Source organism: Streptomyces sp. SP17BM10, assembly GCF_036322405.1.
GTDB lineage: Bacteria > Actinomycetota > Actinomycetes > Streptomycetales > Streptomycetaceae > Kitasatospora.
Window position 1 is genome coordinate 55,399 of record NZ_JAQYXB010000608.1, and the last position, 56,537, is coordinate 111,935.

At 73.7% G+C, this 56,537-nt stretch carries 53 protein-coding genes (2 of these 53 only partly in view); 21 read left to right on the forward strand and 32 right to left on the reverse strand.

Annotated features, from left to right (window positions below; translation table 11 throughout):
* A protein-coding gene (locus PUR71_RS22760; RefSeq protein WP_329928925.1) for a M18 family aminopeptidase crosses the window boundary here: on the reverse strand, positions 1-536 show its beginning. The gene continues 772 nt to the left of window position 1, outside the view; the window shows 536 of its 1,308 coding nt (coding positions 1-536); its start codon is at positions 534-536; the stop codon falls past the left edge of the window.
* Positions 537-815: 279 nt separating this feature from the next.
* Complete coding sequence (locus PUR71_RS22765; protein ID WP_329928926.1) at positions 816-2,645, reverse strand: acyl-CoA dehydrogenase; 1,830 nt, start codon at positions 2,643-2,645, stop codon at positions 816-818.
* Between the two features lie 214 nt (positions 2,646-2,859).
* Here PUR71_RS22765 and PUR71_RS22770 point away from each other — a divergent pair, with 214 nt between their 5' ends.
* Both PUR71_RS22770 and PUR71_RS22775 read left to right on the forward strand, forming a co-directional pair.
* A complete protein-coding gene (locus PUR71_RS22770) occupies positions 2,860-3,363 on the forward strand; it encodes an SseB family protein (protein WP_380440727.1) in 504 nt (167 codons plus the stop codon).
* 126 nt (positions 3,364-3,489) lie between these two features.
* Positions 3,490-4,440: a pirin family protein gene (locus tag PUR71_RS22775; RefSeq protein WP_329928927.1), complete on the forward strand. Its 951-nt coding sequence runs from the start codon at positions 3,490-3,492 to the stop codon at positions 4,438-4,440.
* Between the two features lie 31 nt (positions 4,441-4,471).
* On the opposite strand, the gene PUR71_RS22780 is transcribed toward PUR71_RS22775, so the two are convergent.
* Complete coding sequence (locus tag PUR71_RS22780) at positions 4,472-5,293, reverse strand: integrase (protein WP_329928928.1); 822 nt, start codon at positions 5,291-5,293, stop codon at positions 4,472-4,474.
* A gap of 254 nt (positions 5,294-5,547) precedes the next feature.
* Here PUR71_RS22780 and PUR71_RS22785 point away from each other — a divergent pair, with 254 nt between their 5' ends.
* A complete protein-coding gene (locus PUR71_RS22785; RefSeq protein ID WP_329928929.1) occupies positions 5,548-5,673 on the forward strand; it encodes a hypothetical protein in 126 nt (41 codons plus the stop codon).
* Between the two features lie 14 nt (positions 5,674-5,687).
* Here PUR71_RS22785 and PUR71_RS22790 read toward each other — a convergent pair whose 3' ends face one another.
* Genes PUR71_RS22790 through PUR71_RS22805 form a run of 4 tightly spaced genes read right to left on the reverse strand, consistent with a single transcriptional unit; the run spans position 5,688 to position 8,197 of the window.
* On the reverse strand, positions 5,688-6,296 hold the full coding sequence (locus PUR71_RS22790) for a TIGR03086 family metal-binding protein (protein WP_329928930.1): 609 nt from the start codon (positions 6,294-6,296) through the stop codon (positions 5,688-5,690).
* A complete protein-coding gene (locus PUR71_RS22795) occupies positions 6,287-6,607 on the reverse strand; it encodes an alpha/beta hydrolase (RefSeq protein WP_329928931.1) in 321 nt (106 codons plus the stop codon). Before PUR71_RS22795 ends, PUR71_RS22790 begins: the two co-directional genes overlap by 10 nt.
* Positions 6,608-6,611: 4 nt before the next feature.
* Complete coding sequence (locus PUR71_RS22800) at positions 6,612-7,937, reverse strand: amidase (protein ID WP_329928932.1); 1,326 nt, start codon at positions 7,935-7,937, stop codon at positions 6,612-6,614.
* A gap of 29 nt (positions 7,938-7,966) precedes the next feature.
* Positions 7,967-8,197 carry a hypothetical protein gene (locus PUR71_RS22805; RefSeq protein WP_329928933.1) on the reverse strand — a complete coding sequence of 77 codons (231 nt, stop codon included), beginning with the start codon at positions 8,195-8,197 and terminating at the stop codon, positions 7,967-7,969.
* 207 nt (positions 8,198-8,404) lie between these two features.
* Between PUR71_RS22805 and PUR71_RS22810 the strand changes: the two genes are divergently transcribed.
* Entirely contained in the window at positions 8,405-9,331 is a 927-nt protein-coding gene (locus PUR71_RS22810; RefSeq protein ID WP_329928934.1) for an LAETG motif-containing sortase-dependent surface protein, read from the forward strand.
* A gap of 94 nt (positions 9,332-9,425) precedes the next feature.
* Entirely contained in the window at positions 9,426-10,304 is an 879-nt protein-coding gene (locus PUR71_RS22815; protein ID WP_329928935.1) for an LPXTG cell wall anchor domain-containing protein, read from the forward strand.
* A gap of 15 nt (positions 10,305-10,319) precedes the next feature.
* Here the strand turns inward: PUR71_RS22815 and PUR71_RS22820 are convergent, their stop codons facing one another.
* Positions 10,320-10,955, reverse strand: a complete 636-nt coding sequence (locus PUR71_RS22820; RefSeq protein WP_329928936.1) for an ATP-binding protein — start codon at positions 10,953-10,955, stop codon at positions 10,320-10,322.
* 229 nt (positions 10,956-11,184) lie between these two features.
* Between PUR71_RS22820 and PUR71_RS22825 the strand changes: the two genes are divergently transcribed.
* The 11 genes from PUR71_RS22825 to PUR71_RS22875 all read left to right on the forward strand — a co-directional run bounded on the left by PUR71_RS22825 (position 11,185) and on the right by PUR71_RS22875 (position 23,429).
* A complete protein-coding gene (locus PUR71_RS22825) occupies positions 11,185-12,006 on the forward strand; it encodes a hypothetical protein (protein WP_329928937.1) in 822 nt (273 codons plus the stop codon).
* A gap of 183 nt (positions 12,007-12,189) precedes the next feature.
* On the forward strand, positions 12,190-12,945 hold the full coding sequence (locus PUR71_RS22830) for a YcnI family copper-binding membrane protein (protein WP_329928938.1): 756 nt from the start codon (positions 12,190-12,192) through the stop codon (positions 12,943-12,945).
* Positions 12,946-13,022: 77 nt separating this feature from the next.
* On the forward strand, positions 13,023-13,691 hold the full coding sequence (locus tag PUR71_RS22835; RefSeq protein ID WP_329928939.1) for an SCO family protein: 669 nt from the start codon (positions 13,023-13,025) through the stop codon (positions 13,689-13,691).
* Positions 13,688-14,179: a copper chaperone PCu(A)C gene (locus PUR71_RS22840; RefSeq protein WP_329928940.1), complete on the forward strand. Its 492-nt coding sequence runs from the start codon at positions 13,688-13,690 to the stop codon at positions 14,177-14,179. The genes PUR71_RS22835 and PUR71_RS22840 overlap by 4 nt, the downstream gene beginning before the upstream one ends.
* Before the next feature lie 11 nt (positions 14,180-14,190).
* Complete coding sequence (locus tag PUR71_RS22845) at positions 14,191-16,194, forward strand: copper resistance CopC/CopD family protein (RefSeq protein WP_329928941.1); 2,004 nt, start codon at positions 14,191-14,193, stop codon at positions 16,192-16,194.
* 2 nt (positions 16,195-16,196) lie between these two features.
* On the forward strand, positions 16,197-17,453 hold the full coding sequence (efeB, locus tag PUR71_RS22850) for an iron uptake transporter deferrochelatase/peroxidase subunit (RefSeq protein WP_329928942.1): 1,257 nt from the start codon (positions 16,197-16,199) through the stop codon (positions 17,451-17,453).
* A gap of 113 nt (positions 17,454-17,566) precedes the next feature.
* The gene (gene pheA / locus PUR71_RS22855; RefSeq protein ID WP_329928943.1) at positions 17,567-18,502 is read left to right on the forward strand and encodes a prephenate dehydratase; all 936 of its coding nucleotides are present in this window, start codon (positions 17,567-17,569) and stop codon (positions 18,500-18,502) included.
* 508 nt (positions 18,503-19,010) lie between these two features.
* Positions 19,011-20,288 (forward strand): serine--tRNA ligase, encoded by a 1,278-nt coding sequence (serS, locus tag PUR71_RS22860; RefSeq protein WP_329928944.1) that lies wholly within the window; start codon positions 19,011-19,013, stop codon positions 20,286-20,288.
* A 38-nt stretch (positions 20,289-20,326) separates the two neighbouring features.
* Positions 20,327-21,187, forward strand: coding sequence for an HAD family hydrolase (locus tag PUR71_RS22865; RefSeq protein WP_329928945.1), 861 nt, complete (start codon positions 20,327-20,329; stop codon positions 21,185-21,187).
* 120 nt (positions 21,188-21,307) lie between these two features.
* A complete protein-coding gene (locus PUR71_RS22870) occupies positions 21,308-22,054 on the forward strand; it encodes a FadR/GntR family transcriptional regulator (RefSeq protein ID WP_329928946.1) in 747 nt (248 codons plus the stop codon).
* A gap of 124 nt (positions 22,055-22,178) precedes the next feature.
* Complete coding sequence (locus tag PUR71_RS22875; RefSeq protein ID WP_329928947.1) at positions 22,179-23,429, forward strand: CynX/NimT family MFS transporter; 1,251 nt, start codon at positions 22,179-22,181, stop codon at positions 23,427-23,429.
* A 37-nt stretch (positions 23,430-23,466) separates the two neighbouring features.
* On the opposite strand, the gene PUR71_RS22880 is transcribed toward PUR71_RS22875, so the two are convergent.
* The 9 genes from PUR71_RS22880 to PUR71_RS22920 all read right to left on the reverse strand — a co-directional run bounded on the left by PUR71_RS22880 (position 23,467) and on the right by PUR71_RS22920 (position 31,856).
* Complete coding sequence (locus tag PUR71_RS22880) at positions 23,467-24,183, reverse strand: ABC transporter permease (RefSeq protein WP_329928948.1); 717 nt, start codon at positions 24,181-24,183, stop codon at positions 23,467-23,469.
* A gap of 29 nt (positions 24,184-24,212) precedes the next feature.
* A complete protein-coding gene (locus tag PUR71_RS22885) occupies positions 24,213-25,130 on the reverse strand; it encodes an ABC transporter ATP-binding protein (protein WP_329928949.1) in 918 nt (305 codons plus the stop codon).
* Between the two features lie 44 nt (positions 25,131-25,174).
* Positions 25,175-26,071 carry an ABC transporter permease gene (locus tag PUR71_RS22890; protein WP_329928950.1) on the reverse strand — a complete coding sequence of 299 codons (897 nt, stop codon included), beginning with the start codon at positions 26,069-26,071 and terminating at the stop codon, positions 25,175-25,177.
* Entirely contained in the window at positions 26,061-27,053 is a 993-nt protein-coding gene (locus tag PUR71_RS22895) for an ABC transporter ATP-binding protein (protein WP_443077527.1), read from the reverse strand. Before PUR71_RS22895 ends, PUR71_RS22890 begins: the two co-directional genes overlap by 11 nt.
* Before the next feature lie 131 nt (positions 27,054-27,184).
* On the reverse strand, positions 27,185-28,231 hold the full coding sequence (locus PUR71_RS22900) for a hypothetical protein (protein ID WP_329928952.1): 1,047 nt from the start codon (positions 28,229-28,231) through the stop codon (positions 27,185-27,187).
* Positions 28,228-29,175, reverse strand: a complete 948-nt coding sequence (locus PUR71_RS22905; protein ID WP_329928953.1) for a hypothetical protein — start codon at positions 29,173-29,175, stop codon at positions 28,228-28,230. The genes PUR71_RS22900 and PUR71_RS22905 overlap by 4 nt, the downstream gene beginning before the upstream one ends.
* Positions 29,172-30,059: a hypothetical protein gene (locus tag PUR71_RS22910; RefSeq protein ID WP_329928954.1), complete on the reverse strand. Its 888-nt coding sequence runs from the start codon at positions 30,057-30,059 to the stop codon at positions 29,172-29,174. The genes PUR71_RS22905 and PUR71_RS22910 overlap by 4 nt, the downstream gene beginning before the upstream one ends.
* A gap of 52 nt (positions 30,060-30,111) precedes the next feature.
* Complete coding sequence (locus PUR71_RS22915) at positions 30,112-30,909, reverse strand: hypothetical protein (RefSeq protein WP_329928955.1); 798 nt, start codon at positions 30,907-30,909, stop codon at positions 30,112-30,114.
* Between the two features lie 338 nt (positions 30,910-31,247).
* The gene (locus tag PUR71_RS22920; RefSeq protein WP_329928956.1) at positions 31,248-31,856 is read right to left on the reverse strand and encodes a hypothetical protein; all 609 of its coding nucleotides are present in this window, start codon (positions 31,854-31,856) and stop codon (positions 31,248-31,250) included.
* Between the two features lie 160 nt (positions 31,857-32,016).
* On the opposite strand from PUR71_RS22920, the gene PUR71_RS22925 reads away from it, so the two are divergent.
* Complete coding sequence (locus PUR71_RS22925; RefSeq protein WP_329928957.1) at positions 32,017-32,904, forward strand: LLM class flavin-dependent oxidoreductase; 888 nt, start codon at positions 32,017-32,019, stop codon at positions 32,902-32,904.
* A gap of 10 nt (positions 32,905-32,914) precedes the next feature.
* Here the strand turns inward: PUR71_RS22925 and PUR71_RS22930 are convergent, their stop codons facing one another.
* Positions 32,915-33,118 (reverse strand): hypothetical protein, encoded by a 204-nt coding sequence (locus PUR71_RS22930; protein WP_329928958.1) that lies wholly within the window; start codon positions 33,116-33,118, stop codon positions 32,915-32,917.
* Positions 33,119-33,308: 190 nt separating this feature from the next.
* Here PUR71_RS22930 and PUR71_RS22935 point away from each other — a divergent pair, with 190 nt between their 5' ends.
* Entirely contained in the window at positions 33,309-34,157 is an 849-nt protein-coding gene (locus tag PUR71_RS22935; protein WP_329928959.1) for an HAD family hydrolase, read from the forward strand.
* Between the two features lie 142 nt (positions 34,158-34,299).
* Here the strand turns inward: PUR71_RS22935 and PUR71_RS22940 are convergent, their stop codons facing one another.
* The 12 genes from PUR71_RS22940 to hisC form a co-directional block, all read right to left on the reverse strand.
* Entirely contained in the window at positions 34,300-36,108 is a 1,809-nt protein-coding gene (locus PUR71_RS22940) for a sensor histidine kinase (RefSeq protein WP_329928960.1), read from the reverse strand.
* Positions 36,109-36,162: 54 nt separating this feature from the next.
* Positions 36,163-39,642: a thiol reductant ABC exporter subunit CydD gene (cydD, locus tag PUR71_RS22945; protein WP_329928961.1), complete on the reverse strand. Its 3,480-nt coding sequence runs from the start codon at positions 39,640-39,642 to the stop codon at positions 36,163-36,165.
* A 1-nt stretch (position 39,643) separates the two neighbouring features.
* Complete coding sequence (gene cydB, locus PUR71_RS22950; RefSeq protein ID WP_329928962.1) at positions 39,644-40,645, reverse strand: cytochrome d ubiquinol oxidase subunit II; 1,002 nt, start codon at positions 40,643-40,645, stop codon at positions 39,644-39,646.
* Positions 40,646-40,663: 18 nt separating this feature from the next.
* Positions 40,664-42,208 carry a cytochrome ubiquinol oxidase subunit I gene (locus PUR71_RS22955; protein ID WP_329928963.1) on the reverse strand — a complete coding sequence of 515 codons (1,545 nt, stop codon included), beginning with the start codon at positions 42,206-42,208 and terminating at the stop codon, positions 40,664-40,666.
* Positions 42,209-42,459: 251 nt separating this feature from the next.
* The gene (locus PUR71_RS22960) at positions 42,460-43,821 is read right to left on the reverse strand and encodes an EF-hand domain-containing protein (protein WP_329928964.1); all 1,362 of its coding nucleotides are present in this window, start codon (positions 43,819-43,821) and stop codon (positions 42,460-42,462) included.
* A gap of 232 nt (positions 43,822-44,053) precedes the next feature.
* On the reverse strand, positions 44,054-45,583 hold the full coding sequence (locus tag PUR71_RS22965; RefSeq protein ID WP_329928965.1) for a sensor histidine kinase: 1,530 nt from the start codon (positions 45,581-45,583) through the stop codon (positions 44,054-44,056).
* Positions 45,584-45,591: 8 nt separating this feature from the next.
* Positions 45,592-46,419, reverse strand: coding sequence for a response regulator transcription factor (locus tag PUR71_RS22970; RefSeq protein WP_443077528.1), 828 nt, complete (start codon positions 46,417-46,419; stop codon positions 45,592-45,594).
* 171 nt (positions 46,420-46,590) lie between these two features.
* Positions 46,591-47,226 carry a hypothetical protein gene (locus PUR71_RS22975; protein WP_329928967.1) on the reverse strand — a complete coding sequence of 212 codons (636 nt, stop codon included), beginning with the start codon at positions 47,224-47,226 and terminating at the stop codon, positions 46,591-46,593.
* A 9-nt stretch (positions 47,227-47,235) separates the two neighbouring features.
* Positions 47,236-48,447 (reverse strand): ABC transporter permease, encoded by a 1,212-nt coding sequence (locus PUR71_RS22980; protein WP_329928968.1) that lies wholly within the window; start codon positions 48,445-48,447, stop codon positions 47,236-47,238.
* Positions 48,444-49,247 (reverse strand): ABC transporter ATP-binding protein, encoded by an 804-nt coding sequence (locus tag PUR71_RS22985; RefSeq protein WP_329928969.1) that lies wholly within the window; start codon positions 49,245-49,247, stop codon positions 48,444-48,446. The genes PUR71_RS22980 and PUR71_RS22985 overlap by 4 nt, the downstream gene beginning before the upstream one ends.
* A 2-nt stretch (positions 49,248-49,249) precedes the next feature.
* On the reverse strand, positions 49,250-50,650 hold the full coding sequence (locus PUR71_RS22990) for an efflux RND transporter periplasmic adaptor subunit (RefSeq protein ID WP_329928970.1): 1,401 nt from the start codon (positions 50,648-50,650) through the stop codon (positions 49,250-49,252).
* A 279-nt stretch (positions 50,651-50,929) separates the two neighbouring features.
* Positions 50,930-52,006: a histidinol-phosphate transaminase gene (gene hisC / locus PUR71_RS22995; RefSeq protein ID WP_329928971.1), complete on the reverse strand. Its 1,077-nt coding sequence runs from the start codon at positions 52,004-52,006 to the stop codon at positions 50,930-50,932.
* Between the two features lie 340 nt (positions 52,007-52,346).
* On the opposite strand from hisC, the gene PUR71_RS23000 reads away from it, so the two are divergent.
* The 3 genes from PUR71_RS23000 (at position 52,347) to PUR71_RS23010 (ending at position 55,936) form a co-directional block, all read left to right on the forward strand.
* On the forward strand, positions 52,347-53,504 hold the full coding sequence (locus PUR71_RS23000) for a LacI family DNA-binding transcriptional regulator (protein ID WP_329928972.1): 1,158 nt from the start codon (positions 52,347-52,349) through the stop codon (positions 53,502-53,504).
* Positions 53,505-53,618: 114 nt separating this feature from the next.
* Positions 53,619-54,887: a metallophosphoesterase gene (locus tag PUR71_RS23005; protein WP_329928973.1), complete on the forward strand. Its 1,269-nt coding sequence runs from the start codon at positions 53,619-53,621 to the stop codon at positions 54,885-54,887.
* Positions 54,888-55,114: 227 nt separating this feature from the next.
* Positions 55,115-55,936: a hypothetical protein gene (locus PUR71_RS23010; protein WP_329928974.1), complete on the forward strand. Its 822-nt coding sequence runs from the start codon at positions 55,115-55,117 to the stop codon at positions 55,934-55,936.
* A 56-nt stretch (positions 55,937-55,992) separates the two neighbouring features.
* Here PUR71_RS23010 and PUR71_RS23015 read toward each other — a convergent pair whose 3' ends face one another.
* Positions 55,993-56,208: a hypothetical protein gene (locus PUR71_RS23015; protein WP_329928982.1), complete on the reverse strand. Its 216-nt coding sequence runs from the start codon at positions 56,206-56,208 to the stop codon at positions 55,993-55,995.
* Positions 56,209-56,459: 251 nt separating this feature from the next.
* A protein-coding gene (locus PUR71_RS23020; protein WP_329928975.1) for a DUF2637 domain-containing protein crosses the window boundary here: on the reverse strand, positions 56,460-56,537 show its 3' end. 696 nt of this gene lie beyond the right edge of the window; the window shows 78 of its 774 coding nt (coding positions 697-774); the start codon falls outside the window, past its right edge; its stop codon occupies positions 56,460-56,462.

Sequence of the window (56,537 nt, forward strand, 5' to 3'; positions counted from 1 at the left end):
GGGGTGAGGTGGCGCTGCTTGTCGAGCTTCATGCCGTCGTTGACCTGGCGGTCCAGGTGGATGGCCAGCTGCGGCACGCGCAGCAGCGGCTCGTCCAGCTGCACCAGGCGCCAGCTGCCGTCCTTGAGGGCCAGCCGACCGGACAGGCCGAGGTCCCGGTCGAGCCAGGTGTTCAGCGGGACGCCGCCGTAGATCTCCACCGCGACCTGCCGCCAGCCGGCCGTGCCGGTGTCCGGCACCGGCTTGACCCGCAGGTTCGGCGAATCGGTGTGCGTCCCGACCACGCGGAACGGCGTCTCGGGGCCGGCGCCCTCGGGCAGGTACCAGGCGATGAGCGCGCCGCCGCGGATGAGGTAGCGCCCACCGGCCGCAGCGTCCCACGCGTCCGTCTCGGCGACCTGCCGAAAGCCCGCCTTCTCCAGCCGCTCGGCGGCGCTCGCGACCGCGTGGTACGGGGAAGGCGAGGTTCCGAGGAACGCGATCAGATCATCGGTGTGCGTCCGGTCGAAGAACGCCTGTCGGGCGGCGGGCGACATACTGCTCCTGAGTCGATGGAGGGCCGGAGCCGGATGGGGGTCGGCTTCGCACCCTGAGCATATGCCCGTACACGGACAGGGCACTCGCAACGTCACAACGGATGCGAAACACAGACACATCCGTGAAGTGCCTTCGCCCCCACCGCCGTTCACGCAGTGAACGGCCCTGGTCGCAGACGGTCATCCGCCCCTGGGGGCGGCCGCATGCCGAAGGGCCCGACCGGGTGGGTCGGGCCCTTCGGCATGAGGGTTTCGTCAGGCAGCTCGGGTGGGCGGGCCTTAGAAGGCCTCCTCCGCCAGGTCCATGATCTCGTTGTCGATGCCCTCGGCGATCAGGCGCTGCGGGGCGACGGTCGGCAGGACGTTCTTGGCGAAGAAGCGGGCCGCCGCGACCTTGCCCTGGTAGAACGGGACGTCCTTCTCCGAGGCGCCGGCCTCCAGCTTGGCCAGGGCCACCGCGGCCTGGCGCAGCAGCAGCCAGCCGACGACGACGTCGCCGGAGACCATCAGCAGGCGGGTGGTGTTCAGGCCCACCTTGTACATGTTCTTGACGTCCTGCTCGACCGAGGAGAGGTCGGCGAGCAGCTTGCCGACGATGCCCTCCAGGTCGCCGGCGGCCTTGGCGAGCAGCTCGCGCTCGGCGGCCAGGGCGTCGCCGCCCTCGGCGGAGGCGAGGAACTTCTGGATCTGCTCGGACAGCGCGGTGAGGGCCTGGCCGCCGTCCTTGACGATCTTGCGGAAGAAGAAGTCCTGGCCCTGGATGGCCGTGGTGCCCTCGTAGAGGGTGTCGATCTTGGCGTCGCGGATGTACTGCTCGATCGGGTACTCCTGCAGGTAGCCGGAGCCACCGAAGGTCTGCAGGGACTGGGCGAGCTGCTCGTAGGACTTCTCCGAGCCGTAGCCCTTGACGATCGGCAGGAGCAGGTCGTTCAGGCGCTCGGCGGCCTCGTCGCGCTCACCGCGCAGCTTGGCGGCCATCATGTCGTCCTGGGTGGACGCGGTGAACAGGACCAGCGCGCGCATGCCCTCGGCGTAGGCCTTCTGGGTCAGCAGCGAGCGGCGCACGTCCGGGTGGTGGGTGATGGTGACGCGCGGGGCGGTCTTGTCCAGGAACTGCGAGATGTCGGCGCCCTGCACGCGCTCCTTGGCGTACTCCAGGGCGTTCAGGTAGCCGGTGGAGAGGGTGGCGATGGCCTTCGTGCCGACCATCATGCGGGCGAACTCGATGATCTTGAACATCTGGCGGATGCCGTCGACCTTCTCGCCGAGCAGCCAGCCCTTGGCCGGGTGCTTGGCGCCGAAGGTCATCTCGCAGGTGTTCGAGGCCTTGAGGCCCATCTTGTGCTCGACGTTGGTGGCGTAGACGCCGTTGCGCTCGCCGAGCTCGCCGGTCTCCCAGTCGAAGTCGAACTTCGGGACGATGAACAGACCGAGGCCCTTGGTGCCCGGCTTACCGCCCTCGGGGCGGGCCAACACCATGTGGATGATGTTCTCGGACATGTCGTGCTCGCCCGAGGTGATGAAGCGCTTGACGCCCTCGATGTGCCAGGAGCCGTCCTCCTGCTGGATCGCCTTCGTGCGGCCGGCGCCCACGTCGGAGCCCGCGTCGGGCTCGGTGAGGACCATGGTGGAGCCCCACAGGCGGTCGGTCATCCGCTTGGCGATCTCGAGCTGCGCCTCGGTGCCCTCCTCGGCGATGACGCCGGCGAAGGCCGGGCCGGAGGAGTACATCCAGATGGCCGGGTTCGAGCCCAGGATCTGCTCGGCGAAGGCCCAGATCAGCGAGTTCGGGGTGACCTGGCCGCCGATGGACTCCGGGATGCCCAGGCGCCACCACTCGGCGTCCATGAAGGTCTGGTAGCTCTTCTTGAACGAGGCCGGGATCGGGGCGGTGTTGGTCTCCGGGTCGAAGACCGGCGGGTTGCGGTCGGCGTCGACGAAGGACGCGGCGAGGTCGTTCTCGGCGAGGCGCGAGATCTCGCTCAGGATGTTCTTCGCGGTCTCGACGTCCATGTCGGCGAACGGTCCGGTGCCGTACACCTGGTCGCGGCCGAACACCTCGAAGAGGTTGAACTCCACGTCCCGCAGGTTGGACTTGTAGTGACCCATGGCCGTTTTCTCCGGTTCGTCGCTTCCGGGAGACCGCCGCGTTCCGGCGCCCCGTACCCACCAGTAGGCATCATGATGCTACCCAGCGGTAACTTGGGCAAGCCCCCGGCGGTGAATCCGGTATGAACGTGGTCACGTCCCACAAGACGGGACGACGACTCCTTGTCAGGATCGACGCCACCACGGGCGGGTGCGCGCCCGCTAGCCTGTCCGTGTGTACGGATATGACCAGAACGCATACCCGGGCGACCCCTACCAGCAACAGGCGGGTCCGCAGCCGGGCATGAACGGCATGCCCGGCGCCGACGCCTACGGCGCGCAGTCCCAGGCGTCGCAGCAGTCGCTCTACCCGGAACCCTCCCCGCCGTCCCTCGCGGACGCCGTGCGGGCCTTCACCACCGGGTCGATGGCGGTCGAGGACTTCCAGGCCATCTTCATCACCTCCAAGGTGCACTGCCCGCGCGGCGAACGCCCCGGCTTCCTGGCGCTGCACAACACGCCGACGCCGGTGATCCCGATGTTCAGCTCGCTGAAGGAGCTGCGCCGCTACGCCGGCAAGGACTCCAAGCACTTCACCGTGACCGGCGCCGAGGTCCTGGACCTCCTGCCGACGGGCTACGGCTTCGCGCTGGACATGGAGGGCGAGCACCGGATGGTCTTCGACGCGAAGGCCGTGGAGCAGATGGTCGACTTCACCATGCGCCGCATGTACGGCTGACGGGCGCCGCACGCCCACCCCCGAGCTCCTCCACCCCCACATAGTTCAATTTTCAACTTGCTACTTGTTGAGAATTGAACTACTCTCGTGGACGTAGGCCAGAGGAACCCCCCGAAGGAGGCCGACATGCCCGCCGTGACCGTCGAAAACCCGCTGACCCTCCCCCGCGTCGCCACCCCCGACCCCGCCGCCACGAGTGCGCGGCCCGTCCTCACCGTGGTCACCGCGCCCGAGGGCTTCGAGGGCGAGGGCTTCCCGGTGCGCCGCGCCTTCGCCAAGATCAACACCAAGTACCTCGACCCGTTCATCATGATGGACCAGATGGGCGAGGTGGAGTACGCCGCGGGCGAGCCCAAGGGCACGCCGTGGCACCCGCACCGCGGCTTCGAGACGGTCACCTACCTGATCGACGGCGAGTTCGTCCACAAGGACTCGCACGGCGGCGGCGGCCACCTCGGCGGCGGCGACACCCAGTGGATGACGGCCGGCTCCGGCATCCTCCACATCGAGACCCCGCCGGAGTCGCTGGTCCTGTCCGGCGGCCTGTTCCACGGCATCCAGCTGTGGGTCAACCTCCCGGCGTCCGACAAGATGGCGGCCCCGCGCTACCAGGACATCCACGGCGGCCACGTCAAGCTGCTCTCCACCCCGGACGGCGGCTCGATCCTGCGGCTGATCGCGGGCGAGCTGGGCGGGTACCAGGGCCCGGGCGTCACCCACACCCCGATCACCCTGCTGCACGCCAGCATCACGCCGGGCGCGCAGATCACCCTGCCGTGGAAGCAGGACTTCAACGCCCTGGCCTACGTCCTGAACGGCGACGGCACGATCGGCGCCGAGCGCCGGCCGATCCGCAGCGGGCAGGCCGCGGTGTTCGGCGAGGGCGACACGATCACCATCGCCGCCGACGCCAGGCAGGAGTCCCGGCACCCCAACCTGGACGTGATCGTCCTGGGCGGGCAGCCGATCCGGGAGCCGGTCGCCTGGTACGGGCCGTTCGTCATGAACAGCCACCGCGAACTGGAGCAGGCCATGCGGGACTACCAGTCCGGCCGCTTCGGTCACCCGGTCGACTGACCCGCCCCGCCGGCCCGCACGCCCCGGCCGTCTACAGCAGCGCGTAGACGGCCGAGGCGTCGTCCTGCGCCTTGCCGCGCGGCCACCGCTCGCACGCGGCGTCCGCCCGCTCGACCTCGCGGACCTGGGCGATCAGCTCGCCCGGGCCCGACTCGGCGAGCAGCCGCAGCGCGTCGGCCCAACTGCCCAGGCCGAAGCGCTCGGTGTAGCGCGAGGCGCCGTCGGTCAGCGCCGCCAGGGCCCGCAGCCGCTCCAGCCGGACGAAGCCCGTCTCGGCGTGCCCGGCCGCGCGCGGGCTGGCCGCGGCGATCCACGGGCCGTTCCCGGTGTTGCGCGCGGCGCGGACGGCGAGCGCGTACTCCAGGTGCAGCGCGGCCCGCTCGGTGGAGCCGGGCACGGTCTGCCAGATCTGCCGGCGCAGGCCCTCGCCGCCGGGGAAGCGCTGGTTGTCCCCGATCACCCGCGGCGGGCCGTCCTTGAACTCCAGGACCAGCAGCGAGTCGCCGAGCACCAGGTACTCCAGCGACTCCCCGTGGCGCCGCGCGGCGACGACCATCGCCGCGGGCGTGTTCGGGTGGGCCAGGTCGCACCGGCCGCCGTGGAGCGCGGCCGTCTCGACGATGGCATCGGCCAGGCACTCGGCGATCGAGCGGTCCACCCGGTCGGTGAGCCGGGCGAGCAGGTGCACACCCAGCCGGCGGACGTACCAGGCGGTCCCGTGCCGACAGCCGGACTCCAGGCCGGCCGGTGAACTCGCACCGTCCAGCAGGACCAGCGCTTCCGGCGAAGCCGCCGCGAAGTCCTCGCTCTCGCGGCCGGGCCGCCGTGCTTCCCCTGCGAGCTGTAGCTGCATCCCGACAGTGTGGCCGCCTCCCCCGGCCCGCGCCCAGACCCTTGCACCGGTGTGGCGCGAGCCCGAGCCCCCGGGTTCACCGGCGTCCGGTGGCAGCCGGGGCAATCCGGCCATACCGTCGGATACCGAGTGGACAATTCGGCCAATCAGGGCCGGTCGGGTTTGCGGTCCACCTTCGGGTGGCGGGCCGCATCCGGGACTGACGGCTCCGGCAGCCCCACCCCCGACGGCTCCCGGGCGACGAGGAGCAGGACATGTTCTGGCAGTTCATCGTGTTGCTGGCCGCCGGGCTCGGCTTCCCGACCGCCGCGCTGCTCTTCCTCATCGGCGGGCCGCGCTTCCCCGACGAGCCGCGCGGCCCCGAGCGCCCGCGCGGCTGACCGTCCGGGCCCTTCTACGGCTTCCAGGCCGGGTCGCGGCCGAGCAGCGCCAGCGCGCGCTCGAACAGCCCGTGGTCGTCCTCCTGCGGGAGACGCTCGCGGAACGCGCGGTCCGGCCCGCGGCTCTCCGGCCCGGCCGGGACCAGCTCGGACACCGACACCAGCGCCCCGGCCAGCTCCGGGTCGGCGTTGACGGCCGCCGCGAGGCCCGCCGGCGTGCCGAGGGCGGCCGCGACGTCCCAGCCGTGCACCAGCGTGTCGACGAGCTGGAAGCCCACCGCCACCTCCAGCGGGAACGGGCCGCCGTCGCGGATCTCGGGCAGCCACAGCCTCCGGTCCGCCGCGGCGGCCTCGGCGAAGGCCGCCTCGAGGTCCTGCGCCGTGCGCCGGAAGGCGCCCGCCGGGTCGTCGCCGACCGGGGCGTCGGCCCACAGCGCCAGGTCGGGACCGGCGCCGCGCGCGGCCGCGGCGAAGCCCTGGTGCTGGCCGACCACGTGCTCCATCAGCCGGCGCAGCGTCCAGTCCCCGCAGGGGGTCGCCAGCTCCAGGTGCTCCGGCGTGACGGTGTCGACCACCTCGGCGGCCAGTTCCACCGAGCGGGCGTACAGCGCTGTCAGGTCCATCGGATCGCACTCTCCTGGCCGGCGGTCACGAAGCCGACGGCTTGGTCGATGACGGTGGGTTCGGTGACGATCCTGCGGTGGCCCAGCCCCCGGGTGAGCAGCAGATCGAGGCGGTCGCCGTAGGCGGCCTTCAGCCGGCGGGCGTGGTCGGGGCCGACCACGGTGTCGCCCTCATCGTGCACGACGAGGACCCGGGCGTCGATCTCTTTCGGGCGGTGGGCGGCGTCGAAGAGCTGCCACGGGTTCTCGACGCCGGCGAAGAGCTCGCGCTCGACGCGGTGCGTCGAGTCCCGATCCGGCGGATCCCGCACTGGCCTAGGACCGACGCCCAGCCAACTCCCCTTCCAGGAAAGCGGCGAAGGACAGCAGGGATTCGTCCCGCCCCTCCCCGCCCACGAGTTGGAGGCCCAGCGGCAATCCGTCCGCCGTCCGGTCGGCCGGCAGGCTCACGGCGGGCATACCCAGGAAGCTCCACGGCAGCGACATCACCGCGTCCCCGGTGCTGTGCAGACCCTTCGGTGCCCCGCCGGTGGCGGAGGGCGCCAGCCAGAGGTCCACCGCGTGCTCGCGCATCGATCCGGCGACCAGCTCGCGCAGGTGCTCGCGCGCCCGGAGCGCGGCCTCGCGGTCCTGCGCCGCGACGGCCCGGCCCTGCCGGATGCCCGCCACCGTCTCCGGGCGGTAGAGGGAGCCGAAGCGGGCGAACCAGTCGGCGTGGCTGTGGGCCAGCTCGAAACGGTTGATCGTCTGCACCTGCCGGACGATCTCCTCGAACCCGATCCCGAAACCCAGCCGGCGCACCGTCATCCCGGCCGCCTCGAAGCGCTCCACCTGCGCGTCGTACACCCGCAGTGCCTCCGCGTCGGCCCGCTCCAGGTACCGGCGGTCCGGCACCCCGATCACCGGCGGCCGCCGGGCGGCGCCCGCCGCGGCCCGGTCCCAGCCGTCGCAGAGCACCCCGGCCGCCAGGGCCGCCCCGGCCACGTCCGCGGTGAAGACGCCCAGCGTGTCGAAGGACGGCGCGTTCGGGATCACCCCCGCCACCGGGATCCGCCCGTACGTCGGCCGCAAGCCCACCACCCCGCAGTAGGCGGCGGGCCGGATCACCGAGCCGATCGTCTGCGTCCCCACCGCGAGCGTCACCAGCCCGGCCGCGACCGCCGCCGCCGAACCGCTGCTCGACCCGCCGGGGGTGTGGTCCGGGTGGTGCGGGTTGCGGGTCGGCCCCGGCGCACTGGCCGCGAACTCGGCCGTCGCCGTCTTGCCCGCCACGAGCGCCCCGGCCGCCCGCAACCGGTCCACGACGACGGCCTGCGGCCCGGCGAGCACGCCCGGCGGCAGCGCCGAACCGGCGTGCGTGGGCAGGCCGTCCACGTGGATGACGTCCTTGATCCCGACCGCCACCCCGTACAGCGGCGGCCGCCCGACCGGTTCCCCGGCGTACCGTGCCTCCAGCACCCGGGCCTCCCCGAGCAGCCGGTGGTGGCGCCCCGGCTCGGGGACGAAGGCGTGGATCAGCGGGTCGACCCGCTCGACGCGGGTGCACAGCCGCTCGACGTACTCGGTCAACGGCGGCTCACCGGCACGCAGCCCGGCTGCCTCGCGGGTCAGCGACCGGGGCCGGACAAGGGGTTCCTCCATGCCGATCACGGTAGCCCGCACGCCGGGCGCTACTGGTGCTCGGCGCCCAGGTACGGCGACTCGCGCAGGACGTACGCCCCGCAGGTGTGGCAGCAGAGTTCGGGGGTCTTCCCCCAGTCCACCGCCTCCCGGACCGGCGCCCCGGCCTCCAGCTCCCGGCCGCACATCGCGACCTGCTCGGCTCCCCGGACCATGTGCCACAGCCGCACCCCGTCCGGCGGACCGCCCACGCCGTACTCGGCTCGCATCTGGTGCATCATGCCCCCATCGTCCGGCCCCCCGAACGGCCCGGCAACCGGGGCGGACCACGCCGCTTTCGATGCCGATCGCAAGCCGGCACCCCCTGATCGAGAACGGGCCATCCCGACCGATAGGGTTCGCGGTCGCGACCACCGCCGACGCCCCACCAGCGGTGCCCCAAGTCGCGTGAAAACGGACAGTATTCACCCAAATCTGGAGCATTGACCGTGCGCTCTTCCCGCCTCCTGGCCGCGTCCACCCTCGTGGCGCTCTCGCTCGGCGCCACGGTCGGCGCCGCCGCCGCGAGCGCCGTCGGCATCACGCCGACCCCGACCACCACCGGCGCCCCCACCACGGCAGCGCCGACGACCCCGGCCCCCACCACCGGCACCCCGACGGCCAAGCCGACCGTCCTGCCCGTCCCGACGCCGACCAACAGCGACCGCTGCCACGGCGGCGTCTACCAGAGCGGGCTGCTCAAGGTCACCGGCACCGGCCTGTACGGGACCACCCTGGTCAAGGGCGGCCCGGCCGCCGAGCTCAGCCTGACCTGGGAGAACACCAGCGGTGTCGACCTGCCGGTCGTCCACCACTCGCTCTACCTCACCGACGAGATGCAGGAGCGCCCGGTCGACTGGAGCCCGGAGTTCTTCACCGTCCAGCTGAAGACCGCCGACGGCTGGAAGCAGCTGAACGACAAGGACCGCGTCCTGCAGATGCAGGACTTCAAGCTGGCCAAGGGCGAGAAGTTCACCGTCCAGCTGCGGATCGCCGCCAACGCCAAGGCCCCGGCCGGCAAGTACGGCGGCAACTACGAGGCCGGCTCGGACGCGTTCGACAACGACAAGGTCCCGAACCCGGCCAACGACAAGCCGAACGCCTGCACCCAGTTCCTCGCCGACCACGAGGGCACCTTCCAGGTCGTCGAGGCGGGTTCCGCCACCACTGCCCCGGCCGCCACCACCCCGGCCGCCACCACCCCGGCGACCGCTGCCGCCTCGCCCTCCGCCTCGCCGGCCGCGGGCCCGCACCTGGCCGAGACCGGTGCGTCGTCCAACACCCTGCCGATCGCCGTCGGCGGTGCCGCGGTGCTCGTCGCGGGCGCCGGCACCCTGTTCCTCCTGCGCCGCCGCAAGGCCGGCGCGAACGGCTGACCGATTCACCGGCGGGCGGGGACAACCGTTCCCGCCCCTCGGTGGTCTTCCCAGCCGGAGAGCGACACCCGACCCCACCGCTGGAGCCCTGACCATGCGTTCCCCCCGGCTGCCCGCCGCCTGCGCCCTGTTCGTGCTCACCACCGGCACGGTGGCCGTCGGCGCCGCCCCGGCCCTCGCCGACGCGGCCCCCACGACCTCGGCGAGCCCGGCCGCCCCGGCCACCGGGGAGCCGACCGCGCCCGCCACCACCGCGACGGCGACGCCCACCGCGACCGGAACGCCCACCGCCGCCGCAACCCCGACGGCCACCGGCTCGCCGTGGCCGTACGACTGCCCCGAGGGCCCGATGGCCTCCCCGATGCCCGCCACGGCCACCGGCCCGGCGGGCGGCGCCGTGGTGACCGGCGGAGCACCCGGCGAGCTCTCGGTGACCTTCGACAACACCAGCAGCGCGACGGTCCGCGAGCTGGCCACGACCTTCACGCTGACCGGCAAGGACGGCGCGGCCACCGGGCTCGACGTCAAGCTGCGCGCGCCCGGCGGCGACTGGAAGCCGATCGCGGGGACGAACGCCGGCACCTACGGGGTCGAACACGGCCAGAAGCTGACCCTCCAGGTGCGGGTGACGGCCGGCGCGGGCGCGGCGCTCGGGGACTACCGCTTCGCGTTCGCGGCCAAGTCCGAGGTACTGCCGATCGGTTCGGCCCCGGCGAAGAAGTACACCTGCCCCCAGCTGACCGCGAGCACCGGCGGCACCTTCGCGGTGACCGCCCACGCTCCGGCGGGCACCACCGGCACGACCGCCCCGGCCCCTTCGGCGACCCCGCCCCGCACCGCGGCCCAGCTCGCCGACACCGGCGGCGGCACCGACTCCACCCCCATCGCGATCACCGGCGCCACCACCATCGCCGTCGGCGCGGCCCTCCTCCTGCTCACCCGCCGCCGCACCACCGCGGCCGACGAGGACTGATCCGGCGGACGAGCCCTACGACGCCGCCTGGAGCAGGGCGCCGTCCTGCCACTTGAGGATCTTGTCGAAGCTCACGATCGCCCCCCGCAGGGGGTGGTTGCGGAGTTGGACGTGGTCGGTGAGCGCGTGGATGAGGAAGAGGCCCCGGCCGGATTCGGCGGTGAGGTCGGGGAGGGTGTCGAGGTCCACCGGGCGCAGCGTCGGGGGCTGGGGGCGGCGGGGCAGGACGTGGGTGTCGTAGGGGCGGCCGTCGCGGGGCGGGCGGTGCCCGGTCAGCACCCGGGCGGGGACGGTCGCGCGCCCGCGGCGGGTGCGGCGCGGGGCCGGGTGGGCCTGGGGCGGGGCGGACGGGCGGCGCCGGGGCGGCGGCGCGGGGGCGGCGGCCGGCACGGGCAGGCCGGGGCCGGAGTCGGTGACCTCGATCCGCAGGCGGTCGCCGCAGATCGACGCGGTGACCTGGAAGCCCTCGTCGGGCCGCCCGCCGACCCCGTGCTCGACGGCGTTGGCGCAGGCCTCGCTGAGGGCGACGCCGAGGTCGTCGGCGATCTGCGGGTCGACGCCCGCCGTCGCCATGGCACCGAGCAGGATGCGCCGGGCCAGCGGGACGCTGGCCGGGTCGCGCTTGAGGTGCAGAGTCCACCAGATGTCCACGGGAGGTCCCTCCTGGCTGCGGCTCCACATACAACTAGGTATCTCCGGCCGCTCGGCCGGTGAACCGTGACGAAGGTCCGCTACCGCCCGTTCGGCGGATGGACTGGTGCCGTGGTCTGTGCCGAGCGGCGCACACGCGGGGGCACGCGCCTCGGCCGGACGGGGGATTCGTAGGGATTTCCCACCCTGCCCCCGGTGGCGTGGTGGGCGATGAGATGATGGCTCGGCCATGACTGCCCTCGCCGCCGCCCCGCACCCGGGCGCCCCCGCACCGGACGCGCCGGTGGGGGTCGCCGCCTGGGACCTGCGGCTTGCCAGGGCCGTTCCGTTCGCCCTCGTCTGCACGCTGATCGCGGCCGCCGGGCACGCCCTGGCGGGCGGCGGCGACGTCGCCCTGCCCGCCCTCGTAGCGGGCTTCGCGGCGGTGCTGGTGCTCGCGGTGGCGTTCGGCGCGCGGGAGCGTTCGCTGGCGGCCATCGCCGGTGCGCTGGGCGCGGGCCAGCTGGCCCTGCACTGCCTCTTCCACGGCTTCGGCGCCAGCGGCGCGATGGCCGGGATGCACCACGGCGGTTCCGGTCCGATGACCCTGTCGCAGGTGGCCGGCCGGCTGATCTGCAACGAGGCCCACCCCGGCACGCTGACCGGGCTGCCGGGCGGTCCGACCGCCGAGCAGTTGGTGTCGTCGGCGGGGCTCGACCCGGCCGCGTTCCCGGTCGTGCCGTGGTGGCAGGGCGGCGTGTTCGGCATGACACCGGTGATGCTGGCGGGCCACCTGGTCGCGGCCCTGGTGGCCGGGTGGTGGCTGCGGCGCGGCGAGGCGGCGCTGTGGCGGCTGGTGCGGGTGGCCGCGACGGCCGCGCGCGAGCACTGGGCGGCGCCCCTGCGGTCGGCGTTCGCGCTGGTCGCGGCGCTGCTGCGGGGCCTGTTCGGGGCCGGGGGCCCGGCCCGCCGGTTCGGTGTCCGGGGCGGGGAGCACCCGCTGCCCGGGGGTGTCGCCCTGCGGCACAGCGTGGTGCGGCGCGGGCCGCCGACCGGGGTGTTCGCGTACTGACCGGCCCCCTGGTGCCCCGTTCCTGCCGGGCGCCGGGTGTGCGCAGGTCGCAGGGCCGCTCCCGCGTTCAGGTCGCGGCGGTCCGTGCGCCGTTCCACCCCACACGTCCCCACGCGCGGACCCCGACCGGGCCTGATCCCGGCGGGCCGGTCCGCCGAGCTCCGAACGGAGACCACCGAACCCATGCGTTCCCTTCCCACCCGCCGCCTCGCCGCCGCCCTCGCCGTCGCCGCCACCTCCGTCGTGGTGCTGGCCGGCCCGGCCTTCGCGCACGTCACCGTGAACCCGGGCTCGGCCGCCCAGGGCGGTTACACGGCCGTCGACTTCCGGGTGCCGAACGAGAGCGACTCCGCGAGCACCGTGAAGCTGGAGGTCAACCTCCCGCTGGACCACCCGCTCGCCTCGGTCCGGACCCTGCCGATGCCGGGCTGGACCGCGACCGTCGAGAAGGCCAAGCTCGACAAGCCGATCAAGGTGCACGGCGCCGACGTCAACGAGGCCGTCTCCAAGATCACCTGGACCGCCGACACCGGGACCAAGATCGCCCCCGGGCAGTTCCAGGAGTTCCGCGTCTCGCTCGGCCCGCTGCCGTCCGACGCCGACAGCATGGCCTTCAAGGCCCTGCAGACCTACGACAACGGCGATGTCGTCCGCTGGATCGACGAGGCCCAGGCCGGCCAGCCCGAGCCGGCCCACCCGGCGCCCGTCCTGAAGCTCACCAAGGCCGCCGGCGACGACGGCCACGGCGTCTCCGCCACCGCCTCCCCGGCCGCGGGCGGCCACGGCTCCAGCGCCGACCAGGCCCAGGCCCCGGACGGCGACAAGAAGAGCAGCGACTCCACCGCCCGGGTGCTCGGCGTCGTCGGCATCGTGGTCGGCGTGATCGGCACCGCCGTCGGCGTGCTCGGCCTGCGCCGCAAGAGCGGCTCCGCCTCCTGACCCCCGCGCCGGCGGGGCCGCTCCCGCACCCCGGGAGCGGCCCCGCCGGCGGCCCACCGCGCACGATCGGAACCCGCATGCCCCGCACCACCCGCACCGCCCGCCTGGCCGGCGCGGCCGCCGTCGCCCTGGCCGCCACCCTCACCCTGACCGCCTGCGGCTCCTCCGGCGGCGGCTCGACCACCGCCAGGGTGACGCAGCAGAAGGACGCCACGCCGTACGAGGGCACCAAGCTCGCGAAGAACTTCGAGAAGCCGGACCTCACGCTGACCGACACCTCCGGCCAGCCGTTCGACCTGCGTCAGCGCACGAACGGCAAGAGCCTGCTGCTGTTCTTCGGCTACACCAGCTGCCCGGACGTCTGCCCGACCACCATGGGCGACATCGGCGTCGCGATGAAGGGCCTCTCCCCCGAGGAGCGGCAGAAGATCGACGTCGTGTTCGTCTCCACCGACCCCCAGCGCGACACCCCCAAGGTGCTGCGCACCTGGCTCGACTCGATGGGCAGCGACTTCATAGGCCTCACCGGCGACCTGGAGAAGGTCAAGACCGCCGCCCGGTCGCTCGGCATCATGATCGAGGACCCGGTGGTCAACGCCGACGGCACCGTCACCTCCACCCACGGCGCGCAGGTGCTGGCCTTCCTCCCCTCGGACGACAAGGCCCACGTGCTGTACATGAGCGGCACCGAGGTGAAGACCTACCAGCACGACCTGCCGCTGCTCGCCAAGGGGGTCGCGGCGTGATCGGCACGCGCGGGTTCCGGCGGACGGCCCTCACCGGCGCGGTGCTGGCGACGGCCCTCGGTGGCGGCGCCTTCCTGGCCGCCTGCGGGGCGGGCGGCCAGGACGGTGCCGGCGGCGGGGCGGCCAAGCTGAGCGTCGCCGACTCCTACATCCCGCTGCCCCCGGCGGGCGGGATGGCGGCCGGCTACCTGACCGTGCGCAACGACGGCGGCGAGGACCAGTTGGTCAAGGTGACCAGCCCGGGCGCCGGCTCGGTCACCATGCACCGGTCGACCCCGTCGAGCATGGAGCAGGTCGACCGTCTGGACGTGCCGGCGCACGGCGCGCTGCAGTTCACCCGGGGCGGCACCCATCTCATGATCATGGGATGGCAGAAGGCCCCGGCTCTCGGGGACGAGCTGGAGCTCGACCTGACCTTCGCCAAGTCCGGCACCATCTCCGTCAAGGTGCCGGTCAAGGAGCTCACCTACCGTCCCGGCCAGAGTTAGGGTCCGCCAGCATGGAGAAGGCCTCGCACCGCCGGATCGCCGCCCCGCGCACCGCCCCCCGCCGCGTCGCCGGCCTGCTCGGACTGCTCGGCGCGCTGTTCGCGCTGATGCTCGCCGGCGCCGGGCCGGCCTCCGCGCACGCCACCCTGGAATCCACCGACCCGCACCAGAACTCGGTGCTCGCCACCGCCCCGCAGGCGGTCACGCTGACCTTCAGCGAGGCCGTGTCGCTCTCCGGCGACTCGGTCCGGGTACTCGACCCGGCCGGCAAGGCGGTCGACACCGGCAACCCGGGGCACGCCGACGGCAGGACCGACACGGCCCGGGTCGGGCTCGGCCCCGACCTCGCCAACGGCACGTACACGGTGGCCTGGCGGGCGGTCTCGGAGGACTCTCACCCCGTCGGCGGCGCGTTCACCTTCTCCATCGGCGCGCCCTCGGACACCTCGGTGTCCGCCACCGCGCTCCAGGGCGCCAAGGCGGACGGCGTGGTCGCCGCGCTGTACGGCGCCGGGCGCACCGTCGCGTACGTCGCGTTCGCGCTGCTGGCCGGCGCCGCCGCGTTCACGCTGATCTGCTGGCCCGCCGGAGTGGCCCGGCGCCCGGTGCAGCGGCTGCTGATGACCGGCTGGGTGGCGCTGCTGGTGTCCACCGTCACGGTGCTGATGCTGCGCGGGCCGTACGAGCGGGGCTCGGGGATCGGGCAGGCCCTCGACCTGTCGCTCGTGCGCGCCACGCTGGACGAGCGGATCGGCACCGCGCTGGCCGCCCGGCTGCTGCTGCTCGCGGCGAGCGGGGTGTTCCTGTCGCTCCTGGTCGGCCAGTTGGGGCAGCCTGCACCCGAGGACGAGCGCGAGGACGGGCACGAGGACGACCACGAGGCGGCCGAACTGCGCGAGCTGGAACGGCGCGCCGCCGGGCGCCCGCAGCGCGAGGCCCGGATCGGGCTCGGCGTCGGCGGACTGGTGCTGGCGGTCGCCCTCGCGGCGACCTGGGTCGGCGCGGACCACGCGTCGGTGGGCATCCAGGTCTGGCTGGCGCTGCCGCTCGGCCTGCTGCACCTGATCGCGATGGCGTTCTGGCTGGGCGGCCTCGCCTCGCTGCTGGTCGCGCTGCGCGAGGGCGTCGGCGCGGAGGTCGTCGACCGCTTCTCGAAGGTCGCGTTCGGCTCGGTCGTGGTGCTCGTCGTCACCGGCGGCTACCAGTCCTGGCGCGGCCTCGGCAGCTGGGGCGCGCTGACCGGCACCGAGTACGGGCGGCTGCTGCTGGTGAAGACCGGCTGCGTGGTCGTGATGCTCGGCGTCGCCTGGCTCTCCCGCTCCTGGCTGGCCCGGCTGCGCTCGGCCCCGGACGAGGCGGCCGAGGTCGAGCCGGCCGAACTGCCGGAGCCGGTGACCGTCGCGGCGCACTCCGAGGACCCGGTCCGCCAGGCCCAGCTGGAGCGCCAGCGGGCCGCGGTTGCGAGCGCCGGCCGCGAGCGCGGGCTGACCCCGACCCGGGCCGGGCTGCGCCGCTCGGTGCTGGTCGAGGCGGCCGTCGCGGTGGCCGTGCTGGTCGTCACCACGATGCTCACCAACTCACCGCCCGGGCGGGTCGCGGGCGAGGTCAAGGCCGGGGGCGCCGCGGCGCCGGCGGCGGGCGTGGCCGCGCCCGCGCAGACCCAGCCGGGCCGCACGGTGGAGCTCAAGCTCCCGTACGACACCAAGGGCCGCACCCCGAACGCCAAGGGCACCGCGACGGTGACCGTGAACCCGGCGGGGACCGGCTCCAACGAGGTGAAGCTCGCGCTGGACGGCGCGGACGGCAAGCCGGTGGACGTCCCCGAGGTGCAGCTCGCCTTCACCCTGCCGGACCGCGACCTCGGCCCGCTGCCCGTGCCGCTGACCCCCGGGGGCACCGGCCGCTGGACCGGCACCGCGCAACTGCCGCTGGCCGGGGACTGGGTGGTGTCGGTGCAGATCCGCTCCTCCGACATCGACCAGACCACCCCGACGAAGTCCCTGAAGATCGGCTGAGCATGACCGACGCCACCACCGCACGGACCGGATTCACCCGGCGCGCGCTGCTCGGCACCGCCGGCGCGGGCCTGGTCGCCGGCGTCGGCGCCGGGATCGCCGGGGCCGTGGCCCTGGATCGCCCGGCCGCCGGCGCGGCGGGCGGCGCCCCGGCGCTCGGCACGGCCCGGGTCCCGTTCTTCGGCGGCCACCAGGCCGGCATCCTCGAACCGCAGCAGGCCCGGGTCCAGCTCGCCGCCTTCGACCTGGCCGACGGCGTCGGCCGGGACGGGCTGCGCGGCCTGCTCCAGCGCTGGTCGCGCACTGCGGCCCGGCTGACCGCCGGGGAGCCGGCCGATGAGTCCGACAATCAGATCGCGCTGGACGCCGGCCCCTGCTCGCTGACGCTCACCTTCGGCTTCGGGGCCGCCCTGTTCGACAAGGCCGGGCTGGCCGGCCACCGCCCGGCCGCCCTCGAACCGCTGCCCGCCTTCCCCGGCGACGCGCTCGACCCGGCGCGCGGCGACGGCGACCTGTTCGTCCAGATCGGCGCGGAAGACGCCCTCGTGGCCGTGCACGCCCTGCGGGTGCTCCAGCGCCAGGCGGCCGGGACGGCCGCGCTGCGCTGGCAGTGCGCCGGCTTCGCCCGCACCCCGGGCGCCACCGCGCACCCGGTGACCGGCCGCAACCTGATGGGCCAGATCGACGGCACCAACAACCCCAAGCCCACCGACGACGGCTTCGCCGCCAAGGTGTTCGCCACCGCCGGGGGCGACCAGCCGGCCTGGACGGCCGGCGGCTCCTACCTGGTGTTCCGGCGGATCCGGATGCTGCTCGACCACTGGGAGGCGTTGCCGGTGGAGCGCCAGGAGCGGGTGATCGGGCGGCGCAAGGCGGACGGCGCGCCGCTCGGCACGCCCGCCGGGGCCGGGGAGCACGCCGCGGTGGACCTGTCCGCCCAGGGCGAGGACGGCGCCCTGGCGATCCCCTCCGACGCGCACATCCGGGTCGCCGCACCGTCCTCCAACGGCGGTGCGACCATGCTGCGGCGCGGATTCTCCTACCACGACGGCCTGTTGGCGGACGGCTCGCCGGACGCCGGCCTGCTCTTCCTCGCCTTCCAGGCCGACCCGCGCACGGGTTTCACCCCGGTGCAGCGAAAGCTGTCCCGCGGCGACGGCCTCTCCCGCTTCCTGCGGCACGAGGCGAGCGGCGTGTACGCCGTCCCGCCCGGCGCCCCGCAGGGCGGGTACGTGGGGCAGCAACTGCTGGACGGCTGAGCCGCCGCCGAACTGCTGGACGGCGGCGGCGGATCCCGCCCATCGGAACGCTTTCCCGGGCGGGGAACGGAGTGGTTATGGTGGCTACTTCGACCTGACGAGACGGAGACGGCATGTCGGCCACCCGCTACACCTACCTCGGCCCGGCGGGCACCTTCACCGAGGCCGCCCTGCGCACCCTGCCCGAGGCGGCGACCCGGGAGCTGGTGCCGCTGGCCTCGGTGCCGCTGGTGCTGGACGCGGTGCGCGGCGGCGAGGCCTCCGGCGCCTTCGTGCCGATCGAGAACTCCGTCGAGGGCGCCGTCACCGCGACCAACGACGAACTCGCCTCCGGCACACCGCTGATGATCTACCGTGAGGTGCTGCTGCCGATCTCCTTCGCGCTGCTGGTGCGGCCCGGCACGGAGCTCGCGGAGGTCAAGACCGTCACCAGCCACCCGGTGGCGCAGCCGCAGGTGCGGCGCTGGCTGGCGGCCAACCTGCCGGACGCGCAGTGGGAGTCGGCCGCGTCCAACGCGGACGGCGCGCGGCTGGTGGCCGAGGGACGGTACGACGGCGCGTTCGCGGGCGAGTTCGCGGCGCCGATCTACGGGCTGGACCCGCTGGTCAAGGACATCGCCGACGCCCAGAACGCGACCACCCGGTTCGTCCTGGTCGGCAAGCCGGGGCGGGTCTCGTCGCCGACCGGGGCCGACAAGACCTCGATGGTGGTCTGGCTGCCGGACGACCACCCCGGTGCGCTGCTGGAACTGCTCCAGGAGTTCGCGGTGCGCGGGATCAACCTGATGCGGATCGAGTCCCGGCCGACCGGCGAGGGGCTGGGCAGCTACTGCTTCCTCATCGACTGCGAGGGGCACCTGTCCGAGCGCCGGGTGGGCGAGGCGCTGATGGGCCTCAAGCGGATCTGCCCGCAGGTGCGTTTCCTCGGCTCCTATCCGCGCGCCGACCGGCAGGAGTCCTCGCACCGGCGGCCCGGCACCTCGGACGAGGATTTCGCGGCGGCGGCCGACTGGCTGTCGCGCGCCCTCGACGGCCGCGGCGACATCTGAGCGACACTCTTTGTCTTTCTGACCTTTTCTGACCGTTTTCGCCCGGACTCCCCGAGCGGGGGTGGGTGACCGCACCCGTCGTCCACAGGGTCGTCCGGGCCCGGAACCGCCTGTCCACAGGGCAGACCGCTATCCACAGCCGAAAGTTATCCACAGGCCTGGGGATGAGTCGACAAACCGGTATAGCCACTGCGCAGAACGGTCAGATCGTCGGTTTGCTCCGCAGAGTTGACTCATCGGACCAGAGTCACCCTTCTGCCAGCAAATCACCCGTTCCGGTGCTTAAATTCCCTCGGCCGAGAAGGTCAGATGAGGTTTGAAACCTCAATTCGCTGGTTCGATCACCCGGAGGGCCGCACTCCGCAAGGATCCACAGCCCCGGCCCCGCACCTGTGGATAACTCGCCGCCGGGCGATTCCCCACAGGAGTTATCCACAGACGGAGGGGAGTTATCCCCAGGGGAAAACCGGTACCGGTGGACGAGCCCCCGCCCGGTAGGCTTGGCCGCGTGATTGACCTTCGCCTGCTCCGTGAGGACCCTGACCGAGTGCGCGCCTCGCAGCGCGTCCGTGGCGAGGACGTCGACCTGGTCGACGCCCTCCTCTCCGCCGACGAGCGGCGCCGGTCCTCGGGCACCCGTTTCGACGAACTGCGCAGCGAGCAGCGCCTGCTGGGCAAGCAGGTCGCCCAGGCCAAGGGCGACGAGAAGGCCGCCCTGCTGCAGCGCACCAAGGACCTGGCCGCCGAGGTCAAGGCCGCGGACGCCGAACAGGGCGCCGCCAAGGAGGAGGCCGACCGACTGCTCCGCTCCCTGGCGAACCTCATCGACCCGGCCGCACCGGTCGGCGGCGAGGAGGACTTCGTCACGCTGGAGGAGATCGGCACCCCGCGCGACTTCGCCGCCGAGGGCTTCGAGCCCCGCGACCACGTCGAGCTCGGCCAGATCCTGGGCGCGATCGACACCGAGCGCGGTGCCAAGGTCGCCGGCGCCCGCTCGTACTACCTGACCGGCGTCGGCGCGCTGCTGGAGCTCGCCCTGGTCAACATGGCCTTCGCGCAGGCCACCGCGGCCGGCTTCATCCCGATGATCACGCCGACCCTGGTCCGCCCGGCCGCCATGGACGGCACCGGCTTCCTGGGCCAGGCCGCCGAGAACGTGTACCACCTCAAGGAGGAGGACCGTTACCTCGTCGGCACCAGCGAGGTCCCGCTCGCGGCGTACCACATGGACGAGATCATCGAGGCCGAGAAGCTGCCGCTGCGCTACGCCGGCTACTCGTCCTGCTTCCGCCGCGAGGCCGGCACCTACGGCAAGGACACCCGCGGCATCATCCGCGTCCACCAGTTCGAGAAGGTGGAGATGTTCGTCTACACCACTCCCGAGGACGCCGAGACCGAACACCGCCGCCTGCTCCAGTGGGAGAAGGACTTCCTCAACGCGCTGGAGCTGCCCTACCGGGTGATCGACGTCGCCTCCGGCGACCTCGGCGCCTCGGCGGCCCGCAAGTTCGACATCGAGGCCTGGATCCCCACCCAGGGCAAGTACCGCGAGGTCACCTCGACCTCCAACACCACCGAGTACCAGTCCCGCCGGCTGGCCATCCGGATGCGCGAGGAGGGCAAGACCCGCCCGCTCGCCACCCTGAACGGCACGCTGGTCGCCGTCCCGCGCACCATCGTGGCGATCCTGGAGAACCACCAGCAGGCCGACGGCTCGGTGGTCGTGCCCGAGGCGCTGCGGCCGTTCCTCGGCGGGCGCACCGTCCTCGAGCCGGTCGCCAAGTAGTCCCGCACCACCAGCAACTCCCGGGAGACGCACGGCCCATGAGCACCACCAGCCCCAGCCCCGTCTCCCTCGGCGACGACGCTCCGCTCGGTGGCGGCCTGCCCTTCCGGCTGGTCGCCACCGACCTCGACGGCACCCTGCTGACCGGCGGGGAGACCGTCTCCGCGCGCACCCGCGCCGCCCTGGCCACGGCCACCGGCGCGGGGGCGCTGCACATCGTCGTCACCGGCCGCTCGGCCGTCTGGGCCCGGCCGGTGTTCGACGAGATCGGCTACACCGGGATAGCGGTCTGCGGGCAGGGCGCCCAGGTCTACGACGCCGGCGCGCACAAGCTGCTCACCTCGCTCACCCTGGACCGCCGGCTCGCCGCCCTCGCCATCGCCAAGATCGAGGCCGAGACCGGCCCGCTGGCGGTGGCCGCCAACCAGGACGGGCTGGACGGCCAGGTCCTCGCCGGGCCCGGCTACGAGCTGCTGATCGGCTCCGACCTGCCGGTGGCCCGGGTCGAGCGGAACGAACTGCTCACCGCCCCCATCGGCAAGCTCTACATCCAGCACCCCGGTCTGACCGACGACGCCCTCGCCGAGGCCGCCCGCCGCGTCGCCGGGGACCTGGTCGGCGTCGTCATGGCCGGCGCCGGCGTGGTGGAGCTGCTGCCGCTCGGCCTGTCCAAGGCCACCGGGCTGGCCGTCGCCGCCCGCCGCCTCGGGGTGCGCGCCGCCGACACCATCGCCTTCGGCGACATGCCCAACGACGTGCCGATGTTCGGCTGGGCCGCGCACGGCGTCGCGATGGCCAACGCCCACGAGGAGCTCCTGGCCGTGGCCGACGAGGTCACCGCGAGCAACGACGAGGACGGCGTGGCCGTCGTCCTGGAGCGCCTCTTCCCGTCGCGCTGACGCCCGGCCCCCCGGCCTCCCGCCTCCGGACGTCGTTCATCCGCAGTTGTAGGATGACCGGGCAAGCAGTTGTAGGATGACCTACGACCGATGGTGACGAGCGGCGGAGGGAGCACCGGCATGACCGGCAGCGGCATGACGGGCAACGGCGGCAGCCTGCAGGCGGCCGGACGGCGCTCCCTCGTGGACACCGCCATCGACCAGCTGCGCGAGCAGCTCGCGGGCGGCGCCTGGCCGGTGGGTTCGAGGATCCCCACCGAGCACGAGCTCGCCGAGCGGCTGCAGGTCGGCCGCAACACCGTCCGGGAGGCGATCCGGGTGCTGGTGCACGCCGGCATGCTGGTCTCCCGGCAGGGCGAGGGCACCTTCGTCCGCAGCACCAGCGACCCGGCCGCCGTCCTGCGCGGCGTCCAGCGCTCGGGCATCCGGGACGTCCTGGAGGTCCGCGCGGCACTGGAGACCGAGGGCGCGCGCCTGGCCGCCCTGCGGCACACCCCCGAGGACATCGCCCGGATGCGGGCCGCGCTGGCCCGCGAGGCCGAGGTGATCGCGGCGAACCCGGAGCGGGCCGGCCGCGAGGCCACCGTCGAGCACGACCTGGAGTTCCACACCGCCGTCGTCGACGCCGCGCACAACCCCGCGCTGGCGGAGGTCTACCGCTACTTCGGCGCCTCGGTGCGCGAGTCGATGCGGACGGCCTTCGGCGACCACGACATGCCCGAGGTGGCCGTCGCCACCCACGCGGCCCTGGTCGACGCGATCGAGAGCGGTGACCCCGACCGCGCCGAGGCGGCGTGTCGGGCGCTGCTCGCCGAGCCGATCGCGGCCGTCGAGCAGCTCCTCGCGACCATCGCGGCCCGGAAGTAAGGCCCGTAACCAAGGCCCGTAACCAAGGCCCGTAAGCAAGGCCGCAAGCAGGGCCCGCAAACAGGGCCCACGCGCCCTTCCGCCCGTCCGCACCACCCCTCACCCCCGAAAGAACAGCACCCCCATGGCCGTCACCCGTGCCCAGCAGCCGGTTGTCACCTCCCCCGCCCCGCTCCCCGTCCGCTCCCGGCTGGCCCATCCGGCCCTGCTGCTGACCGGCATCCTGCTGGTCGCGCTGAACATGCGCGCCTGCCTCGCGGCGATCTCCCCGATGGTCGGCGAGATCCAGCGCACCTTCGGGCTGTCCACCACCGCGAGCGGCCTGATCACCACCGTGCCGGTGCTGTTCCAGGGCGTCGGCGCACCGCTCACCCCCCGGCTGACCCGGCGCTTCGGCACCGAGCGCGTCGTGCTGGGCGCGGTGCTGGTGCTCGGCGCGGGCGTGCTGCTGCGGGTGCTGCCCTCGGTGGTGGCGCTGTACGCGGGCTGCGTGGTGATCGGCGTGGCGATCGCGGTGCTGAACGTCTCGATGCCGGGCCTGGTCAAGCGGGAGTTCCCGCAGCGGGCGGCGGCGATGACCGGCGTCTACTCGACCACGATGCTGGTCGGCGCGACCCTCGCGGCCGGGCTCTCGGTGCCGCTGGAGCACGCGCTGGGCGGCGGCTGGGAGGCCTCGCTCGGCGCCTGGTCGGTGCTGGCGCTGGTGGCGGCGGTGGCCTGGCTGCCGCAGGTGCTGCGCTCGCGCGGCGAGCGGGCGGCCGTCGCGGCCCCGGCCGCCGGGCGGGCCGGCTCCGGCAAGCCGGTCGAGGGCATCTGGCGTTCCGGACTGGCCTGGCAGATCAGCCTGTTCATGGGCATCTCGTCGCTGCTGGTCTACACCCTGGTGGCGTGGATGCCGACCATCCTGGCCGAGCACGGGATGGACCGCGGCCGGGCCGGCCTGGTCTTCGCCTTCTCCAACCTGCTGCAGGTGGCCGGCGCCTTCCTGGTGCCGCTGCTCGCCGGCCGGATGACCAGCCAGCGCGCCCTCGCGGTGGCCATGGCCGGGCTGAACGGCCTCGGCATCGCCGTGCTGCTGGTCTCGCCGGTGTCGGGCGCCTGGGTCGCGGCGGCCATCCTCGGTGTCGCGCAGGGCGGTTCGCTCGGCCTCGGCCTGGCGTTCATCGTGCTGCGCACCGGCAGCGCGGCCGGCGCCGCCCAGCTGGGCGGCATGTCCCAGGCGATCGGCTACCTCGTCGCGGCGGCGGGTCCGGTCGGCGCGGGTGCGCTGCACCAGCTGACCGGCGGATGGACCACGACGCTCGTGCTGATGCTCGTCCTGGTCGCCGTGGTCGGCGCGGCCGGCTGGGGCGCGGGCCGCAACCGGACGCTCTGAGCCCGCCCCGTACCGCACGGGCCCGTCCCCGGCCGGCTCAGTCCTCGCCGGCCAGGGTCAGCCCGGCCAGCCGCACCGCGGCCAGCACGGTCGCGCCGACGGTGACGACCACCAGCAACGGCACGGCCACCCCGAAGGAGACGTCCGCGCCGATCGCGGCGTCCCCCGCCACCGTCTCGGCGACCGACCGGGCCCACTGCTGGACGCTCAGCGTGCGGGCGCCCGCCACGAAGTTGCCGACCAGCGACTCCCACACCAGCGCGTAGCCGAGCCCGGCCACCACCGCGTGCCGGGTGACCACGCCGAGCAGCAGGAACACCGCGCTGTACGCGGCGCCCGCGACCAGCGCCGCGACGGTGTAGCCGAGCGTGACGCCGTCCTTGGTGCCGTACAGCATCAGGCCCGCGAGCATGGTCGGGACGGCGGCGAACACCCAGGTGGTGCCGATCGCGACGAACAGCTTGGTGGTGACGATCTCCCAGCGCGGGAGCGGCTTGGCGAGGAGGTAGACGATCGAGCCGTCGTCGATCTCGGTGGCGATCACGCCGGTGCCGACGACCAGACCGAGGATCGGCACCAGGGTGCCGAGCCCGAGCTGGCCGAGGACCTTGACAGTCAGGTCGTGCTGGTCCCCGCTCGACCCGCTCGCGAGCGCCGAGACGAGCAGCAGCAGGGCGGGGACCACCAGCAGCAGGGCGCCGCGGCGGCGGCCCAGCAGGCCGCGCAGCGTCAGCCTGGCGACGGTCGGATTCATGGTCGGCCTTTCCCGATGGCGTGCTGAGGTCAGGCGGAGACGAGGTAGGAGAACACGCTCTCCAGCGACTCGTCCGCCGGGGCGACGGTGTACAGCGTGATGCCGGCCTGCCGGGCGACCCGGGGCAGCAGCGTCGTGAAGCCCTGGAAGTTCACCGCCTGGATCCGCAGGGCCCGTTCGCGCTCGTCCACCTCGATGCCCGCGGTGGAGCCGTCGGCGATCAGGGCGGCCGCCAGGCGGCGGTCGTCGCTAGAGCGGACCAGGTAGCGGTGCGGGCGGTCGGTCATCAGGCGGCGGATGCGGCGGAAGTCGCCCGAGGCGGCGTGCCGGCCGGCCACCACGACCTCGATGTGCCGGGCGAGTTGCTCGACCTCCTCCAGGATGTGCGAGGAGAACAGGACCGTCCGGCCGTCCGCGCCGAAGCGGCGCAGCAGGTCCATCAGCTGGAGCCGCTGGCGCGGGTCCATGCCGTTGAACGGCTCGTCGAGCAGCAGCACGGCCGGGTCGTGGACGAGCGCGGAGGCCATCTTGACCCGCTGCTTCATGCCCTTGGAGTAGGTGCCGGTCCTGCGGTCCTGGGCGTACTCCATCTCCACCAGGCCGAGGGCGCGGCGGGCGGCGGCGCCCGGATCGGGCAGGCCGTGCAGTTCGGCGTTGGCCAGCACGAACTCCCAGCCGGTCAGGTAGTCGTACATCGACTCCCGCTCGGGGACCAGCCCGATCCTCCGGTACACCTCCTGGTTGCGCCAGATCGGCGCACCGTCCAGGGCGACCGTGCCGGTGGAGGGCGCGAGGAAGCCGCTCATCATGTGGATGAGGGTCGACTTGCCCGCGCCGTTCGGGCCGAGCAGGCCGGTGATCCCCGGGCCGATCGCCATGCTGATGTCGTTGACGGCGACCACGTTGCCGAACCAGCGCGAGACCTTGTCGATGGTGATGGTGGCCATGGCCTGCCTCTCAGACTCCTCGGTTGATCGGACGCCGCGTGCGGTCAGACACTGCGGTAGCGGCGCAGCAGCAGCCCGTACGCCCCGGCCGCCATCCCGGCGGCGACGGCGAGGAACACGGCGGCGCCGAGCGCGCCGGGGGCGTGCATCCGGCCGACCGCGCCGCCGACGTCGAAGAGCTGGTTGACGAGGCTCTCCACCAGGTCGTTCGGCGACAGCAGCGCGGCCCACTGGGCCGAGTCCGGGACGGTGAGCTCGACGCCGGTGCCGATCCGGGTCAGGATCGCCACGACGACCGAGCTGACCGCGAGGTACCCCATGATCCCGGCCACCCCGAAGCCACGGCGCGGGGTGGCGGCGGCGATCACCAGCGCGACCGAGGTCGGCACGAGCGCGTACAGCACCGCTGCCACCAGGCCGATCAGGAAGTGCTCGGTGTTGTGCGCGAAGTCCAGTCGGCCCAGCAGCGCCCCGACGTAGAGCACCACCAGGGGCGCCGCCATCAGCAGGAACTGGGCGCAGAACATCGCCGCGAACTTGGCCCGCACGTAGTCCCCGCGGGTGATCGGGCGGGAGAAGTACAGCGGGACGGTGTGGTACCTGAGGTCCCGGGAGAGGAGCACCGGCGCCTGCGAGGCCAGGAAGATCGAGACGATCAGGCCGAAGGACGACAGGTAGCGCGGGTAGTCCAGCGGCAGTTCGGCCGCGTTGGTGAACAGTGCGATCGCGACCATGATGACGGCGGGCACGGTGAGCACGCCAAGCACCAGCATCGGCAGCACCTTGGACTTGCCGGAACGCCCGAGGCCGTACGCGGCGCGCAGGCTCTGGGTGAACAGCGAGCGGGTCGCGTACGCCCGGCCGAGGCGGGGGCCCGCGTAGCCGCGGTAGCCGATGTCGTGGATGACGCCGGCGTCGGCGGGCCTGCTCTCAGGAGGCATCCTCCGGACCTCCCTTGGACTCGTCCGTGAAGAGTTCGGCGACCCGGTGCCGGCGCTGTTCCAGCCGGACCAGGCCGAGGCCGAGGTCCGCGACGGTGTCGCGGATGGTGTCGTAGGTGTCGTCGCCGACCAGCCGGACGAGGAGCACGTGCGAGCCGTCCGGGGTGGCGGACAGGCCCGCGGCGGTGAGGCGTTCGAGGACGGCGGCGCCGGGGTCGGGCACCAGGTCATCCGGGTGGTCGGTGACTTCGAGCGCCAGGAGGGCCGTCGCCTCGGTGAAGGAGGCGGTGGAGGAGGAGCGCAGCAGCTTGCCGCCGTCGATGACGACCAGGTGGTCGCAGGTGCGCTCCAGCTCGCCGAGCAGGTGGGTCGTGACCAGCACCGAGATGCCGAAGTCCCGGTGGACGCGGCGGATCAGCGCCAGCATCTCGTCGCGGCCGGCCGGGTCGAGGCCGTTGGTCGGCTCGTCCAGCAGTACCAGCTTGGGGTCGTGCACGAGCGCCTGGGCCAGCTTGACCCGCTGCTTCATGCCGGTCGAGTAGCCGCCCATCGGGCGGTAGCGCTCCTCGTACAGGCCGACGTGGCGCAGGGTGTCCGCCGTGCGCTCGCGGGCCGCGGCGGCGGGCAGTCCGGCCATCCGGGCCATGTGCACCACGAACTCGGTGGCCGAGACGTCCGGCGGCAGGCAGTCGTGCTCGGGCATGTAGCCGACGCGTTCGCGGATCTCCGGGCCCTGGGTGGCGATGTCCAGGCCCAGGACCCGGCCGGTGCCGGAGGTCGCCGGGGCGAGCCCGAGCAGGATCTTGATGAGGGTGGACTTGCCCGCCCCGTTGGCGCCGACCAGGCCGACGACCCCCGGGTGCACCTCGACGGTGAGCCGGTCGAGCGCCGTTACCCGGGGGAACCTCTTGGAGAGGTCGTCCGTCTTGATGACAGGAGTGGACACGCCCTCAACGTAACGGGCCCGCGCCGCACGGACCATGAGCTGGAATGACGAACCGCGGATGATGCTGCGGTATGACGCCGGCGGGCTCTCCCCTAGGGGTCGGGCGGACGCCGCCGGGGCCGACCGCTCGCGGAGCGGCCGACCCCGGCGGCGGATGTGACGTTCCGTCAGTTCAGGAGGTCGGACTGCAGGGTGACCACCTGGCGGAACGGCGCGACCGGCACGCCCTTCGGGTTGGTCATCGTGACGACGGCGAGGACGTCGTTCGCCCCGAGGTAGGCCACCCGGGCCGTCGGGACGCCCTTGTCACCCTGCACCGAGGACTCCTTGACCGCGAGGTCGACGTTCGGGAGGGTGTCCCAGCCGTCGTGCGAGCCGGTCTTCGCCCCGGGCAGGGCCTTCGGCAGGCTGTCGGCGCGCAGGCCCGAGAAGACGTCCCAGCACTCGGAGTACGAGCCGAAGCGCAGCAGCCGGATCTGGGTGCGGGTGCCGTCGGAGGCCGTCCACTCCCGGACGGCGCCCGCGCGGCACGCGTTCTGCAGCAGCAGGGCGCGCGGGGCGTCCGGGTTCTGCTGTTCGTCGAGGACCGCGTCGCAGGGGGCCCAGTCGGCGGTGGCAGCACCGGCCTTGGCGGACGACGACGGGCTCGCGGACCCGGACGACGACGCGCTCGCGGTCGGGCTCGCGGACGCGGCGGCGGACGGGCTCGCCGAGCCGGAGGCCGAGGGCGTCGCGGTCGGGCTCGGGAAGACGACCGGCCCGAGCGGGCCGCCGGCCTCCTTGGGCGCGGGCAGCACGAGGTGACGGAGGTCCGCGCGGTGCGGCTCCCGGTCCTTGCGCACCGACGGGCCCTTCGCCGGGGGCCGCGGCGGCAGGGCCAGCGCGGGGAAGGTGTAGCGGCCGTCGCTCTTGGTGGCGAGGCCGGGGATGTCCGTGCGCTCGGGGGCGGTCAGGGCCATCGCCGTCCCGGTGCCGGCGAGCGCGCACACCAGGGTGGCGGCGGCCCAGCGCACGACCGCCCTGCGGCGGCGGGTCCGGCGGGCGAGGCGGGCCTCGCGCTCCTCGGGCGTCTCGGGCGCGGCCGACGGGGGCGCCACCGGCTCCACCTCGGACAGCGCCGGGCCGGCCGGCGCCGCGGGCTCGGGCGGGGCGGTCGGCTCGGGCGGGAGGACGGGGGTGCCCGCGGGCTCCTGCGGGGTGACGTGGTCGGTCATACGGACGCTCCCGGGCGGGCGAGGCGGTCGAGCTGCGCGGTGAAGAGGGCGACGATCTTGTCCTTGGGCAGGGGCGCCACGCCCTCGACGTTCATGACCACGAGGAGGTCGCCCTCGGCGGCCGAGCACTCCAGGTAGTCGAGCGGGGCGGACGGCGGCGCCGGCATCAGGTAGCAGTGTGCCTCCGGGTGACCGGAGATCTCCGGGCCGAGCCGGAACAGACCGGTGTCGCTGAAGAGCGCCGTGTACTCGTTGAGCTTCTGCACTTCCTGCTGGTTGAACTGGCGCAGCTTCAGGCCGGCCACGAGGTCGTCGCCCTCGGACCGGTACGTCCGCACGCCGGTGGCCTTGACGTGCAGACCCTCCCAGTAGGCGCGGAGCTTGTCCCGCTTGTCCTTGGGGATCTGCTGGAGCTCCTCGTCGAGCTCGGCGCTGAGCTGCTCGGCGCCGATCTCGTCGTCGTTGCCGTAGCCGCCCTCGTCCGGGCCGAGTTCGAAACCGGCCGGCACGGGCAGCAGCAGGTCGCGCAGCGAACCGAAGTGGTTGCCGTTGGACCTGGCGCCGAACGGCGTGGCGGTGGCGGTCGGCGCCGGCGCGGCGGACGGGCCGGCGGCGACCGGGGCCGGGTCGTCGTACTGCGTCTTGATGATGCCGATGCCGATGACCACGCCGACGAGCGCCGCGGCGACCGTCGCGGCACCCGCGCGCAGCAGGCGCCCGGAGGCCGGGCGGGGGCCCGGGGCGGCGGGGGCCGGCTGCTCGGGAGCGAAGTCGGGCGCCAACTGCTCGGGAGCGAAGTCGGGCGCCAACTGCTCGGTGGCGGGCTCCTGCTCGACGCCGCGCTCCTGCTCAGCGCCGGGCCGCTGCTCGACGGCGGCGGTCGGCACGGGGGCCATGCGCGGCTGCTCGGGGGTCTCGGCCCCGGTCACGGTGCTGTCGCTCATACCAGCCGCTCCCACTGCTGCTTGGCGAGGTCCTCGAGGGCGTTCGACGTCACCGGCTTGGCACCGAAGACCTCGACCTCCATCACGACGGTGCCGCGCTGGGCGACGGCGTGGCCGTAGTAGTACGGCTCCTTGCTGTCGGCCCAGTAACTGGGCTCGTCGAACACCTTGTAGCCGCCGTTGGCGCCCTTCTCGAAGGGCTGCGTGCGGAAGAGGGCGGCGCGCGACTTCGCCTCGGAGGCGTGCTCCGGCGCGTACTGGATCAGCGACACCCGGTACTTGACGTCGTCCTTCTGCCAGTCGACCTCCACCGCGCGCCGGAAGCCGCGCGAGTTCAGGTCCTTGAACTCGCGGACCGAGTCGCCGGTGTGCTCGGCGAGCTCGCCGGCCGACACCCAGGACGGCTTGTCCGGGTTCTCGCCCCAGGGCTTGCTGCCCTCCGGCGCGGTGAGGAGGAGCTTGCGCAGGTCGCCGTCGATGGCGAGCGGCTGCGGCTGCTCGGCGGCGAAGGCGGACGGGTCGACCGTCGCGGCCGGGTAGGACGGCAGCGCGACCTGCAGCGGCGGCAGCGGCGTCGGCGGGCGCTGCGCCTGGACGGCGTAGCCCACGCCGCCGCCACCGAGGACGCCCAGCACCAGGGCGCACACGGCCAGCAGCACCGGCCGGGGCCGGCGCGGGGCGCGCGGCGCGGGCTCGGGCCCGACGGCCAGGAGGTCGGGGGCGAAGGCACCGGGCGTCCCGGTCACGACGGCGTCGGGTGCGACCGCTTCGGGCGCGATGGCGTCGGACGCGGCGACGGGCTGCGGCGGCGCGGGGGGCGCCGGGGGCGCCGGGGGCTGCGGAGGGGCGTCGCCGGGCGACGGCTCCACGGGTTCGGTGGTCACGAGGTGGCTCCAGGAGAGGGAAGGACGACGGCGGACGGGCGGCGGTGCGGGCTCAGCCGCCGGCGGCGAGCCACTCGCGCTGCCGCTTCATCAGGTCGCTGAGAAGCGCCTTGTCCGGCGTCCCCTTGACCTCGACGTCGATCGTGTACTGGACGTCGCCCTGGCTGGAGATGCCGGTCATCGAGCCGGTGTAGGCCTGCTGCTTGGGCTTGTGGACGTAGCCGTGGGCGTTCGGGTCGCCGTCGATGTCGATCGGGTCCTGCGACTTGACGGTGTAGCCCTTGACGAACTCGGTCGCCATCGCGCTGGAGCCGAAGTGCAGGAGGGTGACGGTGACTTCGGCCTTGCCGTCGGCGGTGCGGTACATCCGGGTGGCGCCCTCCTTGTACCCGTACGAGCCGAGGATCTCCATGATCCCGTCCTGCTTGCCGAACAGCTCGGCGACGTCGTCGTCGCTCAGCTTCGCGCCGTCCACGGGGCCGTACGACTCGCCGCCGTCGGGGATCGGGAGCAGGAAGAAGCGCAGGTCGCCGTCGTGCTTGCCGCCGCTGACGGTGCCCTTGACGGTGCTGGCCGGCTTGGGCGCGGTCGGGACGGCGGTCGGCGTCGGGAGCGGGACGGCGGTGGGCGTCGGGCTCGCGGAGGCCGTGCCGGACGCGGACGCGGCGGCCGTGGGCGCGGGTGCGGCCGTGGCCGGGCGGGCGGCCGGCTTGCCGACGGCGACGGTCACGGCCGCGCTGGTCGCCGTGACGCCCAGCAGCCCGACGGTGGCGAGCGCGATGCCGACGGCGCGCGGCAACCGGCGCTCAGCGGCCGCCGACGCCGTGATTCCGGCCGCGTCCGGCGTCAACTCGGCATCGGAAAAATGGGGTTGAGCAACCGCCGGCTGCGCGGCGGGGTGCTCGTTTTCGGGCGCGGACAAGGAACTCCCCCAGGGAAACGTGGAATGTCGCGCGCGGGCCCTCGTGCACCGCCCCCCAGCGGCTCTCCGGACCGTCCGGCACGCGTCTCAGCAGGAAGTATGAGAGTCCGGTGAGAGGTGCGCCAACAAAATCAATCGCTGCTTTCCCCCTCAATGCCCAATGAATCGGACACGCCGTGATCCAAACGCAATGGGCGGACCGGCGTCGACCGCCGGTCCGCCCTCTCGGCCCTGCGTCGCCGCCTACCGGAGCGGGCGGTGACGGGTCAGGAAACCGCCTTCTCCCACATCTCGACGACCTTGCCGGAGGCGTCGAGCGTCACCTTGAAGACGTTGTCCTGGCAGGGGTAGACGCCCTTGTCGCTGCGCGGCGTCGCGATGCACTCGTTGACGTGCTTGGCGAGGGTCTCGGCGTTGGCGTCCATCGGCGGCTTCACCACCGACCGCAGCTGGGCCTTGAAGGTCGGGGCGAACTGGGCGGTCTTGTCGGGCCCGGTGGGTTCGAGGGCGACGTCGTCGACCCCGCAGGCGTCCTTGGTGTCCTTGTAGACCAGGGTGGTCCCGTTGGTGCCCTTCACCGGGACGATCCACTTCTGCCCGGCCGGCAGCGGGTCGTGGGTGCAGAAGCCCTCCGGGCCGTCGTCGGTGGCGCCGGCGGACGGCTTGGCGGTGGGCTTGGCCTTCCCGCTCGGCGAGGCGGCGGGCGCGCCGGTGGCGGGCGCGCCGGTGGCGGGCGCGCCGGTGGGCGCGGCCGTGGCGGCGCTGCTGGAGCCGCCGCCGGCCTGGTCGGACGAGTTGTCCGGGCCGCAGGCGGCCAGGCCGAACGCGGCCGCGGCGACCAGGGCGGTGGAGAGCAGTTTCCTGGAAACGAGCATGACGACTAACCCCCGTGTGACGCATGATCAGGTTATCGGTGCGGCGGACAGACTAGCGCCTCCCACCGTCGCCCCACGCGCACCCACCCCGGCATCGGCGCACCCCTAGGTCCCCCCGCACCACCGGACACCGGCGCACCGGCCACGTAGGGTCGAAGCCATGCGACTGAGCACCGTGATCCTCCCCATCCACCGGTGGGGCGAGGGGCAGAAGATCTGGCGGCGGGCCGAGGAGCTCGGGTTCCACGCCGCGTACACGTACGACCACCTGTCCTGGCGGTCGTTCCGGGACGAGCCGTGGTTCGGGTCCGTCCCGACCCTGACCGCGGCCGCGACGGTCACCGAGCGCCTGCGCCTCGGCACCCTCGTCACCTCGCCGAACTTCCGGCACCCGGTGACGCTGGCCAAGGAGCTGATCACGCTGGACGACGTCTCCGGCGGGCGGCTGACGCTCGGCATCGGCGCCGGCGGGGTCGGGTACGACGCGACGGCGATGGGCCAGGAGGCGTGGTCGCCGAAGGAGCGGGCGGACCGCTTCGGCGAGTTCCTGCCGCTGCTGGACGAGCTGCTGCGCGAGGACGCCACCACCCGCGAGGGCACCTACTACTCGGCCGTCGAGGCCCGCAACATCCCCGGCTGCGTGCAGACGCCGCGCGTCCCGTTCTACGTGGCCGCGACCGGCCCCCGCGGGCTGAGGCTGGCCGCGGAGCACGGGCAGGGCTGGGTGACCTACGGCGACCCGCGCGGGCCGGCGGACGTGCCGGTGGAGCAGGCGCCCGAGGTCATCGCGCGGCAGATCGCCAAGCTCACCACGGCCTGCGAGGCCAACGGCCGGGACGTCGCGACGCTGGAGAAGGTGCTGCTCCAGGGCTCGACCGCGGAGAAGCCGCTGCGGTCGCTGGGCGCCTTCGTCGACTGGGCCGGCACCTACCGGGACCTGGGCATCACCGAGCTGGTGATCCACTGGCCGGTGCCGGACTCGGTCTTCGAGAACGACCTCGCCGTCTTCGAGGAGATCGCCACCGAGGGCCTCGCCCAGCTCGGCTGAGCGCGGCCCGCTACGGATGCGGACGGGTGCGCTGGGCGGGGAGCTTCGGCTCCGGCCCGGCGGGCCGGGCGGGCCCGTCCGGAGCTCCCCGGCGGGCGATCTCGGCGAGGGCGTGGAACAGGACGTCGCCGAGGAGGACGGGCTCGCGCGAGGCGGCGCAGGCTGCGGAAGGGGCGGTCGGGAGCGGCTCGTCACGAAGCTGGCGAGTGGGCATGGCTCTTCCTGCCGACGGGGTGGCCGTCTGATCGGCCATGCCGGTCCTGCCCGGAGGGCGGAAGCCGGACACCCCCGCCCCGGGCGAATCGGCCGGAAACGGCGCTTGCGGGGCCGAAAGAAGGCCGACCCGGGTCGAAGCACGCACGCCCCCGGGCCTGCGGACCTCCTCGGTGACCGGTGCCCCGCCGATGGGCGAAGATGGACCGGTGACCGAACCCCGCGCCCCCCGCCTGATCGCCACCGACCTGGACGGCACCCTGCTGTGCGGCGGCGGCACCGTCACCGACCGCACCGCCGCCGCACTCGCCGCGGCCGAGGCGGCCGGGGTGCGGGTGGTGTTCGTGACCGGGCGCCCGCCGCGCTGGATGCAGCAGGTCAGCGCGCACATCGGCGGGCACGGGGTGGCGATCTGCTCCAACGGCGGCGCGGTCGTCGACGTGCGGCGCGGCGAGCTGCTGGAGTCCTTCCCGCTGTCCGCGGAGGCCGCGCTGGCCGTGGTCGAGCTCCTGCGCGCCAAGCTGCCCGGTACGTCGTTCGCCTTCGAGTACCCGGCCGGGTTCGCCCGCGAGCCCGGGTACGAGGTGCCGATGTGGGGCGAGGACGTGGACCACCCGATCGGTCCGGCGGAGCTGCTGCTGGGGCCGGACGGGCCGGTGCACGGCCTGTTCAAGCTGCTGGCCAAGCACCCGGACCTCGACCCGGACAAGCTGCTGGGCGAGGCCCGCGAGGCCGCCGGGCACCTGGCCGAGATCACCCGCTCCGCGCCGATCCCGCTGCTGGAGATCAGCGCGCCCGGCGTCACCAAGGCCAGCACGCTGGCCCGCTGGTGCGCCGGGCACGGCATCGACCGCGCCGAGGTGGTCGCCTTCGGCGACATGCCGAACGACCTGGAGATGCTGGACTGGGCCGGCACCGCGTACGCCGTCGCCAACGCGCACCCGCAGGTGTTGGCGGCGGTGCCGCGGCACACCGTGAGCAACGAGCAGGACGGCGTCGCGGCGGTGCTGGAGCTCCTCCTCGGACTCCCCTCGGTCTGACCGGAGGACTCAGCCGGAGCGGCCGTTGACGTGGTCCGCGGTACGCCGGTCGCGCGGGCTGCCGAAGGCCTGCCCGGTCGGCCCGGCCTCGGAGCCGTGGGAGCCCTCAGAGCCCTCGGAGCCCTCGGAGCCCTCGGAGCCCTCAGAGCCGGGACGTCCAGCGGACCCTCGTGCCCTTCCCGTACGGGCCGACCTCGTGCCACGCGTCGCCGCCGAGGGCCTCGGCGCGTCGGGTGAGGTTGAGGAGGCCGCTGCGCCGGCCGCCCGCGGGGATGCCGATGCCGTCGTCGGTGACGGTGAGCAGCACCCCGGGCCGGCCACCGCGGTCGAGGGACTCCGGGTCGCCGCCGACGGGGTGTCCGGCGTCGTCGAGGTGCACGGTGGCGTCGATCTCCACGCCGACCCGGCAGGCCCGGGCGTGGCGGGCGGTGTTGGAGAGCATCTCCCTCAGTGCCGCCAGCAGTTGACGCCCGGTCCTGTCGCCGACGAGGCTCTCCACCGGCCCGACGAAGCTCACCGCGGGCTTGAAGCCGAGCGCCGCCGCGGCCTGGCTGGCCTCGCGCAGGACCCGGGTGCGCAGGGTGTCGGGGACGTCGCCGTGGTTGTCGTGCTGGAGCGCGTAGATGGTGGTGCGGACCTCCTGGATGGTGGCGTCGAGTTCGTCGACGGCCTTGCCGATGCCGACCTTCACCTCGGGCACGACGGAGCGGCGGGCGGCGCTCTCCAGGATCATCCCGGTGGCGAACAGCCGCTGGATCACCAGGTCGTGCAGGTCGCGGGCGATCCGGTCGCGGTCCTGGAAGACGGCGAGGCGCTGCTGGTCGCGCTGGCCCTCGGCGAGCCGCAGGGCGAGCGCGGCCTGGGAGGCGAAGGTCTCGGCGAGCTGCTTCTCGCTGTCGGTGAAGGGCACCGCGCCGCGCGGGCGCCAGACGCAGAGCCCGCCGAGCACCCGGCCGGCGGCGATCATCGGGACGGCCATGGACGGGCCGAAGCTGCGGGCGAGCCGGATGACCACGGTCGGGTCGCTGGACATGTCGTCGAGGTGGACGCTCTCGCCCGCGAGCAGCCGGGCCGCGAAGCTGTCCTTGGGCAGCAGCTCCCCGCGGACGAACTCGGCGGCCTCGCCGGACGCGTGGGCGACCCGCATCTGGCAGACGTCCTCGCCGTCGGCGGAGGTGGGCAGCAGGATCATGCCGAGTGCCGCGTCCGCCAGCTCCCGCACCTGCTCGGCCGCGACGGTCAGCGCGACCTCGGCCTCGTCGGTGGAGAGCAGCGCGGTGGTGACGGCGGCGGCGCCGGCGATCCAGCGCTCGCGGCGCCGGCCCTCCTCGTACAGCCGGGAGTTCTCGATGGCGACGCCGGCCGCCGCGGCGAGCGCGTTCACGACCTGCTCGTCCTCGGGGGTGAAGGCGCCACCGCCCTTCTTCTCCGTCAGGTAGAGGTTGCCGAACACCTCGTCGCGGACCCGGATCGGTTCGCCGAGGAAGGTCTTCATCTGCGGGTGGTGCGGCGGGAACCCGGAGGACCGCGGGTCGCTGCCGAGGTCGGTCAGGCGCAGCGGTTCGGGGCGGTCGATGAGCGCGCCGAGGATGCCGCGCCCGGCGGGCAGTTCGCCGATCCCGGCGGCCGTCGCGTCGTCGATGCCGACGTGGATGAAGTCGGCCAGGCCGTGCCCGCCGGGGGCGATCACGCCGAGGGCCGCGTACCGGGCGTCGACGAGTTCGGCGGCGCCGGTGGCGATGCGGTGCAGGGTGGCGTGCAGGTCCAGTCCGGCGCCGATGGAGACGACGGCCTCCAGCAGCCGCTGCATCCGGTCGGTGACGGCGGCGGCCGACTGGAGGCGTTCCGCGACCTCGGTGACCAGGGTGTCCAGGCCGAGCGAGGCGATCTCGGGCACCCGGTGCGGGGTGGGTTCCGGGGCGGCGGCGGGGAGGTCCGGCGTGGGGTCCATGGAGATGAGCCTAGTTTGTACGGTTTTCATCCGAAGGACGGCGCGGCCGAGCCGCTACCGGGCCACCAGCAGCCCGTCCGCCTCCCGCTCCCGCCGCCACATCGCGTGCAGCCGCCCGTCGCCGTCCGCGAGCAGCTGCGACCAGCGGCCCCGCTCGGCCACCCGGCCGCCGTCCAGCACGAGCACCTCGTCGACGGTGTCGTCGTCCAGCCCGGCCAGCCGGTGGGTGATCAGGACGGTGGTGCGGCCGGCGGTGGCGGCGAGCAGGTCGGCGGTGAGCGCGTCCGCGGTGGGCAGGTCGAGGTGTTCGGCCGGCTCGTCGAGGACGAGCACCGGGAAGTCGGCGAGCAGGGCGCGGGCGAGCGCGAGGCGCTGGCGCTGGCCGCCGGAGAGGCGGGCGCCGTGCTCGCCGACCATGGTGTCGAGGCCGTCGGGCAGGCCGTCCGTCCAGTCGAGCAGCCGGGCGGCGGCCAGGGCGGCGCGCAGGTCGTCCTCGTCGGCACCGGGCCGGGCGAGGCGCAGGTTCTCCCGGAGCGAGCTGTCGAAGACGTGGGCGTCCTGCGCGCAGAGACCGATCACCCGGCGGACGTCGTCGCCCGCGAGCGCGCGGCCGTCCACAGCCTGTGGACGGCCGGCGGCGAAGGTGACGCCACCCCCGCTCGGCTCCAGGAAGCGCAGCAGCGCCTGGGCGAGCGTGGTCTTGCCGGAGCCGGACGGGCCGACGACGGCGATCCGGCGCCCGGGCGTGAGGTCGAGGTCCACCCCGGCCAGGGCGTCCTCCGTCCGTCCGGGGTAGCGGACGGCCAGGCCGCGCACGGCGATCGGCAGCGGCTGCGCGGGCAGCGCCACCGGCTCGGCCGGCTCGGCGACGGCGGGTTCCGCCTCCAGCACCTCGTCCAGCCGGGCCCGCGCGGCGCGGCTGCGCTGGCGGGAGCGGACGGCGAGCGGCATCCCGGTGACGGCCTCGAACGCGGCGAGCGGGGTGAGCACGACGACGGCCAGGCAGACCGGCGCCAGCGCCCCGGCGTGCACGCCGCGCAGGCCGACGGCCGCGGCGGCGGTCACCGTCAGTCCGGCGAGCAGCGTGATCAGCCCGGTGCCGAGCGCGGTGGTGGCGGCCGAGCGGGCGGCCAGGCCGGTCAGCGCGGCGTCGGCGCCGCGGACGGCGGCCAGCCGGCCGGGCAGCGCGCCCGCGACGGTGAGTTCGGCGGTGCCGGAGAGGGCGTCGACGACGGCGGTGGTGAGCCGCCCGCGGGCCGGTGCCTGCCGCCGCTCGGCACCGGCCGACCAGCGGCCGCCCAGCGCGGGTACCACCGCACCCGCGAGCAGCAGCCCGACGCCGAGGACGACGCCGGCGGCGGGCAGGAAGGCGCCCATCGCGACGGCTGCGGCGAGCGACACGACACCGGCGACGGCGGCCGGCAGCCGCCAGCGCAGGTAGTGGTCCTGGATCGCGTCGACGTCGGCGACCAGCCGGGAGAGCAGGTCGCCGCGCCGGAACGCGGGCAGCCCGGCCGGGGCGAGCGCGGTGAGCCGCCGGTAGACGGCGGCGCGCAGCGTGCCGAGGGTGCGCAGCACGGCGTCGTGCGAGACGAGCCGCTCGGCGTACCGGAGGACGCTGCGGCCGATGCCGAACGCGCGGACGGAGGTGACGGCCATCATCAGGTAGAGCACCGGCGGCATCTCGGAGGCGTACGAGATGAGGTAGCCCGAGGTGGCCATGAGCGCGACGGCGCAGCCGAGGGCGAGCGCGCCGAGCACGATCGAGAGCGCGAGCCGGGGCGCGGCGGCGTCCGCCGGGGGCTCGTCCTCGACGGCGGTCGCGGCGACCGGCCGACCGCTGTGGGCCAGGGGCGCGATCGTGGCGGGGACGGCCGGAGCCGCGGCGCCAGCCAGCCGCACGTGCTCGTCCGCGACGGCCAGCAGCGCGGGCCGGTGGGCGACCACCAGGACCGTACGGGCCGGGTCCTCGGCGAGCGTCCGGACGGCGTCCACGACGGCCGCCTCGCAGGCGCCGTCCAGGTTGGCGGTCGGCTCGTCGAGCAGCACGAGCGGGCGGTCGGCGGCGAGCAGCACGCGGGCGAGGGCGATCCGCTGCCGCTGCCCGGCGGAGAGCCCGGCGCCGTCCTCGCCGAGCACGGCGTCCAGGTCGGTCACGAAGTCGAGCGCGTGCGCGGAGCGCAGCGCCGTCCACAGCTCGGCGTCGGCCGCCTCCGGCCGGTGCAGGCGCAGGTTCTCGGCGACCGTCCCGGCGAACAGGTGCGGGTGCTGCGGCACCCAGGCGATCTGCCGCCGCCAGGTGGCCGGGTCGAGCTCGGCGAGGTCGTACGCACGGCCGTCGGCGGCGGTGATCCGGACGGCCCCGGCGTCCGGCGCGGTGAGGCCGAGCAGGACGGACACCAGGGTGGACTTGCCGGCCCCGCTCGGTCCGGTCAGGGCGACGGTGGTTCCCGGACGCAGCGTCAGCTCCGCACCGTCCAGCGCGGGCGCCGTCCGGCCGGCGTGCCGCACGACCAGGCCGGCCGCCGTCACGGTCGCGCCGGCGAGCGCGGGCGCGGGGAGGGTCCCGGCGGCGGGCAGCGGCGTCTCCAGCACCTCGAAGATCTCGTCCGCCGCCGTCAGCCCCTCGACGCTGGAGTGGTAGAGCGCGCCGACCTGGCGGATCGGGAAGTACACCTCGGGGGCGAGGATCAGGATCAGCAGCCCGGTCTCCAGGTCGAGCGAGCCGTCCACCAGCCGGAAGCCGATGGAGACGGCGACCAGTGCGACCGACAGCGTGGAGAGCAGCTCCAGCGCGAACGAGGAGATGAACGCGATCCGCAGCGTGCGAAGGGTCGCCCGGCGGTAGTCGGCGGTGATCCTGGCGATCGTGGTCGCCTGCGCCCGCGCCCGGTTGAACACCTTGAGGGTGGGCAGGCCGGCCACCACGTCCAGGAAGTGGTGCGAGAGCCGGGCGAGGGTCTGCCACTGCCGGTCCATCCGGGACTGGGTGGCCATCCCGATCAGCACCATGAACAGCGGGATCAGCGGCAGCGTCCCGGCGATGATCGCGGCCGAGGTGAAGTCGGCCCCGGCGATCCGCAGCAGCACGATCACCGGCACGGCCACCGCGAGCGCCAACTGCGGGAGGTAGCGCGCGAAGTAGTCGTCGAGGGCGTCGACGCCGCGGGTCGCGAGGGTGGTGAGCTCGCCGGTGCGCCGGCCCGCCAGGTAGGCCGGGCCGAGGGCGGTGGCGTGCTCGAGCAGCCGGCGCCGCAGGGTGGACTTCACCCGGGCGACGGACCGGTGCGCGGTGAGCTCGGTGAGCCAGCCGACCAGCCCCCGGCCGACGGAGGTCAGCGCCAGCAGCACCAGCGGGGTGGTGAGCTCGCCGAGCGTCGCCTTCCGCTGGAAGCCGCGCACGACGATCTCGGCGAGCAGGCCCGCCTGGGCGACCACCAGGACGGCGCCCGCCCCGCCGAGGAGCACGGATCCGGCGAGGAAGACCCGGGTGGTGCGGGCGTGCCCGAGGAGCCGGGGGTCGACCGGGCGCACGTCAGTGTCCGGCCGGGATGTGCTGGACGCCGATGCGCTTGCGGAACACCCAGTACGTCCAGCCCTGGTAGAGCAACACGAGCGGGGTGAACACGGCCGCGACGATCGTCATCAGCTTCAGCGTGTACGGCGAGGACGCGGCGTTGGTGACGGTCAGGCTCCACTCGGGGTGCAGCGTCGAGGGCATGACGTTCGGGAAGAGCGCCAGGAAGAGCATCGCCACCGCGGCCACGATCGTCGCCCCTGAGAGGACGAACGCCCAGCCCTCGCGGCCGAGTCGGTTGGCCACCAGGGCGCCGGCCAGGGCCAGCACGGCGATGACCAGGGCCACCAGGCTCCGGCCGTTGCCGCTGTCGGACTGCGTCCAGACCAGGAAGACCAGGGCCAGCGCCGCCGTCACCACGCCCGCCTGCAGGGCGGCCCTGCGCGCCCGCAGCCGGATCTCGCCGACCGTCTTCAGCGCGGCGAACACCGCGCCGTGGAAGGTGAAGAGGCTGAGCGTCACCAGGCCGCCGAGCAGCGCGTACGGGTTGAGGAGGTCCCAGAGGGTGCCGACGTAGTTCTTCTGCGCGTCGATGTCCACGCCGCGCACGATGTTGGCGAAGGCCACGCCCCACAGGAAGGCCGGGATCAGCGAGGTCCAGAAGATGGCCTCCTCCCAGTTCCGCTGCCAGCGCTCGCCGTCCCGCTTGGCCCGGTACTCGAAGGCCACGCCGCGCACGATCAGGCAGACCAGGATGGCCAGCAACGGGATGTAGAAACCGCTGAACAGCGTCGCGTACCAGTCGGGGAAGGCCGCGAAGGTCGCGCCGCCGGCGGTCAGCAGCCAGACCTCGTTGCCGTCCCAGACCGGGCCGATCGTGTTGATCAGCACCCGCCGCTCGGCGGTGTTCCTGGCCAGCGGCTTGGTGAGCACGCCGATCCCGAAGTCGAAGCCCTCCAGGAAGAAGTAGCCGATCCACAGGACGGCGATCAGCACGAACCAGACGTCGTGGAGTTGCATGTCAGATCCCTGTGGTGCTCAGTAGGCGAACGCGAGCGGCTTGTCGGCGTCCTCGTCCGGGGACGGCCCGCGCAGGGTCGGGTCCACGGCCGGCGGCTGCTCGGTCACCACCGGTCCGGCCTTGGCGTACTTGACCAGCAGCCGGACCTCGATGACGGCCAGGACCGCGTACAGCAGGGTGAAGGTGGTGAGCGCCCCGATCTGGGTGCCGACGCCGACGTTGGGGGAGACCGCGCCGGCCGTCGTCATCAGGCCGAACACGGCCCAGGGCTGGCGGCCCATCTCAGTGAAGATCCAGCCGAAGCTGTTGGCGATCAGCGGGAAGCCCATGGTCAGGATGCCGATCCGCCAGCTCCACTTGGTGAGCAGCGGGCTCAGCTCGCGTGTGGGGGTCAGCATCAGCCGCGGCACCTCGGTGTCGCCGGTGCGGAACCGCGGCCGCAGGAAGAGCTTGCGCCGGGTGGTCCAGAGCCCGATCAGGCCGGCCGCGAAGGAGGTCATCCCGAAGCCGATCATGAGGCGGAAGCCCCAGAAGGTCATGAAGATGCTCGGGATGTAGTCCTTCGGGTCGCCGCCGTACTTGGCGGCCTCGGCGGCCGCGGTGTCGTTGATGCCGGGGACGGACGAACTGAAGTCGTTGTGCGCGAGGAAGGAGAGTATCCCCGGGATCTCCAGTTCGACCGAGTTGTGGCCCTTGCTGACGTCACCGATCGCGAAGACCGAGAACGGCGCCGGCGACTGGGTGTCCCACAGCGCCTCGGCTGCGGCCATCTTCATCGGCTGCTGCTCGAACATCACCTTGCCCAGCGAGTCACCGCTGATCGCGGTGCCCAGGCCGAAGACGACGGCCAGCACCAGCCCGAGCCGCAGCGAGGTGCGCATCACGGCGGTCTTCTCGGGGTCGGCGGTCTCAGGCCTCCGCTTGGCCTTCCAGAGGTGGAAGGACGCGATGCCGACCATGAAGGCCGCGCCGGTGAGGAAGGCCGCGGTCAGGGTGTGCGCGACGACGGTGAGGGTGGTGTTCTGGAACAGCACCTTGGTGATGTCGGTGAGCTGCGCCTTGCCGGTGACCGGGTCGATCGCGTAGCCGACCGGGTGCTGCATCCAGGAGTTGGCGGCGAGGATGAAGTAGGAGGAGAGCACGGTGCCGAGGGCGACCATCCACATGCAGGCGCAGTGGATCCTCTTCGGCAGCTTGTCCCAGCCGAAGATCCACAGCCCGATGAAGGTCGACTCGAAGAAGAAGGCGATCAGCGCCTCCATCGCGAGCGGGACCCCGAAGACGTCGCCCACGAACCGGGAGTAGTCCGACCAGTTCATCCCGAACTGGAACTCCTGGACGATGCCGGTGACCACGCCCATCGCGATGTTGATCAGGAAGAGCTTCCCCCAGAACTTCGTGGCGTGGAAGTACTTCTCCTTGTTCGTCCGCACCCAGGCGGTCTCCAGCCCGGCCACGATGGCGGCCAGGCTGATGGTGAGGGGGACGAAGAGGAAGTGGTAGACGGTGGTGATGCCGAATTGCCATCTGGCGATGGTTTCGTGAGCGATTGCCAGTTCCACGTCGCCCTCTCTCCAACCTGCCCCTTCGGGCACATTCAGGACAAACTTCTTCTATAGCCGTAGACCGTTGCCCAACCACACAAGCTTGTCCGCTTGTGAACGTGAACACGTTCACAAGGGCAGTATCCATCATCCTTACGAGTGACCCCCACCCGGGGTGGGGTCCAGTTCCGCCACCGGATTCGGACGAACCGGCCCTTGACATGCCGGAGCCCCGCACCACCCGGTGGTGCGGGGCTCGACCCTCTCGGCTACGGGCGGCCGAGCAACTGGGTGCCCGGGACGGAAGAGGCGCGGGCGGTGAAGAAATCGGTGAAGCCGCGCAGGAACTCCTCGAGGGTGATCCGGCCGTCCCCGTCGGTGTCCAGCCGGCGGAAGCCGTGGGAGAGTTCGGCCGGGTGGACGCGGGGGCCGCCGAAGACCGCGCGGTACTCGTCGGCGTCCAGGTGACCGTTGCCGTCGGTGTCGGCCGCGGCGAAGACGGCACGCAGCGCGGGCAGCAGGCCGGCCTCCAGGTAGGCCGGGTCGCGGTCGCAGCCGGCGATGGTGGCGGCGACGAACTCCTCGCGGCTCACCTTGCCGTCGCCGTCGGCGTCCATGCTCTCCCGCAGCTGCTCCCACCAGCCCTCGAAGGCCGAGTGGACGGCGGCCTCGCCGGCGTCGTCGAGCTCCAGCTGCCAGCACACGTTGTGGGCCATCGCCCGCAGGTCGTGCACCGTGAGGTGGCCGTCGCCGGTCTGGTCGAGCACCTCGCGGAAGAACTGGTCCAGCCGGGGCCGGCGGGTGTCCCGCCGCGTCGGGCGCCAGCGGGCCGGCGGGCGCTGCTCGGGCGAGCGGTGGCGCAGGTGGTCCGGCAGGCGGCGCAGCACACCGCCGGCGCCGCGGTGCAGCAGCCACGACAGGAGCGCGGCGCGGCGGGTGCGGACCAGGCCGAAGCGCTCCCGGACGACGGGCGGCAGGTCGGCGACCGTCAGCGCCGTCACCACCCGGGCCACCACCGCCCGCACGGCCCGCCACCCGCGGTCCCCGAGGAAGCGGAGCCGGCGCGGCCGGGGCGCCTCGCGCAGGATGTCGAAGAGCAGGTAGCGCGCCGACTCGGTGAACTCCAGCCGCTCCCGCGCCATCCGGGTGAAGTAGCCCCGCAAGTCGGCTGCGGTCGCAGGGAGTTCACCATCGGGTAGCTCGAAGGCCGCAACCGCATCCGTGAACTCGGCGTAGGCGGCGGCGAGTTCGCCCGCGTCGTACCGGTCGCCGCCCAGCTCCCGCATGGTGACGACGGCTTCGAAGAGCGTCAGCAGCACCCACGCCCTGGTCTCCGGATCCTTCGCGTCGTACGCCCGGCCGTCCGCGTCCGTGCCGCGGATCCGCTTGTGCGCCCGCTCCAGCCGCGCGACCTCCCGCCGCAGCGCGTCCGCGTCCTGGTAGAACAGCCGCCGCCCGCTCCCCAGCGTATGTTCCACCCGCCGCCACGGATGCGCGTGGTACGTCGAGTGCTCGTCCATCCCCGCACCCACCACCGGATGCGCCGCCTGCAACACCAGCAGCCGCCACGCGACCAGAGCCACCCGCCACTCGGCCAGGTCCTGCCGGAACGACACCCCTGCCTCAGCCACACCGCTCCCCGGTGCTCTCGGGCCCGATCGCGAACACCGCGGACTTCCACATCTCCCACAGCACCTGGTCCCGGTCCACGATGGTCTCCTCGGCAGCAAGCACGCTCATTCGAGACATCTCTCTCCCGTCCCGTGTGGTGAGCCCGCGCGATCTCGCACAAGCAACAGCCGCACGGTCGCACACGAGCGAGGAGCCACCCGGGGGAATAAGCCGACGTTCACCCGATCGGGGTCAGGCGGGCTGCGTCGTGGGGAGTTCGACGCGGAAGGTGGCGCCGGAGCCGGGGGCGGTCTGGAGGGTGAGGGTGCCGCCGTGGGCGTGGGTGAGGGCGGTGGCGATGGCGAGGCCGAGGCCGGCGCCGCCGCCGTCCTGGCGGCTGCGGGAGGCGTCGACGCGGTAGAAGCGCTCGAAGACCTGGAGGGCCTGCTCCTCGGTGAGGCCGGGGCCGGAGTCGGCGACCTCCAGGAGGCACACGCCGTCCGGGCCGCCGCCGACGCCTATCCGGACGGGGGTGCCGGGCGGGGTGTGCTTGACGGCGTTGCCGACCAGGTTGGTGACGACCTGGCGCAGCCGCGCCTCGTCGCCGAGGACCGGGGCCGCGCCGGGGGCACCCGTCCCGGCCGGACCGGTGAGGGCGACCGGGCGGGTCGGGTCGAGGGCGGTCAGGTCGTGCAGGGCGTCGGCGGCGAGGGTGCGCAGGTCCATCGGGGCGAGGTCGAGCGGGCGTTCCTCGTCGAGCCGGGCGAGCACGAGGAGGTCCTCGACGAGGGTGCCCATGCGCACGGCCTCGCTCTCGATCCGGGTCATGGTGCGCCGCACGTCCTCCTCGGTGGGCAGCGCGCCCATCCGGTACAGCTCGGTGAAGCCGCGGATGCCGGCCAGCGGGGTGCGCAGTTCGTGCGAGGCGTCGGCGATGAACCGCCGCATGCGGGCCTCGGACTCGGCGCGGGCGGCGAACGCGGCCTCGATCTGGGTGAGCATCCCGTTGAGCGCGATGGACAGCCGCCCGACCTCGGTGCGCGACGAGGGTCCGGGCATGCGGTGGGAGAGTTCGCCGGCGGCGATGCGGGCGGCGCCGGCCTCGATGGTGCGCAGCGGGCGCAGTCCGGTGCGCACGGCGAAGAAGCCGAGGGCGGCGATGAGGACGAACACGGCGCCGCCGATGGCGAGGAAGGAGGTGCGGAGCTTGCGGATGGTCGCGTCGATGTCCTCGCGGGAGACGGCGACCATCAGGTAGGTGGGGGTGACCTGCGGCGAGGCGTAGGCGCCGGCGGTGGCGGGGGCGGACCGCTGCGGCTGGAGCGGCAGGACGAGCACCCGCCAGGTGCGGTGGCCGCGCTGGTCGGGCAGGTCGAAGGGGACGTCGGGGGCGGTGGCGGCGGGGTCGAGCCCGGCGAGCTGGGGCGCCGGGTCGGTGTCGGAGACGGGCTGGCGCATGACGCCCTGCACCTTGCCGTCGGAGGAGAGGTACTGCACCAGGTACTGGCTGGGCAGGTACTGGCCGCGCCGTCCGGCGCCCTGGGCGGGCCGGCCGGGGACGTCGGGCGGGCTGAGCTTGCCCGCGGGCCGGTGGGACAGCGCCGGCCCGTAGCGCTGGAGCTGCTGGTCGATCTGCTCGACGAGCTGCACCCGGACGGTGCCGAGCACGATGGTGTCGCTGACCACGAGCCCGGTGGTGACGAGCGCGAGGGCGAGCACGAGCAGCCGGGCGCGCAGCGAGAGCCGGGAGGTGAAGCGGGCCAGCAGCGGACGGACGGGCACGGCGCGGGTCAGCCCTGCGGGGGCCGGCGCAGCGCGTAGCCGATGCCGCGGACGGTGTGGATCAGCTTGGGGCCGTGGGCGGGACCGGAGTCGAGCTTGCGGCGCAGGTAGGAGATGTAGGACTCGACGATGGAGAGGTCGCCGCCGAAGTCGTAGGCCCACACGTGGTCGAGGATCTGGGCCTTGGAGACGACCCGGCCGACGTTGGCCATCAGGTAGTGCAGCAGCTTGAACTCGGTCGGCGAGAGCGAGACCGGGATGCCGCCGCGGGTGACCTCGTGGGCGACGGGGTCGAGGCTGAGGTCGGCCACGATCAGCCGGCCGTCCTCGGCGGGGCCGCCGGCCCGGCGCAGGATGGCGCGGATCCGGGCGATCAGCTCCTCGAGGCTGAACGGCTTGGTGACGTAGTCGTCGGCACCCGCGGCGAGGCCCTGGACCTTGTCGCCGACGCCGTCCTTGGCGGTGAGGAAGAGCACCGGGAGGTGGTCGCCGGGGTGGCCGTGGGCGGGGCCGGCGATCTGGCCGCGGCTGGTCTGCTCGCGCAGCTTCTCGACGACGGTGAAACCGTCGAGGTCGGGGAGCATGACGTCGAGGACGACGAGGTCGGGGCGCTCGTCGGCGATCAGCCGCAGGGCCTCGGTGCCGGTCGCGGCGGAGGCGACCCGGAAGCCGGAGAACCGCAGCGAGGCGGAGAGCAGTTCGCGGATGTTGGGCTCGTCGTCGACGACGAGGAGGAAGGCCTCGCCCGGGCCGCCGGCCACCGCGGAGCCGCCTGGTGTGGTCACAGTGCCTTGCACGGGGGTTTCGCCTCCCGGTCGGACGATGGCGTTCAGCATGAGGCTAGCCCCCGGAGGCTATGCGGCATGGATGAATGTTGGATTAACACCTTATCGGTCGGTTTTTGCGCGACAGGCCCGCAGGGGCGGGCTGGGTGGTGTGCGCACGGGAGACCGCGAGGCCCCGACCCGTCTCGGGCGAGGGCCTCGCGGACGTCCGGGGCCGCGGGGTCAGCCGCCGGACGGGTTCCTGGCGCCGCCGCCGAAACCGCCGCCACCACCACCGAAGCCGCCCGCGGCCGCGGCGCCTTCGACGAGCTGGGTGGCCGCGTAGCCGCCGCCGGCGTCGGGGGTGCCGACGACGGTCACGCTCTGGCCGGGCTGCAGGTCCGCGACCTTGCCGTCCTTGGTGAGCTGGACCTTCGTCGCGTCGCCGGTGGTGACCTTGACGGTGTTGCCGTTGGCGTCGGTCAGGTAGACGGTCGTGCCGTCCACCGCCTTCACGGTGCCGCGCGTGAAGCCGGTCTGCCCGCCCTGGCCCTGCCCCTGACCGCCCTGGCCGCCCTGGCCGCCGCGGCGTGAGCCGCCGCCGCCCTGGCCGCCCTGGCCGTACCCGCCGCCCGCCGCGGCGCGCTGGGAGGCGCCGGCGGAGGCCCGGGACGAGGAGGAGGTCGAACCGTGGTCCTGCTGGTACCAGACCCCGCCCGCGAACGCGCCGGTGGCGATCACGCCGCCCGCGAGGAGGAGCGAGAGCCAGGGCAGCGGCCGGCGCGGCGGCGCGGCCAGTTCGGCGGCGACGTCCCGGGCGTCCGGCGGGGTGGCGAGCAGGGCGACCTGTTCGGCCGGGGTGCTGTGCTGGTCGGTCATGGTCGTGTCCTACTCGTGCCGGAGGGCGTCGATCGGGCGCAGCGAGGCGGCCCGGTTGGCGGGGTAGCTGCCGAAGAAGAGCCCGATGGCGACGGCGATGCCGAACGCGCCGAGCACCGACTCGGGGATCACCACCGGCTTGATGCCGACGATGCTGAAGTGCGCGCCGGCGATCCCGGCCGCGACCCCCAGCCCGGCGCCGATCACCGACAGCAGGGTGGACTCGGTCAGGAACTGCCCGAGGATCACCGCGCGCGGGGCGCCGAGCGCCTTGCGGATGCCGATCTCCCGGGTCCGCTCGGTCACCGTGACGAGCATGATGTTGGTGATCCCGATCCCGCCGACCAGCAGCGAGATCGCGGCCACCGCGCCGAGCAGGACGGTGAACGTCCTGGTCGTGCTCTCGCGGGCGGTGAGCAGCGAGGCCTGGTTGGTGATCCGGAAGTCCGCCTTGGCCGGGTCGGCGATCGCGTGGGCCGCGAGCAGCACCCGGGTGATCTCGGACTGGGCCGCCGTCGTGCTGTCGGCCGAGGCGGCCTGCACGAGGATCTGGTTGACCGGGCCGAAGCCGGTGAAGGCGTTCTGGACGGTGGGCAGCGGTGCGATCAGGACGTCGTCCGGGTCGGTGAAGCCGCTGCCGCCCTTGGCCTGGAGCACGCCGACCACGGTGAAGGGGGTGCCCCCGACGGTGATCCTCTTCCCGACCGGGTCCTCGGTGTCGAACAGCTGCTTGGCGGTGGTGGCGCCGAGCACCGCGACCTTGCGCGAGCCGAGGACGTCGTCCTCGGTGAAGTACTCGCCGTGCGCGACCTTCTGGTTGGAGGTCTCGAAGTAGGCGGGGTAGGTGCCGACGACCGAGCCGGGGCTGTACGAGACGTCGCCGTACAGCGCGGTGGCGCTGGTGGTGACGACCGGCGCGACGGACTTGACCGCGGCCGGGTCGGCCCCGGTCGCCAGTGCCCTGGCATCGGCGACCGTCAGCTTCTTCACCGACGAGGTGGCGCGCGAGCCGCCGTTGGCCGAACCCGAGCTGACGGTGAGGGCGTTGGTGCCGAGCGAGGTGATGGAGTCCTTCACCGCGACCGACGAGCCGTTGCCGACGGCGAGCAGCAGGATCACCGAGGCGACGCCGATCAGCACGCCGAGCATGGTGAGCGCCGAGCGCACCTTGTTGGCGGCGAGGCCGCCGACCGCGAAGCGGAGCATCTGCCAGAGGATCACGCCGGCACCCCCGCGGGGTGCAGCATCGGCGGCGGCCCGTCCACCGGCGCCTGCCGGACGTCGCTGACGATCTGGCCGTCGACGAGCCGCAGCACCCGCTTGGCGTGCCGGGCGACCTCGTCCTCGTGGGTGATCAGGACGACGGTGCGGCCGGTGGCGTTGAGCCCGTCGATGATGGCCAGCACGTCCTCGGTGGCGCGGCTGTCCAGGTTGCCGGTGGGTTCGTCGGCGAGCAGCATCGCGGGCGCGGTGACCAGCGCCCGGGCCACGGCGACGCGCTGCTGCTGGCCGCCGGAGAGCTCGTTGGGCCGGTGGCCGGCCCGGTCGGCGAGGCCGACCAGGCTGAGCGCGGCGAGCGCCCGGCGGCGCCGCTCGGCGGCGCGCACGCCCGCGTAGGCGAGCGGCAGCTCGACCTGGGCGAGGGCGGTGGTGCGCGGCACCAGGTTGAACGACTGGAAGATGAAGCCGATCTTGCGGTTGCGCACGAGCGAGAGCTGGCCCTCGTCGAGGTGGCCGACGTCGATGCCGTCCAGCTGGTAGCTGCCGGCGGTGGGGACGTCGAGGCAGCCGAGGATGTTCATCAGGGTGGACTTGCCGGAGCCGGAGCTGCCCATCACCGCGACGTAGTCGCCCTGCTCGATGTCCAGGGCGACGCCGAGCGGCGCGCCGGTGGCCGGGTCGGCCGGGCCGCGCAGCGCGTGCACGGTGGCGTCTCCGTGGCCGTAGGCCTTGGTGAGCCGGCGGATCCGGATGACGGGCGGCGGCGCCGCGGGCACCCGGTTGTCGATGACGTGACGCATGCTCAGCCCTTACCGCCGCGACCGCCGCCGGTGCCGCCGCCGCCCGGGATGCCGGCGGCACCGGCACCGCCGCCGAAGCCGGCCCCGCCGCGGCCGCCCTGGCCGCCCTGGCCGCCGCCGAGCCCCGGGAAGGAGCCGTTCGGGAAACCGTTCCCGGCGCTGGTGGTGGGGAGTTCGACCTTGTCGCCCTCCTTGAGCCCGGTGAGCACCTGCACGGTGCTGTCGCCCTCGACGCCGACCCCGACGCTCACCCGCTGGGTGGAGCCGTCCGGCTGCACGACGCTCGCCGTCCGGCTGGTGCCGGTGCCGGAGAGCGCGGAGGTGGGCAGCGAGAGCGCGTTGTCGGCCTCGCCGGTGACGACCGAGACGGTCGCGCTGAGGCCGGTGCGCAGGGTGCTGGTGTCGCCGCTGATCTGCAGCGTCGCCGCGTACTGGACGGCCGCCGCACCGGCGCTGCCGCCGCTGCTGCTGGGCAGCGAACTGACCGACAGGACGGTCGCGTTGAGCTTGGTGTCGGACTGAGCGTTCAGGGTGACGGTGGCCGCCTCGCCCTTCTTGAGCTTGAGCGAGTCGAGCTCGGAGAAGTTGGCGGTGACCTGCATCCCGGTCGGGTTGGTCAGCACGATGAAGCCGCTCGGCGTGCTGCTGCCCGAACCCGCGCTCGTGCCGGTCGACTTGGCCGATCCCGAGCTGCCCGAAGCACCCGATGAGGTGCTGGCGACGGTGTCGCCGACCTTCGCGGAGACGGAGGCGACGGTGCCGTCGACCGAGGCGGTGAGCGTCGTGCCGGCCAGCGCCGCCTGGGCGTTGGCGAGGTTGGTCTGCGCGGTGGCGAGCTGCTGCTGGGCCTGGGCGACGGCCGCGTCGTCGACCTTGGTGGTGGTGACGGTGGTGGTCTGCGGAACGGGCGCGCTGTTCCCGCCCGGTCCGCGGCCCCCGGCGCCGGCGCTCGGGCTGGGGCTGGGGCTCGCGGCGCCGCTCTGGGGCAGCGGCTCGACGGTCGTGGTGGTGACGCCGGCCTGGGCCTTGGCCAGGTTGGCGCTGGCCGTGGTGAGCGCCGCGTTGGCCGCGTCCACCTGCTGCTGGGCCGCGGTGGTGTCGACGGTGGCCAGCACCTGGCCCTTCTTCACGGCGTCCCCGACGGCGACCTTGACCGCGGTGAGCCGGCCGCCGGTGGTGAAGTCCTGGGCGGCGTCGGTGGGCGACACCAGCGTGCCGGTTCCCGACACGGTGGCCAGGACCGTCCCCTTGGCCACCGTCGCGGTCCGGACCTTCGGCTGTCCGGCGGCCGCGCTCGGCCCGCTGTTCACGGTGGTGTACACCAGGGCGGCGCCGCCGAGCAGGGCCACGCCCAGGGCGGAGTTGACGAGGACGGCGCCTCGCCGTCGTGGGAGCACCTTCATGGCGGACAGCTTCGCCGGGCGCTCTTGCGTGGACCTGGGAGCGGGCTGGGAGGACACTGACCGGCCGGATCCGGACATTCCGCTCGCACCGGCCTGTTCGCGCGGGCCGCTTGGCCGCCCCCTGGCCGGCCGTTGGCCGAACTCCCAGCCCGCTCCCAGCGATCCCCAGGCATCCGGCAGCGACCGGCGACACGGGTCGGCGCTCCCGCGGCACCCGGACCGTCCGGGAACGCCGCAGGGGCGCTCCGCGCTGCGGTGCACCCCTGCGACGGCCGGACGTCAGAGCGTCTTGCGGAACTCCTCGGCCACCGCCAGGAAGATCGTGTTGCCCTCGGGCTCGCCGATCGACACCCGCACGCCCTCGGGGAACGGCCGGACGATCACGCCGGCCGCGGCGGCCGCGGCGGCGAAGTCCGCCGAGCGCGCGCCGAGCGGCAGCCACACGAAGTTGGCCTGCGAGTCCGGGATGTCCCAGCCCTGGGCGCGCAGCCCGGCCACGACGCGGGCGCGCTCCGCCACGAGGGCGTCCACGCGCACCTTGAGCGCGTCCTCGGCGTGCAGCGAGGCGACGGCGGCGTCCTGCGCGAGCTGGTTCACGCCGAACGGGACGGCGGTCTTGCGCAGCGCGGTCGCCACCGGCTCGTGGGCGATCGCGAATCCGACGCGCAGACCCGCGAGGCCGTACGCCTTGGAGAAGGTGCGCAGGACGCAGACGTTCGGGCGGTCCCGGTAGAGGTCGATGCCGTTGGGCACCTCGGGGTCGCGGATGAACTCGATGTAGGCCTCGTCGACGACGACCAGCACGTCCGCGGGCACCGCGTCGATGAAGCGCTCCAGCTCGGCGCGGTGGATCACGTTGCCGGTCGGGTTGTTCGGGTTGCACACGAAGACCAGCCGGGTGTTCGGCGTGATCGCGGCGAGCATCGCGTCCAGGTCGTGGTCGCCGCCGGCGGTGATCGGGACCGGGACGGGGGTGGCGCCGGCGACCTGGGTGATGATCGGGTACGCCTCGAAGGAGCGCCAGGCGAAGATCACCTCGTCGCCGGGGCCCGCCGTGGCGAGGATCAGCGACTGGGCGACGCCGACCGAACCGGTGCCGGTGGCGATGTGCTCGGCCGGCACGCCGAAGCGCTTGGCCAGCTCCTCGGTGAGCTCGTTGACCGCCATGTCCGGGTAGCGGTTGAACGAACCGGCCGCCGCGACCGCCGCGTCCAGGACGCCGGGCAGCGGCCCGTACGGGTTCTCGTTGGAGGACAGCTTGTAGGCGTCGGCGCCGGCCGGCTTGCCGGGCTTGTAGGTGGGGATGCCGTCCAGGGTCGGCCGCAGCCGCGGGCCCTGCGCTGACGTGTCGCTCACGGTCCTGCTCCTTCTCGATGCTCCGCGTCTGGTGGACGCGCGATGTCCGGGTGTGCGTCCTCCGGTGCGGGTCTTCCGGTGCACACGCCCGGACCACCCCGGTCGGGTGCCTTGCACCATACCGACCGCCCTCACCCGTAGGAGTGAGTTGGCCGGTCGGCCCACCGGTGCAGATCAGCCATTCTGCCGGGTTCCTTTGGCACATGTCAGAGGTAAGAGGCCAGGTTTTGGGCCGGTATCGAAGGGGCGCACCCCGGCTCACTCGCGGAGAAACGTATCTCCAAAGGCTCCCGATGCGCCGGTCACAGGACCTTGTCAGGAGCCATACGATCGGTCCGCCATGACAGCAGCAGCCAACCAGAGCGGTCGGCGACCCACCACCTCACGGCGTCTGGAGCGGGCCGGCATCCGGGATGTGGCAGCAGCCGCCGGAGTGTCGATCACCACCGTCTCCGACGCGCTGAACGGAAAGGGCCGCCTGCCCGACGAGACCCGCAGCCGGGTGCGCGAGGTCGCCGAGCGCCTCGGCTACCGCCCCTCCGCGGCCGCCCGCACCCTGCGCACCGGACGGTCCGGCCTGATCGGGCTGACCGTCACGACCTACGGCGAGGAGCCGTTCACCTTCACCGAGTTCGCGTACTTCGCCGAGATGGCCCGCGCCGCGACCAGCGCCGCCCTCGGCCGCGGCTACGCCCTGGTGGTGCTGCCCGCCTCCTCGCGGCACGACGTCTGGGGCAACATCGCCCTGGACGGCACCGTGGTGATCGACCCGCCCGACCAGGACCCGCTGGTCAGCGAGCTCTACCGGTCCGGCGTGCCGGTGGTCAGTGACGGCAAGCCGGGCAACTGCCCGGTCACCGCCTGGGTCGACAACGACCACGAGGCCGCCGTGCTCGGCATCCTCGACCACCTCTCCGAAGCCGGTGCCCGCCGGATCGGCCTGCTCACCGGGACCAGCACCGACACCTACACCCGGCTCTCCACCGAGGCCTACCTCGGCTGGTGCGCCAAGGTCGGCCAGGAGCCGGTCTACGAGGCCTACCCCGCGCACGACCCGGCCGCCGGCGCCGTCGCCGCCGACCGGCTGCTCGCCCGCCCCGACCGCCCCGACGCCGTCTACGGCCTGTTCGACCCCAACGGCACCGACCTGCTCGCCGCCGCCCGCCGCTACGGGCTGCGGGTGCCCGACGACCTCCTGCTGGTCTGCTGCAGCGAGAGCGACGTCTACGCCGCCACCGAGCCCCCGATCACGACCCTCTCACTGAAGCCCCGCCGGATCGGCACGACCGTCGTCAACCTCCTCATCGACGCCATCGAGGGCGTCGACTCCGGGACGGGCGTCGACATCGCCCGGCTCTTCCCGCCCCGCTTCCGCACCGCCGGAACCGGTCCGCCGCCGGGCACGCTGATGCCCACCGAGCTGATCGTCCGGGCCTCCTCACAGCGCCGCAGTCCGCGCACCACCGTCAGTCCTCCCCGGGCGCCGGGCGAGGTCTAGACCATACCGAGCCGGGACAAAACGGACCTTGCGGGACGGCCCGGCTGACGCTCCGGAGGATTGGATACCCACCAGGTGACGACGCCGGGAGAGTGGTCTTCCTATGATGGGCGAATGACACCCGAGGACCGCTTCCCCGGGCCTGAACAACCCTCCTCAGGCCCCCGCCATCAGCCGGACCTCGACGTGCTGCCGTACGGCACCTACTACGAGCCGGAAACCACCGGCTACGCCGGGACGCCGTACGAAGCGGAGACCTACAGCGGCTACGGCGGCGCACGCTACCTCGAACAGCACTGGCCCTCCGACAGCCAGGCGCACGGACACACGATGCACGCCCCCGGGCAGGCGCCGGCGTTCAGCCACCAGGACCACCCCGGCTACGAGCCGACCCTGCCCGACCAGCCCTCCCCGGCCCTCCAGCTGCCCGAGGCCCTGCCCGACCAGCACCACCCGGACCAGCACCACCCGGACCAGGCGCCCGGCCGCGACGACCCGCCGACCATCGAGCTCGGCCCGCCGCTGCCCGAGCCCGCGCCCAGCTACCCGTACCCGGCCCCCGGCCCCGGCGAGCCGCCCGGCCCGCTCTACGTCGTCGGCGACGTCCACGGCTACCTCGAAGAACTCCTCGCCGAACTCCGCCAGCAGGGCATCATCGACGCCGACGGCCACTGGTGCGCCGGCCGCTCCCGGATCTGGTTCCTCGGCGACTTCACCGACCGCGGCCCCGACGGCATCGGCGTCATCGACCTCGTCATGCAGCTCGCCGCCGAGGCCGCCGCCGCCGGCGGCTACTGCCGGGCCCTGATGGGCAATCACGAACTGCTCTTCCTCGGCGCCGCCCGGTACGGGGACGAACCCGTCCAGTCCACCGCCGGCACCGCCTCCTTCCTCGCGGCCTGGCGGCTCAACGGCGGCCAGCAGCACGACCTCGACCGGCTCCAGGCGCACCACATCAGCTGGCTCTCCCGGCTGCCCGCCATGGCCATCGAGGACGGCCACCTGCTGCTGCACTCCGACACCACCGCCTACCTGGAGTACGGAGAGTCCATCCCCGACGTCAACGACGCGGTGCACAGCGTGCTCGCCGACGAGGGCGTGGACGAGTGGTGGGACTGCTTCCGCCGCTTCACCAAGCGCTTCGCCTTCCGCGGCGACGCCGGCCCGACGGCCGTCCACGAACTCCTCGACACCTACGGCGGCACCCGGATCGTGCACGGCCACAGCCCGATCCCGTACCTCACCGGCGCGGCGCACGCCGACGACGGCACCCCGCCGCACATCCCCGGGCCGTACGTGTACGCCGACGACCTCGCGGTCGCCATGGACGGCGGCGTCACCATGGAAGGGCGCCTGCTCATCGCCCGACTGCCCGTCAACTGACGCCACCCGTCGCACGGGTGTTCCCGGCGCCCGGGCCGTCGCACGCGCGCGGCCCGGGGCGCGAAAATCCGGAAACGGACTGTCAGCGCGGGCGCACCCGCCCCTACCATGAGGCACACCACGAGCGGCCGCCCGTCCGGCGGCCCGCCTCCGCGCCCGATTCGGCGCCCCTGCGGGTCCAGCCCGCGAGGCGGCGCGAACCGGGGTCCGGCATGAACGGGGTCCCCATGACCAACCCCCCGCCGCTGCTCGCCGAGGACCGCCCGGAGTACGAGCGCCTCCTCGCCGAAGCCCTCCGCGACGGCACCGTCCTCACCGCCCTGCGCGCGCCCGGCGCGCTCACCGCCGACCAGCTGCGCGTCCGCGCCCTGCGCGACGCCGACGCCATCGCCGCGGCGGCCCTCACCGAGTACGAGCACTACACCCGGCTGCGCGAGAGCCTGCGCAGCACGCGCCCGCCGGCCGAGGGCGCCGAGCCGACCGCCCCCGGCCTGCTCGCCCAGCTGCGCTCCACCGACGGCGGGGCCGGGCTCTTCCCCGTCCTCACCGTGCTCACCCCGATCCTGGCCTGGGCCGCGGCGCTGGTCCTGCTGCTCCTCGGGTACGCGCTGCGCGCCGCCGACCCCGGGCTCGTCCTCGCCCGCTCCCTGCTCACCGCCGGCTGGATCGCGCTCGCGGCCGGGATCGTCGCGATGACCATCGGCCTCGTCGGACTCGTCCTCACCGCGTTACGCGACGGCTCCGGCGCCCCCGCGGGCACCGACCCCGACCTCGCGGCCGAGCTCGCCGACGCCCGCCGCGAATGGCGCACCGCCCTGCGCGACCGCGGTCTCCTCCCCTACCTGCGCGCCGGCCTCCCGGCCGTCCCCGCCCAGCGCCCGGACTTCACCAGCCCCGGCTACAGCCCGCCCGGCTACACCAGCCCCGGCCCCGACGGCCCGGCCGACCCCGAGGGCCGCACCTCCCGCCCCGCCGCCTTCGCCCCGCCCGACTTCACCACCCCCGGCTACACCCCGCCGGGCTTCACCGGCCCCGACGAGGTCGGCTGACGCACCGCTGCCCCGGGCGACGGCCCGGGGCAGCGCGCAGGACCTCGGAGCGGCCGCTACGGCAGGTAACGTTCGAGCGCCGCCGCGCCCTTCTCCGCGATCTGCCGCCTGGCCCACTCGACCCGCTCGGGCGTGACGTCGTGCCCGGACGCCATCACGAGGTCCTCGGGGTCGAAGGGCCGCTCACCGCCGGTGAACAGCTGTCGGGGGGACGCCTTGGCGCCCCCGTTCATCTCGTCGCTCGGATCGGTCCCCTTGATCGGGCTGCCCATAGCTGCCTCCTTGGTCGGCCTTCCCCCCAGGGTGCCCCCGTTTTCCCCCGGACGCACCACGGCGGGCGCGGCCGTACGTCCGGCGCCGGGGCCGCCCGGCCCGGCTCCGGGCGGCCCGGACGACGGCGGAGGGGTTCGATGGTGTCTCTCCACGGTCGGCGCCGGGTCGGGGACCGGCACGTGAACGGGCATCGGCACCGGATGGCACCGGCCCCGGACGGCGCCGACCAGGCGTGCTCCGCGGCCGCGGTTCACCGGCGTGCCCTGCGCCCGGCCTGGCGGTCGAGGGGCTCACGCGCGCCCCGGGCGGCGTTCAGCTGGCGCACCAG

Coding starts and splice junctions, on each gene's coding strand:
- PUR71_RS22765 (WP_329928926.1), bottom strand. CDS start 2,645: ATGGGTCACTACAAGTCCAACCTGCGGGACGTGGAGTTCAACCTCTTC.
- PUR71_RS22775 (WP_329928927.1), top strand. CDS start 3,490: ATGCCCGCCGTGACCGTCGAAAACCCGCTGACCCTCCCCCGCGTCGCC.
- PUR71_RS22780 (WP_329928928.1), bottom strand. CDS start 5,293: ATGCAGCTACAGCTCGCAGGGGAAGCACGGCGGCCCGGCCGCGAGAGC.
- PUR71_RS22785 (WP_329928929.1), top strand. CDS start 5,548: ATGTTCTGGCAGTTCATCGTGTTGCTGGCCGCCGGGCTCGGCTTCCCG.
- PUR71_RS22790 (WP_329928930.1), bottom strand. CDS start 6,296: ATGGACCTGACAGCGCTGTACGCCCGCTCGGTGGAACTGGCCGCCGAG.
- PUR71_RS22800 (WP_329928932.1), bottom strand. CDS start 7,937: ATGGAGGAACCCCTTGTCCGGCCCCGGTCGCTGACCCGCGAGGCAGCC.
- PUR71_RS22805 (WP_329928933.1), bottom strand. CDS start 8,197: ATGATGCACCAGATGCGAGCCGAGTACGGCGTGGGCGGTCCGCCGGAC.
- PUR71_RS22815 (WP_329928935.1), top strand. CDS start 9,426: ATGCGTTCCCCCCGGCTGCCCGCCGCCTGCGCCCTGTTCGTGCTCACC.
- PUR71_RS22825 (WP_329928937.1), top strand. CDS start 11,185: ATGACTGCCCTCGCCGCCGCCCCGCACCCGGGCGCCCCCGCACCGGAC.
- PUR71_RS22830 (WP_329928938.1), top strand. CDS start 12,190: ATGCGTTCCCTTCCCACCCGCCGCCTCGCCGCCGCCCTCGCCGTCGCC.
- PUR71_RS22835 (WP_329928939.1), top strand. CDS start 13,023: ATGCCCCGCACCACCCGCACCGCCCGCCTGGCCGGCGCGGCCGCCGTC.
- PUR71_RS22845 (WP_329928941.1), top strand. CDS start 14,191: ATGGAGAAGGCCTCGCACCGCCGGATCGCCGCCCCGCGCACCGCCCCC.
- efeB (WP_329928942.1), top strand. CDS start 16,197: ATGACCGACGCCACCACCGCACGGACCGGATTCACCCGGCGCGCGCTG.
- pheA (WP_329928943.1), top strand. CDS start 17,567: ATGTCGGCCACCCGCTACACCTACCTCGGCCCGGCGGGCACCTTCACC.
- PUR71_RS22865 (WP_329928945.1), top strand. CDS start 20,327: ATGAGCACCACCAGCCCCAGCCCCGTCTCCCTCGGCGACGACGCTCCG.
- PUR71_RS22870 (WP_329928946.1), top strand. CDS start 21,308: ATGACCGGCAGCGGCATGACGGGCAACGGCGGCAGCCTGCAGGCGGCC.
- PUR71_RS22875 (WP_329928947.1), top strand. CDS start 22,179: ATGGCCGTCACCCGTGCCCAGCAGCCGGTTGTCACCTCCCCCGCCCCG.
- PUR71_RS22880 (WP_329928948.1), bottom strand. CDS start 24,183: ATGAATCCGACCGTCGCCAGGCTGACGCTGCGCGGCCTGCTGGGCCGC.
- PUR71_RS22885 (WP_329928949.1), bottom strand. CDS start 25,130: ATGGCCACCATCACCATCGACAAGGTCTCGCGCTGGTTCGGCAACGTG.
- PUR71_RS22890 (WP_329928950.1), bottom strand. CDS start 26,071: ATGCCTCCTGAGAGCAGGCCCGCCGACGCCGGCGTCATCCACGACATC.
- PUR71_RS22895 (WP_443077527.1), bottom strand. CDS start 27,053: ATGGTCCGTGCGGCGCGGGCCCGTTACGTTGAGGGCGTGTCCACTCCT.
- PUR71_RS22900 (WP_329928952.1), bottom strand. CDS start 28,231: ATGACCGACCACGTCACCCCGCAGGAGCCCGCGGGCACCCCCGTCCTC.
- PUR71_RS22905 (WP_329928953.1), bottom strand. CDS start 29,175: ATGAGCGACAGCACCGTGACCGGGGCCGAGACCCCCGAGCAGCCGCGC.
- PUR71_RS22920 (WP_329928956.1), bottom strand. CDS start 31,856: ATGCTCGTTTCCAGGAAACTGCTCTCCACCGCCCTGGTCGCCGCGGCC.
- PUR71_RS22925 (WP_329928957.1), top strand. CDS start 32,017: ATGCGACTGAGCACCGTGATCCTCCCCATCCACCGGTGGGGCGAGGGG.
- PUR71_RS22930 (WP_329928958.1), bottom strand. CDS start 33,118: ATGCCCACTCGCCAGCTTCGTGACGAGCCGCTCCCGACCGCCCCTTCC.
- PUR71_RS22935 (WP_329928959.1), top strand. CDS start 33,309: ATGGGCGAAGATGGACCGGTGACCGAACCCCGCGCCCCCCGCCTGATC.
- PUR71_RS22940 (WP_329928960.1), bottom strand. CDS start 36,108: ATGGACCCCACGCCGGACCTCCCCGCCGCCGCCCCGGAACCCACCCCG.
- cydB (WP_329928962.1), bottom strand. CDS start 40,645: ATGCAACTCCACGACGTCTGGTTCGTGCTGATCGCCGTCCTGTGGATC.
- PUR71_RS22970 (WP_443077528.1), bottom strand. CDS start 46,419: ATGCTGAACGCCATCGTCCGACCGGGAGGCGAAACCCCCGTGCAAGGC.
- PUR71_RS22975 (WP_329928967.1), bottom strand. CDS start 47,226: ATGACCGACCAGCACAGCACCCCGGCCGAACAGGTCGCCCTGCTCGCC.
- PUR71_RS22985 (WP_329928969.1), bottom strand. CDS start 49,247: ATGCGTCACGTCATCGACAACCGGGTGCCCGCGGCGCCGCCGCCCGTC.
- PUR71_RS22990 (WP_329928970.1), bottom strand. CDS start 50,650: ATGAAGGTGCTCCCACGACGGCGAGGCGCCGTCCTCGTCAACTCCGCC.
- PUR71_RS23000 (WP_329928972.1), top strand. CDS start 52,347: ATGACAGCAGCAGCCAACCAGAGCGGTCGGCGACCCACCACCTCACGG.
- PUR71_RS23005 (WP_329928973.1), top strand. CDS start 53,619: ATGACACCCGAGGACCGCTTCCCCGGGCCTGAACAACCCTCCTCAGGC.
- PUR71_RS23010 (WP_329928974.1), top strand. CDS start 55,115: ATGACCAACCCCCCGCCGCTGCTCGCCGAGGACCGCCCGGAGTACGAG.
- PUR71_RS23015 (WP_329928982.1), bottom strand. CDS start 56,208: ATGGGCAGCCCGATCAAGGGGACCGATCCGAGCGACGAGATGAACGGG.